Source organism: Liquorilactobacillus ghanensis DSM 18630, assembly GCF_001435235.1.
Taxonomy (GTDB): domain Bacteria; phylum Bacillota; class Bacilli; order Lactobacillales; family Lactobacillaceae; genus Liquorilactobacillus; species Liquorilactobacillus ghanensis.
In genome coordinates, this window is record NZ_AZGB01000015.1 from 178,131 (window position 1) to 235,801 (window position 57,671).

54 protein-coding genes, 1 tRNA gene, 1 pseudogene and 1 riboswitch (2 of these 57 cut by a window edge) are annotated in these 57,671 nt (G+C 37.7%); of the genes and pseudogenes, 4 read left to right on the top strand and 52 right to left on the bottom strand.

The window, feature by feature from the left end:
• From tpiA to rpoN, 5 genes are all read right to left on the bottom strand, one after another.
• Positions 1-327: the start of a triose-phosphate isomerase gene (tpiA, locus tag FC89_RS05005; RefSeq protein ID WP_057871450.1), read on the bottom strand. It extends 429 nt beyond the left edge of the window; the window shows 327 of its 756 coding nt (coding positions 1-327); its start codon is at positions 325-327; the stop codon falls past the left edge of the window.
• A gap of 44 nt (positions 328-371) precedes the next feature.
• Positions 372-1,562 carry a phosphoglycerate kinase gene (locus tag FC89_RS05010; protein WP_057871451.1) on the bottom strand — a complete coding sequence of 397 codons (1,191 nt, stop codon included), beginning with the start codon at positions 1,560-1,562 and terminating at the stop codon, positions 372-374.
• Between the two features lie 109 nt (positions 1,563-1,671).
• Positions 1,672-2,685: a type I glyceraldehyde-3-phosphate dehydrogenase gene (gene gap / locus FC89_RS05015; protein WP_057871452.1), complete on the bottom strand. Its 1,014-nt coding sequence runs from the start codon at positions 2,683-2,685 to the stop codon at positions 1,672-1,674.
• 59 nt (positions 2,686-2,744) lie between these two features.
• On the bottom strand, positions 2,745-3,773 hold the full coding sequence (locus tag FC89_RS05020; protein ID WP_057871453.1) for a sugar-binding transcriptional regulator: 1,029 nt from the start codon (positions 3,771-3,773) through the stop codon (positions 2,745-2,747).
• A 302-nt stretch (positions 3,774-4,075) separates the two neighbouring features.
• Entirely contained in the window at positions 4,076-5,377 is a 1,302-nt protein-coding gene (gene rpoN, locus FC89_RS05025; protein ID WP_057871454.1) for an RNA polymerase factor sigma-54, read from the bottom strand.
• 66 nt (positions 5,378-5,443) lie between these two features.
• Between rpoN and FC89_RS05030 the strand changes: the two genes are divergently transcribed.
• A tRNA-Arg gene (locus tag FC89_RS05030) sits at positions 5,444-5,515 on the top strand.
• A 344-nt stretch (positions 5,516-5,859) separates the two neighbouring features.
• On the opposite strand, the pseudogene FC89_RS12370 reads toward FC89_RS05030, so the two are convergent.
• The 35 genes and pseudogenes from FC89_RS12370 to FC89_RS05205 all read right to left on the bottom strand — a co-directional run.
• A pseudogene (locus FC89_RS12370) lies at positions 5,860-6,631 on the bottom strand (reverse transcriptase domain-containing protein); the annotation flags it as partial.
• A 71-nt stretch (positions 6,632-6,702) separates the two neighbouring features.
• A complete protein-coding gene (locus tag FC89_RS05040) occupies positions 6,703-7,101 on the bottom strand; it encodes a type II toxin-antitoxin system HicB family antitoxin (RefSeq protein ID WP_057871456.1) in 399 nt (132 codons plus the stop codon).
• A 44-nt stretch (positions 7,102-7,145) separates the two neighbouring features.
• The gene (locus FC89_RS05045; protein ID WP_057871457.1) at positions 7,146-7,325 is read right to left on the bottom strand and encodes a type II toxin-antitoxin system HicA family toxin; all 180 of its coding nucleotides are present in this window, start codon (positions 7,323-7,325) and stop codon (positions 7,146-7,148) included.
• Between the two features lie 351 nt (positions 7,326-7,676).
• Complete coding sequence (locus tag FC89_RS05050; RefSeq protein WP_057871458.1) at positions 7,677-8,006, bottom strand: hypothetical protein; 330 nt, start codon at positions 8,004-8,006, stop codon at positions 7,677-7,679.
• Positions 8,007-8,325: 319 nt separating this feature from the next.
• Positions 8,326-8,919 carry an ATP-dependent Clp endopeptidase proteolytic subunit ClpP gene (clpP, locus tag FC89_RS05055; protein ID WP_057871459.1) on the bottom strand — a complete coding sequence of 198 codons (594 nt, stop codon included), beginning with the start codon at positions 8,917-8,919 and terminating at the stop codon, positions 8,326-8,328.
• Between the two features lie 127 nt (positions 8,920-9,046).
• Positions 9,047-9,991 carry a DNA-binding protein WhiA gene (whiA, locus tag FC89_RS05060; RefSeq protein WP_057871460.1) on the bottom strand — a complete coding sequence of 315 codons (945 nt, stop codon included), beginning with the start codon at positions 9,989-9,991 and terminating at the stop codon, positions 9,047-9,049.
• Between the two features lie 18 nt (positions 9,992-10,009).
• Positions 10,010-11,029, bottom strand: a complete 1,020-nt coding sequence (locus tag FC89_RS05065; protein ID WP_057871461.1) for a gluconeogenesis factor YvcK family protein — start codon at positions 11,027-11,029, stop codon at positions 10,010-10,012.
• Positions 11,026-11,910, bottom strand: a complete 885-nt coding sequence (gene rapZ, locus FC89_RS05070; protein ID WP_057871462.1) for an RNase adapter RapZ — start codon at positions 11,908-11,910, stop codon at positions 11,026-11,028. The genes FC89_RS05065 and rapZ overlap by 4 nt, the downstream gene beginning before the upstream one ends.
• 126 nt (positions 11,911-12,036) lie before the next feature.
• The gene (locus tag FC89_RS05075; protein WP_057871463.1) at positions 12,037-12,510 is read right to left on the bottom strand and encodes an S-ribosylhomocysteine lyase; all 474 of its coding nucleotides are present in this window, start codon (positions 12,508-12,510) and stop codon (positions 12,037-12,039) included.
• A gap of 74 nt (positions 12,511-12,584) precedes the next feature.
• The gene (uvrA, locus tag FC89_RS05080) at positions 12,585-15,428 is read right to left on the bottom strand and encodes an excinuclease ABC subunit UvrA (protein WP_057871464.1); all 2,844 of its coding nucleotides are present in this window, start codon (positions 15,426-15,428) and stop codon (positions 12,585-12,587) included.
• A gap of 20 nt (positions 15,429-15,448) precedes the next feature.
• Complete coding sequence (gene uvrB, locus FC89_RS05085; protein WP_057871465.1) at positions 15,449-17,452, bottom strand: excinuclease ABC subunit UvrB; 2,004 nt, start codon at positions 17,450-17,452, stop codon at positions 15,449-15,451.
• 137 nt (positions 17,453-17,589) lie between these two features.
• A complete protein-coding gene (locus tag FC89_RS05090) occupies positions 17,590-19,023 on the bottom strand; it encodes a nicotinate phosphoribosyltransferase (protein WP_057871466.1) in 1,434 nt (477 codons plus the stop codon).
• Between the two features lie 87 nt (positions 19,024-19,110).
• Complete coding sequence (locus tag FC89_RS05095; protein WP_338040046.1) at positions 19,111-19,641, bottom strand: 3H domain-containing protein; 531 nt, start codon at positions 19,639-19,641, stop codon at positions 19,111-19,113.
• Positions 19,642-19,771: 130 nt separating this feature from the next.
• Positions 19,772-21,499 (bottom strand): phospho-sugar mutase, encoded by a 1,728-nt coding sequence (locus FC89_RS05100; RefSeq protein WP_057871467.1) that lies wholly within the window; start codon positions 21,497-21,499, stop codon positions 19,772-19,774.
• A gap of 172 nt (positions 21,500-21,671) precedes the next feature.
• A complete protein-coding gene (gene trxB / locus FC89_RS05105; protein WP_083485416.1) occupies positions 21,672-22,604 on the bottom strand; it encodes a thioredoxin-disulfide reductase in 933 nt (310 codons plus the stop codon).
• Positions 22,605-22,691: 87 nt separating this feature from the next.
• Positions 22,692-23,699 carry an NAD(P)H-dependent glycerol-3-phosphate dehydrogenase gene (locus FC89_RS05110; RefSeq protein WP_057871550.1) on the bottom strand — a complete coding sequence of 336 codons (1,008 nt, stop codon included), beginning with the start codon at positions 23,697-23,699 and terminating at the stop codon, positions 22,692-22,694.
• A gap of 11 nt (positions 23,700-23,710) precedes the next feature.
• Entirely contained in the window at positions 23,711-24,556 is an 846-nt protein-coding gene (gene lgt / locus FC89_RS05115) for a prolipoprotein diacylglyceryl transferase (RefSeq protein ID WP_057871468.1), read from the bottom strand.
• A gap of 16 nt (positions 24,557-24,572) precedes the next feature.
• Entirely contained in the window at positions 24,573-25,511 is a 939-nt protein-coding gene (gene hprK, locus FC89_RS05120; protein ID WP_057871469.1) for an HPr(Ser) kinase/phosphatase, read from the bottom strand.
• Positions 25,512-25,545: 34 nt separating this feature from the next.
• Complete coding sequence (locus tag FC89_RS05125) at positions 25,546-25,893, bottom strand: phage holin family protein (protein WP_057871470.1); 348 nt, start codon at positions 25,891-25,893, stop codon at positions 25,546-25,548.
• Positions 25,894-25,910: 17 nt separating this feature from the next.
• Complete coding sequence (locus FC89_RS05130; RefSeq protein ID WP_057871471.1) at positions 25,911-26,246, bottom strand: PspC domain-containing protein; 336 nt, start codon at positions 26,244-26,246, stop codon at positions 25,911-25,913.
• Positions 26,247-26,334: 88 nt separating this feature from the next.
• A complete protein-coding gene (gene phoU / locus FC89_RS05135) occupies positions 26,335-27,021 on the bottom strand; it encodes a phosphate signaling complex protein PhoU (RefSeq protein ID WP_057871472.1) in 687 nt (228 codons plus the stop codon).
• Positions 27,022-27,100: 79 nt separating this feature from the next.
• Positions 27,101-27,856, bottom strand: coding sequence for a phosphate ABC transporter ATP-binding protein (locus FC89_RS05140; RefSeq protein ID WP_057871473.1), 756 nt, complete (start codon positions 27,854-27,856; stop codon positions 27,101-27,103).
• A 20-nt stretch (positions 27,857-27,876) separates the two neighbouring features.
• On the bottom strand, positions 27,877-28,770 hold the full coding sequence (pstA, locus tag FC89_RS05145; protein ID WP_420865000.1) for a phosphate ABC transporter permease PstA: 894 nt from the start codon (positions 28,768-28,770) through the stop codon (positions 27,877-27,879).
• Positions 28,763-29,668 carry a phosphate ABC transporter permease subunit PstC gene (pstC, locus tag FC89_RS05150; protein ID WP_057871474.1) on the bottom strand — a complete coding sequence of 302 codons (906 nt, stop codon included), beginning with the start codon at positions 29,666-29,668 and terminating at the stop codon, positions 28,763-28,765. Before pstC ends, pstA begins: the two co-directional genes overlap by 8 nt.
• Positions 29,665-30,540 carry a phosphate ABC transporter substrate-binding protein gene (locus FC89_RS05155; protein WP_235804382.1) on the bottom strand — a complete coding sequence of 292 codons (876 nt, stop codon included), beginning with the start codon at positions 30,538-30,540 and terminating at the stop codon, positions 29,665-29,667. Before FC89_RS05155 ends, pstC begins: the two co-directional genes overlap by 4 nt.
• Positions 30,527-31,948, bottom strand: a complete 1,422-nt coding sequence (gene pnpS, locus FC89_RS05160; RefSeq protein ID WP_057871552.1) for a two-component system histidine kinase PnpS — start codon at positions 31,946-31,948, stop codon at positions 30,527-30,529. The genes FC89_RS05155 and pnpS overlap by 14 nt, the downstream gene beginning before the upstream one ends.
• The gene (locus FC89_RS05165) at positions 31,926-32,654 is read right to left on the bottom strand and encodes a response regulator transcription factor (protein ID WP_057871476.1); all 729 of its coding nucleotides are present in this window, start codon (positions 32,652-32,654) and stop codon (positions 31,926-31,928) included. The genes pnpS and FC89_RS05165 overlap by 23 nt, the downstream gene beginning before the upstream one ends.
• 16 nt (positions 32,655-32,670) lie before the next feature.
• A complete protein-coding gene (locus FC89_RS05170; RefSeq protein ID WP_057871477.1) occupies positions 32,671-33,837 on the bottom strand; it encodes a PDZ domain-containing protein in 1,167 nt (388 codons plus the stop codon).
• A gap of 194 nt (positions 33,838-34,031) precedes the next feature.
• A complete protein-coding gene (gene ftsX / locus FC89_RS05175) occupies positions 34,032-34,919 on the bottom strand; it encodes a permease-like cell division protein FtsX (RefSeq protein ID WP_057871478.1) in 888 nt (295 codons plus the stop codon).
• Positions 34,912-35,598 (bottom strand): cell division ATP-binding protein FtsE, encoded by a 687-nt coding sequence (gene ftsE / locus FC89_RS05180; RefSeq protein ID WP_057871479.1) that lies wholly within the window; start codon positions 35,596-35,598, stop codon positions 34,912-34,914. Before ftsE ends, ftsX begins: the two co-directional genes overlap by 8 nt.
• Before the next feature lie 95 nt (positions 35,599-35,693).
• A protein-coding gene (prfB, locus tag FC89_RS05185; protein WP_187329655.1) for a peptide chain release factor 2 occupies positions 35,694-36,813 on the bottom strand; the annotation gives its coding sequence in 2 pieces (ribosomal slippage) (positions 35,694-36,740 and positions 36,742-36,813; 1,119 coding nt in all).
• 96 nt (positions 36,814-36,909) lie between these two features.
• Positions 36,910-39,273: a preprotein translocase subunit SecA gene (secA, locus tag FC89_RS05190; protein ID WP_057871480.1), complete on the bottom strand. Its 2,364-nt coding sequence runs from the start codon at positions 39,271-39,273 to the stop codon at positions 36,910-36,912.
• Positions 39,274-39,447: 174 nt separating this feature from the next.
• On the bottom strand, positions 39,448-40,008 hold the full coding sequence (gene hpf / locus FC89_RS05195; RefSeq protein WP_057871481.1) for a ribosome hibernation-promoting factor, HPF/YfiA family: 561 nt from the start codon (positions 40,006-40,008) through the stop codon (positions 39,448-39,450).
• A 110-nt stretch (positions 40,009-40,118) separates the two neighbouring features.
• The gene (locus FC89_RS05200; protein ID WP_057871482.1) at positions 40,119-40,808 is read right to left on the bottom strand and encodes a ComF family protein; all 690 of its coding nucleotides are present in this window, start codon (positions 40,806-40,808) and stop codon (positions 40,119-40,121) included.
• Positions 40,771-42,132: an ATP-dependent helicase ComFA gene (locus tag FC89_RS05205; protein ID WP_057871483.1), complete on the bottom strand. Its 1,362-nt coding sequence runs from the start codon at positions 42,130-42,132 to the stop codon at positions 40,771-40,773. Before FC89_RS05205 ends, FC89_RS05200 begins: the two co-directional genes overlap by 38 nt.
• Positions 42,133-42,176: 44 nt before the next feature.
• Here FC89_RS05205 and FC89_RS05210 point away from each other — a divergent pair, with 44 nt between their 5' ends.
• Entirely contained in the window at positions 42,177-42,818 is a 642-nt protein-coding gene (locus FC89_RS05210; RefSeq protein WP_057871484.1) for a YigZ family protein, read from the top strand.
• 330 nt (positions 42,819-43,148) lie between these two features.
• Here the strand turns inward: FC89_RS05210 and FC89_RS05215 are convergent, their stop codons facing one another.
• The 6 genes from FC89_RS05215 to groES all read right to left on the bottom strand — a co-directional run bounded on the left by FC89_RS05215 (position 43,149) and on the right by groES (position 50,257).
• Positions 43,149-44,237, bottom strand: coding sequence for a glycosyltransferase family 4 protein (locus tag FC89_RS05215; protein WP_057871485.1), 1,089 nt, complete (start codon positions 44,235-44,237; stop codon positions 43,149-43,151).
• A gap of 144 nt (positions 44,238-44,381) precedes the next feature.
• Entirely contained in the window at positions 44,382-46,214 is a 1,833-nt protein-coding gene (locus FC89_RS05220; RefSeq protein WP_057871486.1) for an APC family permease, read from the bottom strand.
• A 686-nt stretch (positions 46,215-46,900) separates the two neighbouring features.
• Entirely contained in the window at positions 46,901-47,698 is a 798-nt protein-coding gene (locus FC89_RS05225) for a MetQ/NlpA family ABC transporter substrate-binding protein (RefSeq protein WP_057871487.1), read from the bottom strand.
• A 101-nt stretch (positions 47,699-47,799) separates the two neighbouring features.
• Complete coding sequence (locus tag FC89_RS12555) at positions 47,800-47,967, bottom strand: hypothetical protein (protein WP_157060662.1); 168 nt, start codon at positions 47,965-47,967, stop codon at positions 47,800-47,802.
• Positions 47,968-48,276: 309 nt separating this feature from the next.
• Positions 48,277-49,905 (bottom strand): chaperonin GroEL, encoded by a 1,629-nt coding sequence (groL, locus tag FC89_RS05230; RefSeq protein WP_057871488.1) that lies wholly within the window; start codon positions 49,903-49,905, stop codon positions 48,277-48,279.
• 67 nt (positions 49,906-49,972) lie between these two features.
• The gene (groES, locus tag FC89_RS05235; RefSeq protein WP_057871489.1) at positions 49,973-50,257 is read right to left on the bottom strand and encodes a co-chaperone GroES; all 285 of its coding nucleotides are present in this window, start codon (positions 50,255-50,257) and stop codon (positions 49,973-49,975) included.
• A 171-nt stretch (positions 50,258-50,428) separates the two neighbouring features.
• On the opposite strand from groES, the gene FC89_RS05240 reads away from it, so the two are divergent.
• Complete coding sequence (locus FC89_RS05240; RefSeq protein ID WP_057871490.1) at positions 50,429-51,064, top strand: CPBP family intramembrane glutamic endopeptidase; 636 nt, start codon at positions 50,429-50,431, stop codon at positions 51,062-51,064.
• 49 nt (positions 51,065-51,113) lie between these two features.
• Here FC89_RS05240 and FC89_RS05245 read toward each other — a convergent pair whose 3' ends face one another.
• Positions 51,114-51,764: a redox-sensing transcriptional repressor Rex gene (locus tag FC89_RS05245; RefSeq protein ID WP_057871491.1), complete on the bottom strand. Its 651-nt coding sequence runs from the start codon at positions 51,762-51,764 to the stop codon at positions 51,114-51,116.
• A gap of 227 nt (positions 51,765-51,991) precedes the next feature.
• Between FC89_RS05245 and FC89_RS05250 the strand changes: the two genes are divergently transcribed.
• Positions 51,992-53,947, top strand: coding sequence for an ABC-F family ATP-binding cassette domain-containing protein (locus FC89_RS05250; protein ID WP_057871492.1), 1,956 nt, complete (start codon positions 51,992-51,994; stop codon positions 53,945-53,947).
• A gap of 46 nt (positions 53,948-53,993) precedes the next feature.
• Here FC89_RS05250 and tsaD read toward each other — a convergent pair whose 3' ends face one another.
• The 5 genes from tsaD to FC89_RS05275 form a co-directional block, all read right to left on the bottom strand.
• The gene (gene tsaD / locus FC89_RS05255; RefSeq protein ID WP_057871493.1) at positions 53,994-55,025 is read right to left on the bottom strand and encodes a tRNA (adenosine(37)-N6)-threonylcarbamoyltransferase complex transferase subunit TsaD; all 1,032 of its coding nucleotides are present in this window, start codon (positions 55,023-55,025) and stop codon (positions 53,994-53,996) included.
• Positions 55,018-55,605, bottom strand: a complete 588-nt coding sequence (rimI, locus tag FC89_RS05260) for a ribosomal protein S18-alanine N-acetyltransferase (protein ID WP_057871494.1) — start codon at positions 55,603-55,605, stop codon at positions 55,018-55,020. The genes tsaD and rimI overlap by 8 nt, the downstream gene beginning before the upstream one ends.
• Positions 55,580-56,308 (bottom strand): tRNA (adenosine(37)-N6)-threonylcarbamoyltransferase complex dimerization subunit type 1 TsaB, encoded by a 729-nt coding sequence (gene tsaB / locus FC89_RS05265; protein ID WP_057871495.1) that lies wholly within the window; start codon positions 56,306-56,308, stop codon positions 55,580-55,582. The genes rimI and tsaB overlap by 26 nt, the downstream gene beginning before the upstream one ends.
• 127 nt (positions 56,309-56,435) lie before the next feature.
• Positions 56,436-56,963 (bottom strand): folate family ECF transporter S component, encoded by a 528-nt coding sequence (locus FC89_RS05270; RefSeq protein ID WP_057871496.1) that lies wholly within the window; start codon positions 56,961-56,963, stop codon positions 56,436-56,438.
• 38 nt (positions 56,964-57,001) lie between these two features.
• Positions 57,002-57,096, bottom strand: a riboswitch (THF riboswitch).
• Positions 57,097-57,171: 75 nt separating this feature from the next.
• Positions 57,172-57,671 carry the 3' portion of an acyl-[acyl-carrier-protein] thioesterase gene (locus FC89_RS05275; protein ID WP_057871497.1) on the bottom strand. It continues 262 nt past the right edge of the window, so only the last 500 of its 762 coding nucleotides appear in the window; its start codon lies beyond the right edge, outside the window; it ends in the stop codon at positions 57,172-57,174.

Below are 57,671 nucleotides of genomic sequence, written 5' to 3' on the forward strand. Positions count from 1 at the left end.
AATATCTTCATCAGTTTCATGGAAATAACCACGACGTTCTGAGTGGCCGATGATTACATAATCAACACCCATTTCCTTCAAAACTTTGGGTGAAGTTTCACCGGTAAAAGCACCATTGTCTTCAAAGTAACAATTTTCAGCTGCTACTTTCAATGCTGAACCCTTAGCATTTTCAAGCAATGCCGGTAAATCAACTGCAGGTGCTGCAATAACTGATTCAACTGAAGCTGAATCAGGTAAGTCATTCTTAACTGCTTTAACAAATTCCGCTGTTTCACTGGGATTCATATTCATTTTCCAGTTACCAGCAATAATTGGTGTACGCAAAGAAATCATCCTTTCAAATTTGCATTAAAAACTACTGAACCATTTTATTTATCCGAAACTGCTGCAATTCCTGGAAGTGTTTTTCCTTCAAGGTATTCCAATGAAGCACCACCACCAGTAGAAATATGGGTCAATTTATCAGCTACACCTAATTGTTGAACAGCTGCAGTTGAATCACCGCCACCAACAATTGTTGTTGCATCTTTTAAAGTACCTAAGAATTTGCCAACTTCAAGTGTACCTTTAGCATAGTTGCTCATCTCAAAGACACCCATTGGTCCATTCCAAACAACAGTTTTAGCATCTTTTAAGACGTTTTCAAACAATTCAACTGATTTTGGTCCAATGTCCAAAGCCATATAGCCATCAGGGATTTCACCATCAACTACTTTGCTAGGTACATCATTTGCAAATTTTTCAGCAACAACTGAATCAACTGGTAATACTAACTTATCGCCAGCTTTTTCAATAATTGATTTTGCCAGTTCAATTTTATCTTTTTCAACTAATGAATTACCAATTTTCATACCTTTAGCAGCGTAAAATGTATAAGTCATACCACCGCCGATGATAACTTTATCAGCTTTGCTTAATAAATGATCAATTACACCAATCTTATCAGAAACTTTTGCGCCACCAAGGATTGCAACAAAAGGATGAACTGGATTATCAACCGCATTACCCAAGAATTTAATTTCTTTTTCCAATAAGAAACCTGCAGCTGCTTGTTTCATATTGCTGGCAATTCCAACATTAGATGCATGAGAACGATGCGCTGTTCCAAAAGCATCATTAACATAAAGATCACCAAGTGAAGCCCAATATTTGCCTAACTCTGGATCATTACCTGATTCTTTTTTGCCATCCAAATCTTCAAAACGTGTATTTTCAACTAAAAGAATATCGCCATCGTTCATTTTACCAATTGCTTCTTCAAGTTGTGGACCACGAGTTACTGGTACAAAAGTAACTGGTTTCTTGATTAAATCAGCTAAATGCTCTGCTACTGGACGTAAAGAAAGTTCTTTTTTGTCTTCTTCCTTTTTTACACGGCCAAGATGTGAGAAAAGAATAGCTTTACCACCATTTTCAGTCACATACTTAATCGTTGGTAATGCTGCAACGATCCGGTTATCATTACCGATCACGCCTGCTTTAATCGGAACATTAAAGTCGACACGAATTAAAACTTTTTTACCCTTAACATCTAAATCTGAAACAGTTAACTTAGCCATAAAATTTCAGCCTCCATTTTTTATTAAAAAAACAAAAGGCGAAGAGAGTTTTGCCTCCCCCCGCCTCGATGACTTGCAATTAGTTAATCAACTTAGCGTTAGCTAAATCTTAAAGCATGCTAGCAAATTTCTCTAATGTACGGATCATCTGTGCTGTAAAACCAGATTCGTTATCATACCATGCAACAGTCTTGACAACTTGGCCTTCACCTTCGCCAACAACCTGTGTCTGAGTTGGGTCAAATACTGAACCAAATGTTGTTCCAATAATGTCAGATGATACAATGCTATCATCATTGTAACCAAATGATGGGTTGTTTTCAGTAACTTTCTTAACAGCTGCATTAACTTCATCAGCTGTAACAACTTTATCAAGTGTTGCAACTAATTCTGTCAATGAACCTGTAATAACAGGTACACGTTGTGCATGGCCATCAAGTTTACCATTCAATGAAGGAACAACTAAGCCAAGAGCTTTAGCAGCACCAGTTGAATGAGGAATTGTATTTTCTGCAGCAGCACGTGCATTACGTACGTTACCACCACGATCAGGACCATCCTGAAGTTTCTGAGTAGCTGTGTAAGCATGGATTGTTGTCATTGTACCAGCTTTGATGCCAAATGCATCGTTAACAGCTTTTGCTAAAGGAGCTAAGCAGTTTGTAGTACATGAAGCTGCTGAAACGATTTTGTCATCTGGTGTCAATGTATCATCGTTAACACCATAAACGATTGTCTTCATTTTGCCAGCAGGAGCAGAAATCAAAACTTTCTTAGCACCTGCATCAATATGAGCCTGAGCTTTTTCTGCTGAAGTGTAGAAACCAGTTGATTCAAGAACTAACTGAACACCGTCATTTTTTACCCAAGGAATGTTACGAGCATCTGCTTCGGCATATACAGGAATTTCTTTACCATTAACAACCAATGCGTTGTCAGTAGCAGAGATTTCAGCATCAAATTGACCATGAGCTGTATCATATTTCAGAAGATGTGCCAACATAGCTGGAGAAGTTAAATCGTTAATAGCAACAACTTCAAGCCCTTCTGAAGTTTCAGCAATACGACGAAATGCCAAACGACCGATACGGCCAAAACCATTAATACCTACTTTAGTAGTCATACTAAAATTTCCTCCTTTAGGAAATAAAAATTTATTTTAAAAAGTGTGCCAAGTTAGCACTACTTTTTTAAAATCATCTTTGCAGCGCCTTCATCAGTTATTAACCAAGTTTGTGAAGGTGCGTGTTTCATGTAAGCCACAATTGCCTTAGCTTTAGAACTGCCACCAGCAACTGCAATTACATACTTCATTTTAGTAAGATCCCTTAGTTGAACACCGATTCGCGGAATCTTATATACAATTTGACCAGCCTCGTCAAAAAAATATCCAAATGCTTCTCCAACAGCTTGCTTGTTTTGCAACATCGTAACAACTTCTGTGTCCATATCACGCCGACGAGCCATCTTAATTGCTTGTCCAATGCTATGAATCACCACATCACTATTACGAATCAATTGAATAACCTGTTGAATACTTGGCTCTTTGAGTAATGGTGCATAAGCCTGCCTACTTAACTGTTCAGGAACATACAATGCACGATGTTTTCCACCTGCTTGACGGGCCATCATGGAACTGACACTATTAGCTTGAATTGCAACGGTTTCGCCAATCCCACCACGAGCAGGAACAAAGACCAAATCTCGCTTTTCACTTAATTTAGCCGTTAAACAATGAGCAATTTCTGCCATCGTTGTACCACCCATAACAGCAATGACACTCCGTCCAACCGGTAAAAGCCGATCCAATGCATCATTAACTAATTTTCCCATTGCTTCAATGACTTTTGTTTGCTTATCTGTATTACCTGTAACAATCAAGCATCGAGCAATTCCTAATGTCTTTGCCAACTCTTCTTCTTGTTGATGAATATCCGCCAGCTCATCAATCAACGAACTTAAGCCTTGTAAAACAGCATGTCCTTGGCCAGTGATTATCATCCCAGAACGAGTTGCTTCAATCAAACCTTGCTGCTTGAGAAAATCAGTTTCAGTTCTCAATACTCTTTCGGTTAAGCCGACCTCCTGAGCTAGAGTTCGTCGTCCAACTGGCTGTGCCCAATAAATATGACGAATAATCATAAAACGCTGGACCATAGTTTCAATCATGTCAGGAGCAAGCTGCTCGATCCAATCCAACTCTTGGTTCATGTCATATTCCTTCCTATGGGACACTTTTAGTCCAGTGGTGTCATTCAGCGACCCAGTAAACTAAAAAAAATATAATTTTCCTTGGTCACACATCCGACTCACCTTAACCACATCTGAATTATACCAATAAAAGTGCTTGGATGCAAGCAATCTAACGTCTGCTTTTCAAGTAAAATCAACGATTTCATGATAAAAGCTTTTTCTTCTTCAATCACGAACTTTAGTTAAATGAGTACAAAAATATTGACCAAATTGTTAACAAAAAAATATTTTTCTCCCATTTTAGCCGAAAATAATTTATATTAGTGTTTCCGTTTTACTGAAGAAGCAATTCCCAATGCTTCACGATACTTTGCAACTGTCCGACGTGACAATAAAATACCATTCGTTCGCAGTAAAGTTGTTAGTCGACTATCCGACAGCGGTTTATGTGTATCCTCCGCATCGATCAATGCTTTAATCTGAGATTGGGCTTCATCAACTGATAAATCATCTTTAGCAGTCGTTACAACTGAACGTTTAAATAATTTTTTTAACTCAAACACCCCAAAATCACATTTTAAATATTTGCCATGCACTGCCCGACTGATAGTTGATTCGTGCAACCCCAATTTTTGAGCAACATCTCTTAACAGCAATGGTTTCAACGGGTGATGCTCATCTAAGAAAAATTTCTGCTGGCGTAAAGCGATTTCTTTTCCCACACGTAAAATTGTTTGACCACGTTGTGCCAGATTATGTTCCAATGAAACATAATCTGCGTGTTTCTCGCGCAGATAAGCTTTAACATCCTGATCGGCTACATTAGCAAACTTCTCATAATAACTTTTTTTAAAAACAATTTGTGGTTGGTTTTCGGAACTCAGTTTTACTTCGACCTGCCTACTTTCTGGTGAAACTTCGACAATTAAATCCGGATAAATGTATGTTAAATTATCAGCCCCAAATGCTGCTCCCGGAGCAGGAGATAAACTTCTGATGTATTCAAAAATATTTTGAACTTCAGTCATAGATAACTTGGTTTTATAAACAATCTTTTCCCATTGGTGATCGGCAAGTTCTGTAAAATGATGCTCAACTAATTCTGAAGCTGCTGCTGGTGACTGATCATCATTTTCAATTTGCAGCAATAGACATTCTTGTAGATTTCGAGCGCCAACTCCTGGTGGATCTAGTCGTTGAAGGAGCGTCAATGCATCAAGTAAAGTTGTTCGATCAGCTTTAGTTTGCTGACAAATTGTTTCAATATCTAATGTTAAATAGCCATTTTGATCTAGATGATCGATTAAAAAGACTACCCAGCCACGCAATAAAGTTTTTCGCATAGTCAAATGGACTTGACTTAATAAATATTCCGTTAAGGACTGTGTCTGCTGATCAGCTAGGCCTTCTTCTAATGAAAGAGAGCGATTATCATTTAAAGAATTCAAGGAACTGAAAGTTTTAATTTTAATGAAAGGATTGTCAAGCTGTTTTTGATGCATAAAATCATTCAAATCTTCAATACTATAACGTAAAATTCTAATTGATTGCTGCATCTGCTGCGTCATAGCCAATTTTTGAATTTGACGTTGTTCTTGACTAATAGCTTGTTTGAAAGACATTTTTCACACTCCTTTTATTTTGGGGTTGCTTTTTTTTTCAGCATCAACTAGAATAATAAGAGTATTGCGCCGCTAGTGTAATGGATCGCACGCAAGATTCCGGTTCTTGTAATGTGGGTTCGACTCCCACGTGGCGCATTTTATTATGCCTTAAAATCAATGCTTTCACGTTCTTTAGACAACATATCTGTTAACATTATAGCATTAAACCACAATTTAGCCCTGATAGGGCTATTTTTTATGCGCTCTATTCTGCACTCAGACAGTCAAATTATGCGATTAGAGTTTTAGTTTGCAGCAGAGGGCACGTATATGACACGAAAAAATAAGCCAGTTTTACCGACTTACTCAAAAAAAGCTACGCTATATATATATTGCAGCTAATATTTTATATCGTATTGTAAGCGGTGTCAATAAAAAATTAACTTATTTTATAAGCGCAACTTTCAAATATCTGAATATTTGATTTAATAAATCGAGTAGGAGGCGAGAACTCGTTGGCCCGCACGTTTACTTTTAACATAAATATTACAGTCGTCAGCGTAACGCACGAATTTGTGGCCTCGACTAGTGAGTAATTTGTCGAGTTCGTTAAGATAAATGTTAGCTAGCAATGGAGACAAGGGTCCTCCTTGCGGTGTCCTTTTGATTCCAGGTTCGAAGACATGGCCATTCATGACCCCACTAGTCAAAAACCGACGAATTAGCTTCAATAACCATGGGTCCTGAACGTACTAACTAACAAATTTCATCATTAAATCATGGTTGACGTATCGAAGTAGGCCATTAAGTCAAGGTCAATCACTTGCCGAATGGCATCATGTGCACTTCGATGCGGTCGAAAACCAAAGTTACTATCTGAAAAACTTGCTCAAAAATGGGGGTTAGAACTTGAGACACAGCCTGTTGGACCAAACGATCTACGACCGTGGAAATGCCAAGCTTTCGCTGACCACCATTAGGCTTTGGAATTTCGACTCGCTTTACTGGCATGGGACAATAAGTCCCATTTACTAATGAGTCAAGTAATTCCCGCCGATGTGTTTTCAGATATGGCAATAGGTCTTCGACGGACATACCATCGAGATCTGCGACTCCCTTGTTGTGTTTGACTCGCAAGTAAGCCTGATTGAGGTTATTACGGTCTAACACTTGGGCTTGAAACTTTGTGCCACTCATCATTGTTTGTTCACCAGAAATTGCGCTACGCGCTCCGATTTGCTTTGAGTTTTCCGGACTTTCACCGCCTAGTATTCGTCCATGCCGGGCGCACTACAAAAAAGCAATCACAACTATTGTGATCGCCCCTTTATTTATAATCATAATTATGCTTGTAATTTTTCTTTTAGAGCTTCTGTTAATGTTTGACTGAAGTTAATGTTTTGTTTAACTGCTTCATCAGCCAAATACTTTGGAATAGTTGTATTTTTCTTAACTGTTTCGTGTTTAACAGAACTCTCTATTTCAGACTTAGAAACCTCAAAAGGGAGTTGAAAAGCTTCATCATATTTCTGTGAATCAATTTCGACATTATCCTTTAGTTTCGCTGGCTCAGGAAAGTTAGTTTTACCATCTAAAGCCAAAATTAAAGCTTCTTTACCATACCTATAAGCATCAGCCGGTGTCTTGCCGAATGTTATCGCTTCAGGAAAATTGTCAAATGAAACTTCCCATACATTATCTTCCTTGTTATGAGCTAATGTTCCATAATAATTATAAGCCACCTTGTAAGCTCCTTTCTAAATTCAAAGATACCAAACAAGGCTCATTAAAGCCCTGCTTGTTTTCTCATGGAATGTTCAATGCCTTTTGGCAACTCTCTCGCATGCATTGGAACAATTACCGTTTTATCGTCTTTAACGAACTTAGCATGAGAACCCGTTTGTGAAATCTTTTTAAACCCATTTGCTTTAAGAAGCTTCACAAAGTCTCTTGTTTTCATCGGCATAGCAAAGTTTCTCCTCACAATCATTATAATACGCCTTATACGTATTAAAGTCAACAACTTTAAAAAAAACAGTTCAATGGCTGCTAATTTATTTTAATTATAAATAACAAATATTAGTTATACCTATTTATTTTGCCCTAGGTTCATCAAAGAAAATTTCACTTCTTCTTTTTCTGGTTACTACAATATTATTTTCTCCGAAAGTACAGATATGATATTTAAAAATTATAAGAAGCACATTAAAATGTAGAGCGTTATTCCCTACAAAATAAATTCCTTATATACATAATAGTAAAAAATTGGACTTAAGATGAAATCAAATTAGACAATAACTAAACCTCTCCAATTGTGTTATTTTCCTTCTACTCCAGCGACAAAACCCTCAGCAAAACTAGTAATAAAATCATTGAAAGACCCAGTTAAACCAATGCCAATAAAAACAAGAGTCGTTATAATCAAAATGCTTCCTGCTAATTTTCGGTGATATTTTATAGTAAGTACACCTGAAATAATCGATATAGTGCCAATCGCTGGTGAAATAAGAGAAAGTGCCGCAGAAATCCAACCAAAAATCAAAAAAATTGTAGTTTTCTTTTCTGCAGCTATTTGTCCTTGATAAAGATCAGAAGCAGAATTTTGATTTTCAATACTTTCTCCACCCTGATTAGAATAACGTTTCATAAAAATTCTCCCTTAATTAAAACTAAAAATTTATTTTCAAATTAGTTCCAGTAAATAAAATACCACTTGTAATAGTATCATAATTTTTCAAGTGCTACACTAGTAAGATAAAAAATAAAGCTAACAGCGATCAAAACAATTACTTGCAAAATCAAGAAGCTTCGAAAAATCATTATTTTTTATTACAACACAAAAAAAGACTGCTTATTCTATGCAAGAATAGACAGTCCACGTAAACTAAATCAATTTAATGATCTTGTTTGTCAAAATTGGTCGTCATTTAATCGACCTTGTTTGGCTTTCATTTAAAAAACAAGACTTATTTCAAATTCTTTTTATTGGTCATAATTCCATCAATCAAACCATAATCCACGGCCTGCTGTGCAGTCATGAAATTATCACGTTCAGTATCACGATTAATAACCTCAATATCCTGACCTGACCCATCAGCCAAAATTTTATTAATCAGCTTCCGTGTCTTCAGAATATGTTCAGCAGCAATGTTGATATCAGTTGCCTGACCCTGTGCTCCACCAAGAGGTTGGTGAATCATAATTTCAGAATTTGGCAATGCAAATCGCTTGCCCTTAGTACCAGCTGTTGACAATACACTTGCCATCGAAGCTGCCATACCCATAACAATTGTCTGTACGTCTGAATTAACAAAATTCATTGTATCATAAATTGCTAAACCGGCTGATACACTGCCGCCAGGTGAGTTAATGTAAATATAGATATCTTTTTCTGAATCTTGAGCATCCAAGAAAAGCAACTGGGCAATAATGGCATTTGCCATGTCATCATTAACTTCTCCTGAAAGCATAATAATCCGATCTTTGAGCAATCTGGAATAAATGTCATAAGCACGTTCACCACGTGAAGACTGCTCAATGACTGTAGGAACTAGGTTCATTATCGATAACCTCCTCAATAAATAACTGATACCACTATTTTAGTATCCAAGTATCATTAATACTAGGATACTCCATAGGTCAGTAAAGGTCAAAAAAATTGTTTACTTTAAAGAAATTTTTTACAAATTATTTAGCAATATCCATGCCAGCACGAATTCTTTCAACATATTCGTTAAGTTTTCGCAAACGGTGGTTGACCCCTGATTTTGAAATTGGTCCATTAGGAACCACTTCACCTAATTCTTTTAACGAAATCTCTGGATGTGCCAACCGAGCCAAAGCGATCTCCTGTAGTTTCAATGGTAAATGTTCCAAGCCAACTTGCTGATCAAGATACTTAATGTTCTCTAATTGGTGATTAGATGCATCGGCAATTTTATTCAAATTAGCATTTTCGCAATTAACAATGCGATTAACCGAATTTCGCATATCACGTACAATACGAATATCTTCAAATTTCAGCATAGCATTGGTTGCACCAATTAATGATAAAAAGTCGGCAATTTTTTCAGCTTCCTTTAGATAAGTAATATAACCGCTGCGCCGTTGCGTTTTACGAGCATTTAACTGATAACGATTCATCAACTGACAAATCATTTCGTTTTGATCCTCATACAAAGAATAAATTTCTAGGTGGTAACGGCTGGTTTCTGGATTATTAACCGATCCGGCTGCTAAAAATGCACCTCGTAAATACGATCGTATCTGACTATCAGATTTTAATAACTGAATCGCGTCAGTTCGCTGCAAACTGGTACCATCAAAAATTCCTAAATCTGTTAAAACATTTTCCGTGCCTTTTTTCAAACGAACAATATACAAATTATTCTTTTTTAATTTCATTTTGCGGCGAACCAGCAATTCGCCATCAATCGCATAAAACTTTTTCAATAATTGATAAATTCGACGTGCAATCGCCGGATTTTCAGATTGAATATTCAAAATAAAGCGATGATTTGCCAAGTTTAGTGAGCCATTTAAGCGAATCAAGGCCATCAGTTCAGCCTTGGCATTTGCCTGATGAACTTGAAGTGTTGTTAATTCTTTTTTTACATCACTCGCATAAGACAAAGTCATCACCTCCTAAGGTCAATTAAATTCATTTTCAATCCACGATAACGGCCGGCTCGTCAAGCGCATCAATTCATCAACAACTTGACTGCCATTATGAAAAGCTCCGTGATCTCGCAGTTCCAAAAAATTATCAGAGATTACCCGGCATCCCTGTGAACGTAAACCATTAAAATCATGTTTAACTTGATATAAATACTCATCATATTTTTGGTGATCCAAATAGTTGCGCGGTACTGGTTCGGTATTGACTAAAACTGTATCAATAAAATTTTTTTGCAAATGCTGATGCAATACTTGAACATGATCCGCATCCGTAAAATGTTCTGTTTCACCCTTTTGTGTCATGATATTACATATATAGACAACTTCGGCATTAGTTTGACAGAGAGCTTGCCCAACATTAGAGATCATTAAATTCGGCAAAATGCTGGTAAACAAACTCCCCGGTCCTAAAACAATTTGATCGGCATGCATAATGGCATCAATCACTTCAGGTACTGCCCTCGGTTGTTTATTTTCAGCTGAACTGACCCAAACATGATCGATCGTTTTATCTGCGGCGGTAATTTCAGCTTCTCCAGCTAATTCAGTTCCATCTTTAAAAACAGCATGCAAAATTAAGGGTTCATTTGCTACTGGATAAATGTGCCCGTCAATTTTCATCATCTTAGATAATTCTTGAACCGCATTAAAAATTCCATCACCATTCATTTCTGATAAAGCTGCAATAATCAGATTTCCGATTGCATGACCAGAAAAAAACTGATCCTTGGAATTAAAACGGTATTGAAAAATTTTTTGATAAATTTCTGGCAAATTTGACAAAGCAACCAGCACGTTGCGAATGTCGCCCGGTGGAACAACATTAATATAGTCACGAATAATGCCCGATGAGCCGCCGTCATCAGCTACCGTTACAACCGCCGTAATATCTGCATTCTGCCGACGAAAAGCTTTTAAAATTACCGGCAAACCAGTCCCACCACCAATAACTACAATTTGTGGTCGTGACCGTTTATTTGAATAAAGTGTCATGAACGATTAACGGTCTCCTTTCTACGTGCAATATCGCGATGAGCAACACTAACTGGATAACTTTGTTTTAACTCATCAGCGATCCGTTTAGCCAAAGCAACCGACCGATGCTGACCACCAGTACAGCCGATGGCAATGGTTACACTCGATTTCCCCTCTGCTTGATAACCAGGAAGAATTTCCAACAGCATTTTCATAAATAGCTGATAAAATTTTGCTGTTTTGGGGGACTGCATTACATAATCATAAACAGCCTGATCCAATCCAGTTTGCTGTTTGAGTGCCGGTACATAGTACGGGTTAGGCAAAAAGCGAACATCCATTACAATATCAGCATCAATTGGCAATCCATACTTGAATCCAAACGACAACACTTCAATATGGAACGGTGCCGATTCACTAGTTTCAAAATTATGAAAAATTTCTTCACGCAACTGACGCGGAGTCAACTTACTGGTATCAACTACTAATTGTGCTCGAGCTTTAATCTCACTTAACAAATCACGTTCCAACTTAATCCCATCCATTAAGCGACCTTCCATCGCTAAAGGATGTGAGCGGCGTGTTTCTTTATAACGGGCCACTAATTCTTCATTTGAAGCATCTAGAAACAAAATTTTTCCATTGATTGCATTTTCGTTACCTAAGTTGCGCAGCATCTCAATGATTTCATCGTAAAATGCTCGTGAACGCAAATCAATTACTAAGGCTACCTTATTAACCTTACCAGATTCACGAACCAACTCCCAGAATTTTGGCAATAAAGTTGGCGGCATATTATCAATACAAAAATAGCCTAAATCTTCAAAGCTTTGAACGGCAACGGTTTTCCCAGCACCACTCATTCCGGTGATTACAACTAGTTGAATCGTTTTATCCATTATCTATCCTTCTTTCAAACTTGAATGTATTATAGCATATGCTGATTTAGGTATGCTACTTACTAAGGATTGCAAAAAAAAGCCGGCAAAACTTTCCTGCCAGCTTTTATCGACCGTTGATTTTAACTATTTAACAACCTGTCGTTCAAATGGATCTGAGGATATTCCTTCACCCAAAATTTTCTTCGACCATTCTTGAGCTGAGAACAATGAGTGATCACGATAATTACCGCAACTCTTAATATCAGTTCCCTGAACATCATCCCATGAAGCTTTGGTAATTTGTTCAAGTGACCATTTCAGTGCCTTAGCCACAGTAACGGTATCATGTTCACCCCAAACAATTAAATGGAATCCGGTCCGGCAGCCAAATGGTGAGCAATCAATTACTTCGGGAATCTGATCTCGTAAATATCCAGCCAGCATATGTTCAATTGTATGCAGCCCAGCTGTTGGAATTGCATTTTCATTTGGTTGAACCAAACGTAGATCATAATTAGAAATTTTGTCGCCCTTAGGTCCCTCTTCAACCGTAATCAAGCGAACATATGGTGCTTTAACGGCTGTATGATCTAAAGTAAAGCTTTCAACTTTTGCCATTTAAATTCCTCCTCAATGATTTGTATTCTCTTTTACTCTAGCATGCTTGTTCTGAAATGCAAGCTACTTTGATCTTATTTTACTGCTAAATCATGCATTTTTTGTAACATTTTTGCCAAATATTTTCCCGTATAGCTGGCGGCATTTTGAGCAACTTCCTCGGGTGTCCCGGTTGCTACAACTGTTCCGCCGCCGTCACCGCCTTCAGGACCTAAATCAATCAAATAATCAGCCGTCTTGATAACATCTAAATTATGTTCAATTACCAAGACTGTATTTCCTTTATCTACCAAACGTTCCAAAACCTCCAGCAGCCGGCGAATATCTTCACTGTGTAATCCGGTCGTTGGTTCATCTAAAATATAAAAACTCTTGCCATTTGATTTGCGGTGCAGCTCTGCCGCTAATTTCATTCGCTGCGCTTCACCACCAGATAACGTTGTCGCTGGTTGACCTAATTTAACATATCCCAAACCAACATCAACAATTGTTTGTAACTTACGTTTTATCTTGGGGATCGGTGCAAAAAACTCTAACGCTTCAGTAACTGTCATATCCAGAACCTGGGCAATATTTTTGCCCTTATATTCAATCTCAAGTGTTTCTGAATTATATCGCGTTCCATGGCAAACTTCGCACGGAACATAAACATCAGGCAGAAAGTTCATTTCAATTTTAATAATTCCATCACCATGACAGGCTTCACACCGACCACCTTTAACATTAAAACTAAATCTGCCTTTGTTGTATCCACGTAATTTAGCGGTGTTAGTCTGCGCAAATAAGCCACGTATATCATCAAAAACGCTCGTATAGGTCGCAGGATTGCTGCGGGGAGTTCGTCCAATTGGAGTTTGATCAATATCAATTACCTTTTCGAGATTTTCAACCCCACTAATTTGCTGATATTTGCCGGGTTTAGCTGAATTACCATTCAATTTCTGAGCCAAAGCCCTTTTTAAGATCAAATTAACTAAAGTTGATTTACCGGATCCGGAAACACCGGTAACCGCAATCAATGTTCCCAATGGAAATTTAACATCAATTTTTTTCAAGTTGTTCGCAGCAGCTCCAGTCAACTCGATAAAATGACCGTTACCGGTTCGCCGTTGTTGTGGCAAAGGAATAAACCGTTTACCAGCTAAATATTGACCAGTTAACGATTTAGCCGAACGAGCGACTTGCTTGGGAGTACCGGCAGCCATCACTTGTCCACCGTTACTGCCGGCTCCGGGTCCAATATCAATCAAATAATCAGCTGCTCGCATGGTATCTTCATCATGTTCGACCACGATCAAAGTGTTACCCAGATCCCGCATTTGTTTAAGTGATGCAATCAGCCGATCATTATCCCGTTGATGCAAACCGATCGAAGGTTCATCCAAAATATAAAGTACGCCCGACAGGTTTGACCCAATCTGTGTAGCCAAACGAATTCGTTGTGCTTCACCACCAGATAAAGTGCGTGCTGACCGGCTTAAAGTCAAATAAGCCAACCCAACATTTACCAAAAAGGTTAAACGGTCAATAATTTCCTTTAGAATTGGCCGGGCAATTTTACTTTGCTGCTTCTCGAATTTCAAATCCTTAAAGAAAGTCAGGGCATGCTCAATGTTAAAATCAGAAACTTCGCCAATATGCTTTCCCGCAATTTTTACTGCTAAAGCTTGTCGATTTAGCCGATAGCCATGACATGTTTGGCACGTTAAACTTGTCATATATTTACGCATTACATCACGAGTGAATTCACTGTTAGTTTCATGATAACGCCGATCAATATTAGGAATTACACCCTCAAAAGCTGTTTCAACATCACGAACACCACCAAAATCACTCTCATAATGAAAATGAAAAGTCCGGGTGTTATCTCCAAATAAAATTAATTGCTGCTGTTGAGTTGATAATTCAGCAAATGGAATATCCATCGGGATTTCAAAAGCTTGACACATTTGTTCTAATAACGTTGGATAATATTTTGAGCTAATTGGATTCCACGGTTCGATCGCTCCCTGTGCTAATGTTTTTTGCGGATCCGGAATCACCAAATCACGATCAACTTCTAACTTGATGCCGATCCCATCACAATCCGGACAAGCTCCAAATGGGGCATTGAATGAAAATAACCGCGGCTCCATTTCACCAATCGTAAACCCACAATAAGGGCAAGCAAATTTTTCTGAAAATTGCAGCATTTCACTGCCAATAACATCAACACTGACATAACCATCTGCTAAATTCAAAGCAGCTTCTAATGAATCAAACAACCGTGATCTGATTTGCGGTTTAATAACCAACCGATCAACTACCACTGCTAGTGAATGCTTCTTGTTTTTTTCCAAAGCTGGTACTTGATCCAAATCATAAGTTGTGCCATCGACACGAACACGCACAAAACCAGTTTGTTTGATTTTAGCCAAGATTTTTTTATGCTGACCTTTTTTTTCGCGAACCAAAGGTGCTAAAATCTGAATTTTACTGCGTTCCGGCAATTTTAAAATTTGTTCTGCAATTTGTTGTGGTGATTGACTGGTGATCAAATGACCATCATTCGGGCAAATCGGTGTCCCAACTCGTGCCCACAATAACCGCAAGTAATCATTAATTTCCGTGACCGTTCCGACTGTTGAACGCGGATTCTTAGAAGTCGTTTTCTGATCAATTGAAATTGCCGGTGATAACCCATCAATTGAATCAACATCCGGTTTATCCATCTGTCCTAAAAACTGCCGAGCATAAGCAGATAAACTTTCTACATACCGCCGTTGCCCTTCAGCGTATAAAGTATCAAAAGCTAATGAACTTTTTCCCGAACCGGATAAACCGGTAATTACAACCAGCTTATTTTTCGGGATTGTGACATCAATATTCTTTAAATTATGTGCGCGTGCACCATGAATGACAATTTTTTCCTGTGCCACTTTTGTTCCTCCTTTATCAACTAGCGGCCAGACTGACTTTTCAATTCCATAATCGTATCACGCAAAGCTGCTGCTGCTTCAAAATCAAGTTTCTTAGCTGCTGCTCGCATTTGCTCAGTCAAATCAGTCAGCATTTGGTTTTGCTCAGCCTTCGTCATATCTGCAAATTCAGTTTCTGTAAAACTAGCTTTTTCATGATGCTTAACTGGTTTGCTGATTGAAATCAAATCGCGAATTTTTTTCTTGATCGTGTGGGGGGTAATTTGATGCTTTTTATTATAAGCTTCTTGAATTGTCCGCCGGCGCTTGGTTTCATCAATCGCTGCCTGCATTGAATCAGTAATCTTATCAGCATACATAATTACTTTGCCATTTTCATTTCGGGCTGCTCGACCAATCGTTTGAACTAAGGAACGTTCACTTCGCAAAAACCCTTCCTTATCAGCATCCAAAATTGCGACTAACGAAACTTCCGGTACATCGATCCCCTCACGCAATAGATTAATTCCGACTAAAACGTCAAATTTTCCTAGCCGCAGATCACGTACGATTTTAGTTCTTTCCAAGGTTTTAACATCTGAATGCAAATACGCGACCTTAATTTGTAATTCTTTCAGATAATCCGTCAGATCCTCTGCCATTTTTTTAGTTAAAGTAGTAATAAAGACTCGTTCGTTACGCTCGATCCGCAAATTAATTTCACCAACCAAATCATCCATCTGTCCCATAATTGGTCGAACTTCGATCACTGGATCTAATAAACCAGTTGGTCGAATAATTTGCTGTACCACTTGATCGGTCTGTGCCAATTCGTAAGGGCCGGGGGTGGCCGACATATAAACTACCTGATTGATATGCTTTTCAAACTCTTCTAACGTCAATGGTCGATTATCCAAAGCACTGGGCAAGCGAAAACCGTAGTCGATCAGCATTTGTTTACGCGCTCGATCACCATTATACATTCCCCGAACTTGCGGCATAGTAACATGGGATTCATCAACTACCAACAAAAAATCTTTAGGGAAGAAATCTAACAACGTATACGGCGGTTCACCGGGTTTGCGCCCATCCATATGTCGAGAATAGTTTTCAATTCCAGAACAATAACCCATTTCGCGGAGCATTTCGATATCATATGTCGTCCGTTGTTCCAATCTTTGCTCTTCTAACAGTTTACCTTTTTCATGCAATTTTTTTAGTCTGGTTTTTAATTCACTTTGAATTCCGTTAATTGCCTGATCCATAATTTGATCATTAGTCATAAAATGTGTTGCCGGGAAAATCGAAACATGATCACGTTCCGCCAAAATTTCGCCTGTTAATGCATCAAATTCGCAAATTCGATCAATTTCATCACCGAAAAATTCAATTCGTAAAGCTCGTTCATCCCGAGAAGCCGGAAAAATATCGACCACATCACCGCGAACACGAAAACGACCACGCTGAAAATCAATATCATTGCGTTCAAACTGAATATCAACCAGCTGCCGTAACAACCGATCACGTTCCAAGGTTTCGTTGACCCGTAATGAAAGTGTATGTGCTTTATATTCATGCGGATCCCCTAAACCAAATATTGACGAAACAGACGCTACAACAATTACATCATTGCGTTCCAACAACGAACTAGTAGCTGAATGCCGCAATTTATCAATTTCATCATTGATACTTGAGTCTTTCTCAATGTACGTATCACTCGATGGCACATAAGCTTCCGGCTGATAATAATCATAATAGCTAACAAAGTACTCAACCGCATTATGCGGAAAAAACTCTTTAAATTCTCCATAAAGTTGTCCAGCCAACGTTTTATTATGAGCTAAAACCAGTGTTGGCCGATTAGTTTGCGCAATTACATTAGAAATTGTGAAAGTTTTTCCCGTCCCAGTCGCACCTAATAGAACTTGAGCTCTTTCACCTGAACGGATTCCGGCAGTCAGCTGTTGAATTGCTTCCGGCTGATCACCAGTCGGCTGATACTGGGAAACCAATTCAAACTTTCGATCTGTTTGTCTTTCGATCATTTAATCGCTCCCTGCTTATTTCGATCTAAAATAAATAGACCTTGACAACTGCCTTGCCAAGGTCCATCATCATGCTTATTAATTTTAACACAGCGAACATACTTTCGCACGTTGATTACATTTTAGACATGTGATTTTTAATTTGTAAATTCATCAATCATTTTTGTCCGCAACTGCCGTACCTGTTTTGACCAGAAAACATCATAAATATCAGGATTTTTCAACCGCAAACAAGCTTCGGGCAACTCACTGATTTTTTCTTGTGAATAATCTTTAACCGCTAACGTAGCCGGTTGTTGGTAAACCAACTTGCCAGCAGCATAAATTTGCTGATGGAGCGGTTTTAACTGCCACTTTTTCAAGCGTCGAGTTTGGATTGTTTTATTAGGATCAGAATTATAAATTTTGCTATTTTGGCGAATCTTTTCAGAAGCAAGTAATAATAGATCACCACGCGCCTTCCCATCTTCATCATACATGCGATAAGGATGCTTAAAGCCGGGAATAGTCGTCTTTTCTACTGTATTACTCAATTTAATCTTCGGAATTAGTTGACCATCTTCTTGGACTGCTACTAACTTGTATACACCGCTTAAGACTGGGTCAGAAGCAGCTGTAATTAGTTTTTCACCAACCCCAAAACTATCTATTTGAGCTCCTTCTTCTAAAACATTTTGAATAACATCTTCATCTAAAGCATTGGAAATTGTAATTTTGGCATTAGTAAAACCAGCTTGATCAAGCATTTTGCGAGCTTGTTTAGTTAAATAAGTAATATCGCCAGAATCAATACGAATTCCAAATGGACCATTGATTCCCTGCGCTTGCAATTGCTTAAAAATCTCAATTGCATGCGGCACACCTGATTTTAAAACATCATAAGTGTCAACCAACAATAAGCAATTGTGTGGATAAACCCGCATCCAAGCTGCAAAAGCGTCCTGTTCGCTCTCAAAAGACTGAACCCAACTATGAGCCATCGTTCCTAACGGTTTCAAGCCAAATTGCTTAGCACTTAAAACATTAGCCGTCCCCAAACAGCCACCGATTACGGCTGCTCGCGCACCATAAGTCGCTGCATCGGCTCCTTGTGCCCGTCGTGAACCAAACTCCATTACCGGCCGGCCATGAGCGATCATGCAGACTCGACGTGCTTTGGTTGCGATCAAAGATTCATGGTTAACAATGTTTAACAGCATTGTCTCTAACAACTGAACTTGTAAAATTGGCCCTCTGACGGTTATCAGTGGTTCATTGGGAAAAGCTGGCGTCCCTTCCTTCATTGACCAGACATCACATTTGAATTCAAAATTTTTCAAATAATCTAAAAATTTATCATCAAAAGTATCTAAGCTACGTAAATACTCAATATCCGAATCCGTAAAATTCAGGTTATCTAAGTACTTGATTACTTGAGCAAGACCGGTATAAACGACCACGCCCCCTTGGTCAGGGACCTTCCGAAAGTACAAATCAAAGTAGCCGATCTTCCCTGGGCTTTCTTGCAAAAACCCATTTGCCATTGTTAATTCATAAAAATCTAACAATAGCGTTAAATTTCGCGTTTCCATTTTTTTCCTCCAACCCAACTTAAAAAAGTGTGGTTATTTGCTGTCAAGACATCTTAAAAATTAAGGTACCCCATCAACGCTTGACTGTCAAGTTTCATCATCAGAATATAATATACCGGCTTGTTTCAACTGTTTTTTAATTTGCATAAATGTTTGTTCATTCGGACAAGCTAGATGGTGAAGATGGATTCCATTGGTTAAACTTGATAAAAGTCTAGCTCGATCACCGGCTAATTGCTCCATAAAACGGTCAATATCAGCCGAAGTAGTCAAACCAAGTGTCCCAATCAGCTGACCATAGAGCGGATGATCAACTACCACATCTAAAACCTGACTTCGAGCAGCAATAATTGTTTCCAGTTCCGTTCTTGTCTGCTGTAGATTATGCTGACAAACAATTATCCCTTGATAAAGATCATTACTTTTTTGATAATGATACCCATTAACAGTTGCAATAATCGGTTCGCCTTGCGCACGCAGCAATGCAATATCTCCAACAATCGTTTGTCGACTAACATGATATTTTCGAGCTAAACTGCTGGCACTAAGCAAACGTTGATTATAAAGATCCGTTTTTATTCTATCACGACGACTATAACTATTCTTTTTCAGATTCAACACCATCCTTTACTTAATTTTGTCCAAAAATTTTTATCACAATTCTAATTTTTAAAGAAAAAAGGTCAGGAAAAATCTTCCTGCCCTTCTTTACATAGCAAACTTAATAAACTAACTTAATTTCAAAAAACTATTCAGCTGCAAACTGCTGCAAAGCCTTTTCAAATGCTGTTCTTTTAGCTGAAGCATCTGCTTGTTTAGCAGCTTGTGTTCCGATATAGAACTTAATTTTAGGTTCTGTCCCAGATGGTCGAACAGCGATCCAAGAACCATCAGCCAAATAATATTTTAAAACATTGGACTTGGGTAAATCAATCGTCGAAACTTCTCCCGCTGCTGTTTTCTTTTTAGATGCTTGAAAATCAGCAGTTGCAGTCACTTTAACACCTGCAAATTCAGTTGGAGCAGCTTCACGGAATTTGGTCATTAAGTGTGAAATCTTTTCTGGCCCATCTATTCCATCAAAAGTCAGTGGAATTGTTTTTTCAGCATAATAACCATATTTTTCAAATAGTTCTTGCAAACCATCATACAAGTTCATGTTACGCCGCTTATAATCGGCTGCAACTTCGGCCAACATAACCAGCGACTGAATAGCATCTTTATCCCGAACAAATGGTCGAATCAAATAGCCATAACTTTCTTCAAAACCAAACATGAAAGTCTGTGAACCTGATTCTTCGAAATGTTTAATCTGTTCAGCAATAAATTTAAAGCCTGTTAAAACATTGATCATTTTAACATTATAATGCTGAGCAATTGTTGTAGCAAATTCACTGGAAACAATCGATTTGACAGCAGCTGCATTAGCTGGCAGTGAACCAGCCTCTTTGCGAGCTTTTAAGATATAATTCAGCATCAGTGCTGCGATCTGATTGCCCGTTAACAACTGATATTCTCCTGAAGGTTGACGAACAGCCACACCTAAACGATCAGCATCTGGATCAACTGCAATCAGCAAATCTGCATCTTCTTGTTTGCCATGTTTGATCGCCAAATCAAATGCTTCGGGAAACTCTGGGTTAGGTTTAACGACTGTTGAAAATTCTGGATCAGCAGTTGCCTGTTCTTTAACCATTGTAAAGTTAGTAAATCCGGCTTGTTTTAAAGCTTTTTCACCCAACATTGCACCAGTTCCGTGTAAAGGAGTAAAAATCAATTTTAAGGTTTTGCCTTCCTCTTTAACTAAAGGACGATTAATCGTAATCTGATCAACCTCTGCCAAATAAGCCCGATCAACATCATCACCAATGATTTTTAACATATTTTTAGCTTTTAACTGCTGCTCATCAGCAACTTTAATTGCAAATAAATCAGTAGCTTGGCGGACATATTTCGTGATCAAATCAGATTCTTTCGGTGGCATCTGACCACCATCTTCACCGTAAATCTTGTAACCGTTATATTGTTTGGGATTATGACTGGCGGTAATCATAATTCCAGCATAAGTTTTTAAATGCCGAACAGTAAACGATAATTCTGGCGTTGGTCTGAGACTTTCAAAAACAAAACTTGGAATGCCGTGTGCGCCTAGAACCCTAGCAGCTTGATGAGCAAAATCTTCAGAATGATGACGTGAATCAAAACTGATGGCAACTCCCCGTTGTTTGATAGTCGAATCCAAAGTATCCATGAAACGAGCTAGGCCTTCAGTAGCCTGCCGAACTGTATAGATATTCATCCGGTTTATTCCGGCACCAATTACTCCCCGCATCCCGGCTGTACCAAATTCCATTGGCGCATAAAAAGCTTCTTCCTTTTTTTCCGGATTATTTTTAATTGCTTCCAATTCCTTTTTAAGTTCTGCATCCAATTCTGGATAATTTACCCAAGAATTATATGTTTCTTCCCAACTCACAATTATCACACTCCTTAACTACTCTTAGTATACTATAAAATGTTTTTAAATTTATCAGAAAAGTGTCTTTTTCTGATTGTCTTTTAATAGCAAAAAAGAGTTTGCCCATTCTAAGCCGATATTTCCATCTTCAGAAACATAAAGCTCTAGAATATAAACAAACTCTTTTCATTTAGTCCTTGAGTGATTCTAAATAATTATAAGCATTTTGGCCGGCAATACCGCCATCGCCAACAGCTGTCGTAATTTGGCGTAATTCTTTTTTACGAACATCGCCGAGTGCAAAGACACCCGGAACACTCGTTGCCATTTTTTCATCAGTGATAATCCAACCAGCTTCATCAGTAATACCTAACTGTTGAAACGGTCCGCTAACCGGCAGTAACCCAACGTAGATAAAAACTCCATGAGTAGCAATTTCACTATCTTCACCAGTTTTTTTGTTATGCGTTTTAACCTTAGTTACTTTTTTACCATCACCAACGATTTCCGTAACGATCGTATCCCAAGTAAATTTCATTTTTTCATTGGCAAAAGCTCGGTCCTGTAAGATCTTTTGTGCCCGCAACTGATCACGGCGATGAATAACATCAACTTCACTAGCCAATTGGGTTAGATACGCACCCTCTTCAATCGCTGAATCGCCGCCGCCAACTACTACTACATCCTGATTTCGGAAAAAAGCACCATCACAAACAGCACAATAAGAAACACCGCGCCCACTATATTCTTTTTCACCTGGAACTTGCAATTTTTTGTATTGCGAGCCCGTAGCAATAATCAACGCCTGCGTTGCAAAATCGCCGTTATCTGTTTTAACAATTTTCATTCCATCTTCGGCTACTGTCACCGTTTCAACGTTACCATATGCAAACTCAGCTGAAAATTGGGTCGCGCTAGCATACATTTCCTTAGCTAGATCCGGACCCAAAATTGATTTGAATCCAGGATAATTTTCTACTTCAGCGGTATTATTCATCTGCCCGCCATAAATTCCACGATCGAGCATTAACACTGACAAATTTGCCCGCGAAGCATATAAAGCGGCTGTCATGCCACCTGGACCCGCTCCGATCACAATTACATCATATTTTTTTACTGCCAATCATCTTACCTTCTTCCACTTACTGATTATTAGTTTAAAATCAAGTATACACTGCCGATTTCAGCAAATAAAATTTTCTGCCTAAGCTTATTCCGATCGACCTTCGCGTTGCATTAAGTTAGCAATTGCCTGCTTAATATCACAACCTTGATACAATACCTGATAAATGGCTTGAGTGATCGGCATTTCAATCTGCCGCTGCTGGGCTAATTCGTACGCTGCTTTATTGGTCGTGATTCCTTCAATAACCATCCCCATGTTTTTAATAACATCAGCTAACGGTACACCTTGTCCCAACTGATTACCCGCTCGCCAATTACGTGAATGTACACTTGTACAGGTAACAATTAAATCACCAACACCTGATAAGCCAATAAAAGTCTGTGGTTTAGCTCCCATTGCTACACCTAAACGCGAAATTTCAGCTAATCCACGCGTCATTAAGGCTGCTTTGGCATCATCACCATAACCCAAGCCATTTAGTGCTCCAGCTCCTAAAGCAATGATGTTTTTAAATGCGGCTCCAAGTTCAACTCCAATAATATCTTGATTAGTATAAATTCTAAAAAAGTCATTCATAAACATTTTCTGAACGGTTTTGGCAGCTGCTACGTCAGCAGAAGCGGCTGTAATCAATGTAATATCTTGCCGAGCTACTTCTTCAGCATGACTGGGGCCAGACAAGGCAACGATTCCTGCTCGATTAGCTTCCGGGATTTCTTCTGCAATAATCTCAGAGATCCGTTTATGCGTCCCTAATTCCAACCCCTTGCTAGCATGCACTATTAGCGGTCGTTCATTGCTGGTTTGCAAAATTTTGCCGATCTTTTGTGAAACAGAACGAATTGCAACAGTCGGCACAACCAATAAGATAACTTGGCGGCCGTTAACAGCTGCTGCCAAATCATCCGTTGCAACCAACCGTTCATCATATTTCAAACCCGGTAAATAATGATGGTTTGTATGCTGCTCGTTTAACTCAGTTACTTGTTTACTTTCACGAGTCCAAATTTTAATATCCAAACCATTTTTTACCAAAACATTAGCTAATACACTACCCCATGAACCAGCGCCGATAACGGCCGCTTTACTAATCTTCAAAAAAGTCACTCCTCGTTTTTTTTATCATACTTAGTTACTCCTTCAAGGTACCACGGTGCTAAAGGCTGCCAATAACGCCGATGTAACAACCATGCAATCGCTCCAACAAACAAGATCACTGACAGCCATTGCGAAACTCGCAAAGATCCCAGCATCAAACTGTCAGTCCGCATCCCTTCGACAAAAAAGCGGCCGAATGAGTACCAGATCACATAACCAAAAAATACTTCGCCCCGTTTAAATAGTTTCGGTCGATGACGTAAGGCCATTAAAACAACAAAACCTGCCAAATCCCAGACTGATTCATACAAGAATGTCGGTTGGTAATAAACTCCTTTAATCCGCATCTGCTGAATAATAAATTCCGGTAAATGCAAACTATGCAAGAAAGCAAGTGTTGTTGGCCGACCATGGGCTTCTTGGTTCATGAAATTACCCCAGCGTCCGATTCCTTGAGCCATAATCACGGTTGGTGCCACTACATCCAGCAATAACCATTCCGGAATTTTTCGATAGTGGCAAAAAACGGTAATTACAATAACTGCCCCAATCAGACAACCATAAATTGCAATTCCACCATCCCAAATCCGATAAATCTGATCAGGGTGCTGTGAATAATACGACCACTCAAACACCACATAATAAATTCTAGCAGAAATAATTGAAAACGGTAACGCCCATAAAATCAGATCATAAAAATCATCTTCTTTAAGGCCGCGCCGTTTCCCTTCACGGATCGATAAATAAACTGCTAATACCACTCCAACAGCAATAATAATTCCATACCAATGAACTTCAATTCCGCCTAGACGAAAAGCGATTGGATTCAGTACCGCAAAAAATGAGTTCAAAACAAAATCTCCCTTACTAGTTAGTTGAATTCTCTTGAATCAAATTATTCAAGTTGTTTTCAAAAGCTTTGGTAGCATCGTACCCCATTGTTTTGGCACGATAGTTCATTGCGGCTGCTTCAATAATAATCGCTAAATTGCGCCCAATTTTAACTGGCACAGTAATTTTAGGAATATCCACATCAAAAATTTTCACTTTTTGTTCGCCACTGCCTAAGCGATCAAATTGCTTATCTTTACTCCAATTTTCTAAATGCACAATTAAAGAAATTTGCGTATTTGAGCGGACTGCTCCTGCCCCAAATAAATTCATTACATCAATAATTCCGATTCCACGAATTTCCAGCAAATGCCGCAAAATTTTGGGAGCCTCACCAATGATCGTCTGTTCATCTTTTTGATAAACTTCAACACGATCATCAGCGATCAAACGATGTCCACGCTTGATCAAATCAAGTGCTGTTTCTGATTTGCCGACACCAGAATCGCCAGTAATTAAAACGCCTAAACCATAAATATCTACTAAGACACCATGAAGCGCCTTTCTTTCAGCCAAACGTGACTCTAAAAAGTCAGTCATTTTTGAAGACAGTCGAGTAGTTGGTAATTTAGAACGCAAAACCGGAATTTTAGCTGCTTTGGCAGCAGCATCAAGTTCTTCTGGAACTGGCAGCATTCGAGAAATAACAAAACACGGTGTAACATCAGCTTGACACAACTGCTGCATAACCTGCTGTCTTTTGTCTGTTCTCATTTTTCGTGCATAGGAAATCTCTGTCATCCCCAGCAGCTGAATCCGTTCTGCCGGATAGTAAGCAAAATATCCGGTTAACTCTAAACCCGGTCGTGAAATATCACTAGTTGAAATCATGCGTTCTTGCAAATACTTACCACCAGAAAAAACCATTGTACCCGTTGCGGCAACTAAATCGGCCACACTAACCGAACTGCTCACAAAAAATCCCTCCTTTTTTCAACAAAACAAGCAATCATTTAAATTTATAATGATTCGTAATTACTAAGTTAACTCCGCTTAAAATCAAAGCTACTAAAATTGCTGCACCAAAATTGGAAAACTGGAAATTAGCTCCAATCAATTTTGAAGTTAATTCCAGCATCAACCCATTGATTACAAAGTAAAAAATTCCCAAACTCATAATGGTGATCGGCAATGATAAAATAATCAGAATGGGCTTTACCACCATATTTAGCACTCCTAAAACGATTGCTGCAATTAATGATACCCAAACACTTGATACATGAAAATATTGCGGAAAAAATCCCGCAGTTGCAAGAAATACTAACGCATTAATAATAATTCGCTGCAAAAAATACATAAAAACCTCCATTGTAATTAATTCTTTAAATCTCTTTCATGCGCATCGTGAATAATTTTCCGATTACGATTAGCATGGGTATCCTTGGGGGTTGCTTTTTTTCCAAAAAGACTGCGGACAAGCTCAAAAATAAAACTATTAAAGATTTTATTGCCTAATTTTGGAGGCATTGAAACTGCTAAAATTAAATAACAACTTACCGTTAACCAGGTAACATGCGGAATTATCAATAAAAGTAGAAAAATAATCCGCATAATCCAGGGTTTAAAGTTAAGAAACTCAGCCAGACCACCACAAACACCAGCAATAATACGCTCATCTGAGCGGCGTAATTTTTTCCTTTTTTTATTCATTTTTCACTTCTCCTAGCAAGTTAAAGCTACCTACTTAAAATAGTACATTTTACACTTACATTTGGCAAATTATGAATTTGTTAATTCACTAAGCATTGCCGTTTTCATCATCGCTGTTCCCAGGATTCAACTCGACAATTTCACCTTTTTTTAAAAAAACGATCCATTCACACACATTAGTTGCATAATCACCAATCCGTTCTAAATAAGTTGCCGCTAAAGTATAATGTGAGCCACTAACTACTGCTTTTTGATTGGCCTGCATCTCGGCAATACAGAGTTGCTTAATTTTTGCCAACTCTTGGTCAAGAAAAAGATCTTGTTGAGCAATTTGATAAGCTCGCTCAAGATCACGTTTCACATAAGCATCTAAGGCATCTGCTACCATTTTAGCAGCATATTCACCCATTTTGGCAATTTCAACTTCAATTTCAGGAATTCGATGAGTTCCTTTCATTTTAATTGTTGTTCGAGCTAAACTGACTGCATGATCAGCAATTCTCTCTATATCAGAACTGGCCTTTAAAACAGTAATTACATCCCGAAGATCAGAAGTAACTGGTTGATACAAAGCAATTAACTCTAACGTCATCTTCTCTAATTGACTTTCACACTGATTAATTGCTTGGTCATGTTCAATAACCATGCTGGCCAAGTTTTTATCATGATCGACAAAAGCTTTGACTGAACGAAAAATAGCTTCATTAACTAACATACCCATTTCAGCAAAGCGCACATGCAACTGCACCAATTCTTTGTCAAAGGTTTCTCGCAATCAGCTCACCTCTTATCTCTGACAGCAGTTTGATTTAGTCTTGATTTTATACTTTAATTAAATCAGACGCAATTAAATTTTATTTAAGAATCAATTTTTTAGTCAAATACTGATCGGTTGCCGCTTGTTGCGGTCGGGTGAACAACTCTCGCGTTTGAGCAAATTCAATCAATTTACCGTGCTGCAAAAAGGCAGTATCATCAGCAATTCGTGCCGCCTGCTGTAAATTATGCGTCACAATAATAATTGTTAAATGGCTTCTAAGTTTTAATAGAATTTTTTCAAATTGCAAAGTAGCCGCCGGATCCAACAATGCTGTAGGTTCATCCAACAACAGAATTTGTGGATGCAGCAGTAATGCGCGTGCTAAACAAAATAGTTGCTGATCTTTAGTACTCAACTTGAACTGCTTGTTTGTCAGTTGATGCTGTAATTTATCCCATAAACACACTTGTCGCAAGCTTTGTTCAATATCCATTGCTAAATTTTGTCGACTTACTTTCATGTTAACGCGTGGTGCCAACATCAAATTAGCTTTCAAAGATATTGGAAAAATTATCGGTTGGGACGGCAGCATTCCGATCTTCATGCGCAAGCGAAAACAATCAACCCGTGGATCATAAATATTGATTCCTTGAAATAGCACCCGACCACTGGTTGATAAGTGATCTTCATTTAAACGGTTGAATGCTCGTAACAAAGTCGTTTTGCCTGAACCGGAAGGACCGATCACAGCTGTGATTGCCGCCGAACGAAAAGCGATCGTTACATTTTTTAAAATCGGTCGGTCAGCAGCAACATTTAAATGTTCAGTTTTTAAAATAGCTTGACTCATTAAATTACCCTCGACTTTTTTCAATTAATTGTTCTTTGCTGCAACCATAACCAGCCATAAATGGCTAAATCAAATAAAATAATCAACAATATCAACAAAACTGCGGCTCCGGTAGAAATTTGCAAGGTCTGCGGAATAGTTCCTTCAGCATTGATCTTCCAAATATGAACCGCGAGCGTTTCGGCTGGTCGAAATGGACTTAATGGACTGGCAGTATCTAACGGATTCCAATTCTTCCAATCAAGCATTGCCGCACTTTGACCAGCGGTATAAATCACAGCTGCCGTCTCCCCAATAATTCGCCCTGCACTTAAAACAACGCCCGTCAGTAAAGCGGGACGAACTTGAGGAATAATAATTTTACAAATACAATCCCAATTTGACATTCCCAAGGCCAGCCCCGCTCGGCGCAAACGTGGATCGGCTGAACGTAACGCATTTTCACTAGTACTGGTCAACAAAGGTAAATTTAAGATCATTAATGTTAAACTGCCAGACAATAATGAAAATCCAAAATGAAATTTAACAACGAATACTAAAAAGCCAACTAATCCGATTACGATCGTCGGTAATGAGCTTAAAATTTCCAACATTATGCGGATCAGTTTTGTAAACCAGTTTTGTCGTGCGTATTGAAATAACCAAATTGCTGTGCCTAATGCCAATGGCAATGAAATCACTAAGGTCAACACTAGTATGTATAATGTATTAAATAATTGGATTCCTACTCCACCGCCAGTCAGATAATTACTGCTGCCAGTTAAAAAATGCCAATTCAATTGTGGCAGACCCCAACCAAAGACCAACAGTAACAGCCCTACAATAAGAGCTAACACACTGGCCGCCATTAGGTAGACCCAAGCTTTAATGATTTTTTCTAAATTAACAGTGATGTTTAATCGTGGTTTAATCAATATCTTTTTTCCCTCGCATCAAATAATGTGTCAGCAGATTAAACAACAGTGACATAAGCAACAAAACTAATGCCAACGACCAAAGTGCATTATTTTCATTGCTCCCCATTGCTGTATCACCTAAATTAATCGTAATAACACTGGTCAAAGTAGCCGCCGGAGAATTTAATTTTGTTGGCAGCAAAGCCGCGTTGCCAATGACCATCTGAACCGCCACTGCTTCACCAAAGGCCTGAGCAAAACCGAAGATCAGCGCGGTTTTTAAACGAACAACTGCCAATGGTAAAATCAGCGTTAACCAAACTTGAAACTTAGTAGCTCCTAAAGCAGTTGCCGTTATTTGATAATCTCGTGGAACAGCAGCAAAAGCATCAGCTGCCAAAGTAATTAATGTGGGCAAAATCATTATCGCTAAGATAATTGCGGCCGCCAGCCAACCATAGCCAGTTCCACCTAAATACGTACGCAATAATGGGATTATCGCCACAATTCCAACCAAGCCATAAACAACCGCCGGAATCCCTGACAAAATCGATAGTCCGCCGCGAAATAATCGCTGCCAACGCTGCTCTGCGACCTCCGTCATAAAAATAGCAGTTCCTAACGCAAAAGGGACTGCCAGCAAAAGACTTGCTGCAGCTACAATCAGTGAACCACTAAGTAACGGCAAAATTCCAAACTTGGCTTGATTTGGCAACCAATGTACTCCTGTCAAAAAAGCTGATAAACTAGCCTGCTGCTGTCTGAATAATGCTGTTCCTTTAAAAGCCGTAAATCCCAAAACCATAATCACCAAACAAATAATCAGCCATGCACACAATGACACGCTTAAGTGACCAATTTTTTCACGTTTGCCTGCTATTGATGGTTGAAATAAATCTGAATGGTTTGCTTTCATCTAGTTGCCTCCTTGTTTATTGGTTTAACGATTCCGTGATGATCCCGAACAACTTTCATTGATGAAATTGGAATAAAACCTAATTTAACGATTACTTTTTTCACCTGATTTGATTTTAAATATTTCATAAAATAACGAACTTTTTTACTGGAATCTTTTCGAATATAGAGATGCTCATAAGACCAAATTTTCCAATGATTATTTTCAACATTTTTGGCCGTTGGAGCAATCCCATCAATTTTAGGTGCTGTTACGCCAGACTGAATATACGGAAAAGCCACATAGGAAACCGCCCCTGCAGTTTCTCTGACGATTTGATAAGCTGTTCCAGATGATGCCTGTTCCTGAGTTGTCATGCTTGGGTGACCAGCTAATGCCAATGCTTCAAAATTCAAACGTGTACCGCTTCCCTCAGCTCGATTAATAACCGTAATCGGCAGGTGCTTACCGCCAACCTGCTGCCAATTAGTAATTTTCCCAGTAAAAATTTTTCTTATCTGTGCCATTGTCAAGTTTGAAACTCCGGTTTGCGGATTAACAATAACCGCGATCCCACTGACAGCCAATTTTTGATCTTGCAATTTTTCAGTCGTCAAATCTGAATTCTGTGTCGCAAAAACATCCGAAGTCCCAATATCAATTGCTCTTTCAGCTACTTGACTCAACCCCGTTCCTGAGCCGCCGCCTTGCACATTAACATAAAAATTCGGTCGCTGCTGCCGATAATCAAGAGCTGCTGTTTCGATAATTGGCTGCACTGCCGTTGATCCCGCCACTGTTAATGATTCTTTGTTTGGCTGTTGGCAACCAGCCAAACAAATCAGCAAGCCGCTACAAAAGCTTAAAAGCAATAACTGCTTAAACCTTTTCACGCACATCGTCTCGCTTTCCATCAGTAATTAAAGGCAAAGACACTGTAAACTCCGAGCCAACACCAACCTGACTGGCAACCTTAATCTTACCTTTCATTGCTGCAATATACTCCTTAACAACAGCTAAGCCCAAACCGGTTCCACCTGTTTGCCGCGAACGCGAATTTTCAATTCGATAAAACCGTTCAAAAATTCTTTCTTGCTGATCTTGTGGGATGCCCCAACCGTTATCTCGAACAATCAATTGCCAAATTTGCTGTTTTTTATTGCTTGACACCCAAACGCTACCACCTGCATCATTATATTTGATTGCATTTTGCAGTAAATTATTAACCACATGCCGCAACTTGTGGTCGTCTCCTATAATCACAAAATCCTCAGCTATTTCGTTATAGACTTTGATTTGTTTTTTTTCTAATTCCGGCTGAAAACTTTGTAAAACTTCCGTCAAATAAGCACGCAGTTTAATGCGGTTTAAGCTTAAAGCTGTATTGGTGGAAATTCTTGCCAGGGATAAAATGTCTTCAACTAAAGCCGTTAATTTCAGGCTTTCCTGTTGAATAATTTTCAAAAATTGTGGTAACGCATCCTGATCATACATTGCACCATTTAATAGCGTTTCACTGAAGCCAGTAATTGCCGTTATTGGCGTTTTTAATTCATGACTGACATTGCTGACAAAATCTAACTGCATTTGTTCAATTTCTTTTAATTCAGTTAAATCATACAATAAGACCATAACCAAGAAATGATGGTGACTGACTGGAACAAAAACACTGTGTGCATCAACTACTTTATTATTAAACTCTAATTTTAACTCTGTATGCTGATCTTTTTTTGTTTGATAAGTCAATTCAATTAAATGGCTTAAGTCATAATTACGTAATTCATTAGCATATAACTGGCCCTTTAAATTCATTTCTCGACCCATTAAATCGCTCATTGCGCGATTGCTAAGGTAAATTTTTTGGTCTTGGTCAAGAACCATTACTCCGATCGTCAAATATTCAATTAAAGAAAAATATCCGCGCTGCTGCGTCAAATAATGTTTAAAAATATCTCGCTGCAAACTTTGAACTTGATTAATGGACTGCGCCAACTGATAATAAGCATCTGTCGGTGCCAGCAATAGGTGTTGCGGTTTTTCACCTGCAATAATTGCTTGCAATTTTTTACTTAATAAATTTATTTTTTGCTGTTGCTGCTGATGATTCCAATAACGCCGCGCAATATCCAACATACTTAAGAAAAAACTAGTAATCACTAAAAAAAGCCATCTTTTAGAATCAAATAAATCACTATTTTTTAAGTTGCCTAAATTAATAAACAGCCAGAAAATGATTGACTGAATTACAAAAATCAAACCAAAATCGGCTGCAAAATTTTTAATGATCTTGATTGGCTTCACCTTCAAATCGATAACCAAATCCCCTTACTGTTTCGATATATTGCGGTTGATGTGGATCATGCTCAATTTTTTCCCGTAAATGACTGACATGCATATCAACCATTCGCGTTTGACCAACATAATCAAACCCCCAAACCCCGTTTAATAACTTATCACGACTTAAAACCCGTTGTGGTCGTTTAACAAAATAAGCCAGTAATTCAAATTCTTTGGGAGTCAATTTAATTTTTTCTCCATTACGAGTTACCGAATAGTTAACTAAATCAATTGTAAAATCAGGAAATTGGTAAATTTCTTGTGACTTTTTTGATGAAGTTGCTGGTGTTTCCTCATCAGTTGCCTCGGTTGTCCGACGCGCGATAGCCTTAATTCTAGCCAAGACTTCTCGCGGAGAAAATGGTTTAGTCAGGTAATCATCAGCCCCTAATTCCAACCCGATCACCTTATCGTATTCTTCACCCTTAGCAGTCAAAATCATAATTGGGGTTTTAATTTTTTCCTGTCGCAATCTCTTGGTAACTTCTAATCCATCTAATTTTGGTAACATCAAATCAAGCAAGATAAAATCATATTGATCTGTAACTGCTTCATCAAAAGCCTTTTGTCCATCCATCGCAACCGTTACCTGATAACCAGCCGTTTCCAAATTATACTTCAACAGTGTTACAATCGCCATTTCATCATCGACTACCAGAATTCTTTTCAAAATATTCCCTCCGTAATTAATGAAAGATAACCAAACCGATTTCATGCGGTGAATCAGCATAAATTGCTCCCTGTGCCAATTTTAATTCTCCAGCATAATTTCGAAGTTTAAATCGGCAAAAAGTTGCATCTGTTTTTAAAGCAGCATAAAGCTCTGATTCACTATGAACAGTCAATCCGTTGCAAGTTAATATCTCATCACCAGGTTGAATCTTCATCTTAGCGGCCGGAGTATTTGGCTGAACCGCAATTACACGAACACCGTCATGGGTTTCAACATACCAATTATTTTCTTTACGTTCAAATCTTCGCTTTAAAATCATTGCTACTACCGACAGCAACAATAAAACAATAATTATAATTTCAAAAATCGCTGGAAAAATATAGCAAAGACCAGCTCCCACCAAAAAAGCCAGCAATAATTCTAACAGTTCACGTTTTTCAAAGCGATAAGTTGCTTGCGCTGATTGACGCCAAAATTTAAAACCACTGCTGATAATTGCCGGAAGAATAAATAATTGAAATTGATGATGAGCAATCGTTATAAAAAACCAGCCTGGTAAAAAATTAGTCAGCGTTCCACTGGGGACCAGACACACTAACGGAACCAGTGCTAAATCTTGCCAAGAGTAAAAAACTAACCGCCGGCCTCGTTTGCCATTCTTGATAACCGGACTGATTTCCATTGACTGGTAGCGTTTCAGCATCAGCCATTTAGCAACTAAAAACAGAGCAGCTATAAAAAGTAGTGCTGCGCTGCTGGTTGCTAATGCGGAATGACTGAGCAATACTTGCTGCTTAATCGAACTTGGCAGCAGGTTGGCTAACTCAGCTGAAAATAAACTTAATCCGCCTAATAAAAGTAAACTGATCCACCAGAAAAAAGCACTATCAATCTTAAAAAATGGATAGATCAGCACAGCAATCACCATTAGAACTTGATAAATAATGATCCACTGCCATGGTAACATGACTCCTATTAAGATAGTAATCAAACTGCCGATTATCCCCAGCAAAAAGAAGTTTTTAATAAAGTGCCTTCCTTCAAAGAAGTCACGATTGATCGCAATGCGGAATTGTTTTCGTTCAAATGAAATTCGCCTTGCATATGTAACTCCTATACTCAAAATTGCCAACCAAACAACCGGTTGCAACAGAAAATTTTTAATCGCCTCAAGCACCATCAATTTGAACACCTTTCTTAAAAAAACAATTCAGTACCTTTAGTATAGCAATTCTATTTTAAGAGTACAAAAAATCCTGCTAATTTAACTTTAGCAAGATTTAATTTTTGCATAACGTAAATAAAAACCCCTTCTTAAGTTAAGAAGAGGCCTTATTTACTGCTTACATAGAGCAAGTTTTCGATTAAAAAAGGTTAAATTTTTAAGAAGCGACGCATTGAAACCGCCGATCCCAGTGCACCGATAATAATTCCAATCAAAATTAACAATAAATCAATTTGAAGCAAGAATGTTGCCGGTGTCAATAGCTGATAACCGGTGCTGGCCAAGGATGCCATTAAAACGCGATACAGCCAAACGTAGCCAAAGTCAATAATGACAATTGGCAAAATTGCGCCAAACAATCCGGTCCAAGCTCCTTCTAAGATAAATGGCCAACGGATAAACCCATTAGTTGCACCAACTAATCGCATAATAGCTATCTCATTTTTACGTGATAAAATTGTAATTCGAATCGTATTTGAGATCAGAAAGACTGCTACAAACAATAATAACAAGCCAATCGCTGTTCCCCAAGTTCGAACGCTATCAACTACATGAAATAATTTTTTGGCTGATGCACCACCATATTTAGCAGTGTAAACATACTTCATATGTTCAGCTTTCTCAGCAACTTTTACTGTCTGTTTTGGTTGCTTGGTTTTGACTACATAAACATCATTTAACGGATTATCATCCCCGCTGAATAATTTGAACTCTTTACCATAACTACCAATAACATTTTTTAGTTCCTGCTTTTTACTTGAATAACGAATACTTTTTACATCACTCAAGCTTGATAATTCTTGCCGCAACTGCTGCTGCTGTTTTTTAGTTGTTCCTCGATTAATCAGAACTCTAACTTGAACATCATTTTCAATATCTGAAGCTACTTTATTAATATTTAACAAAATCGCTAACAAAACTCCGACTAATAATAGGGTTACCGCAACTGCACTGATAGCTGCTGCGGTCATCCAACCATTGCGTTTAAGGCTTTTGAAGCTTTCTTTTAAATGCCGTTTGAATGTCAGACTATTCATTTTTAGAAAAGCCCCCTTTACGCTGGTCACGAATAATATGCCCATCTTCGATTTCAATTACACGATGCTTGCGTTGGTTAACAATTCCACTATTATGAGTAGCCATAACAACCGTTGTGCCCTGTTGATTAATTTCCTCTAGGATATCCATAATTCCTCCGGCTGTATCGGGATCAAGATTTCCGGTTGGTTCATCAGCGATCACGATCCCTGGTTGATTAGCAATCGCTCGCGCAATTGCGATTCGCTGCTGCTCACCACCGGATAATTGATTTGGAAAAGCATCCGCTTTATCTGCCAATCCTACTAAATCAAGTACCCGTTTAACTCGCTGTTGAATTTCAGTAGGCTGTTTTTCAATTACTTGCAACGCGTAGGCGACATTTTCAAAAACCGTCATTTTGGGCAATAATTTGAAATCTTGAAAAACAATTCCCAATTCTCGTCGTAAATAAGGAATCTCATGCCCCTTAATTTTATCAAGCTCAAATTCATTGATCTTAATTTGACCTGAGGTTGGCTTTTCTTCGCGATACATCATCTTGATAAAAGTTGATTTGCCAGCACCACTCGGCCCCACTACATAAACAAACTCCCCTTGATCGATTTTAATGCTGAAATCACTGGCTGCTTCAATATCATTGGTATATTTTTTAAAAACATGCTTAAATTCAATCACCAGAACTCCTCCTTAAATCAGCTACACACCAGCTAATTATAACATTCCTTATTATTTAAAGATTTCAACTAAATTACAAATAAATTTCATTTAGTTTAGTCAGGATTTTGTGCACTTAATTGTGATTGCAAATAAGCATTGATAAAGCCATCCAAATCGCCATCCATCACCGCTTGAATATTTCCAGTCTCATAATTGGTTCGATGATCTTTAACTAATGAATACGGATGAAAAACATAAGAACGAATCTGCGACCCCCAGCCGATTTCCAGCTGTTGCCCTTGGATCGCTGCCTTCTTTTTTTCTTGTTCTTCTAATTTTAATTGATACAAGCGGGCTCGCAGCATACTTTCAGCTGTCGCACGATTTTGAAATTGTGAACGCTGTGCCTGACTGGAAACCACAATTCCCGTTGGAATATGAATTAATCGAACCGCTGAAGATGTTTTGTTAATATGCTGACCACCGGCACCGCTTGATCGAAAGACTTCCATTTTTATGTCTTCTGGCCGTAGTTCAACCTCCACACTATCATCCAGTTCTGGCATAACATTAACCGAAGCAAATGAAGTATGCCGGCGACCAGCAGCATCAAACGGTGAAATTCTCACCAAACGATGAACACCTTTTTCACTGCGTAAGTAGCCATAAGCATTTTTCCCGCTGAAGCGCAAAGTCACACTTTTAATTCCTGCCTCTTCACCAGCCAGATAATCTAAAACTTCTACTTTAAAATGATGCTGCTGCCCCCAACGATCATACATCCGCAACAACATTGAGCCCCAATCTTGAGATTCTGTTCCACCAGCTCCTGGATGGATTTCTAGTAAAGCATTATGTGCATCGTACTTTCCATTCAGCAACAATTCTAATTGATATGCCTGCAACTTTTGTTGTACCTTCGTTAATTTTTCAGTTAATTCAGTTTTCATTTCTTGATCTTGTGGATCTTCTTTTAGCAATTCAGCTAAAATTTCAAGTTCATCAACTGCATCACTTAAAACTTTAAAATTATCAAATTTGGTTTTTAAACCATTTGTCTCATCAATAATTTTTTGGGCAGCTGCTTGGTCATCCCAAAAACTTGGATCAGCCATTTTACCCTCATTTTCAGAAATTTTTTCGTTCAAGGCCTCTAAGTCAAAGAGACCCCCTAAAGTCTTGGACTTTTTGCTTCATATTTTCAATTATTTTTTTTGCTTCACTAAGTTCCATTATTAAACTCCTTTTGCATTTATCTTTTTTAACTGCCAACAAAAAGAAATACCGATCGATTTAACAATTAAATCAAGCGGCATTCTCAATAAATAATTAACGATGAATATCTTGCCGAATCTCTGCTTTCAAGAACAGCCGGGTGACATCATATTCGATATCACCAATCATTTGTTCAAACATGCGAAAACCATCTGTTTGATACTCAACTAGCGGATTCAACTGACCATATCCACGTAATCCGATCGATTGTCGTAATTGATCCATCTCATCAATGTGGTCCATCCACCTTGAGTCGACCACTCGCAAAACAACAACTTTTTCGAATTCAAGCATTTGCGAAGCATCGTATAACTGTTTTTCTTTTAAACGATAGTTTGCTTCAGCACGGTCCATTAAATAGTTGATGATTTCTTCCGGTTTTTTGTCTGTCAGATCATTTAGCGCAATACTATCTTCATTGACCATAGCTGCAATTGCGAAATCAATAATTGCTTGCAGGTTCCAGTCTTTTTGATCGCCCTGTGTATGCATCTGCACGATATGTTCCACTGTTCGCTTAATCATTGGCATAATAACCGGTTTTAATGATTCATTTTCCATAATGACTTGCTGACGTTGAGAATAAATTACTTCTCGTTGCTCACGCATAACATCATCATATTGTAAAACCTGCTTACGAGTATCGTAGTTATTTCCTTCAACCCGCTTTTGAGCTGATTCAACCTGTCGACTAATCATTTTACTTTGGATAACGGCATCTTCATCGGCAACTTTAAATCGTTGCAGTAAGGCTTTTACCCGTTCTGAACCAAACCGCAGCATCAAATCGTCTTCTAATGAAAGATAAAATTGTGTAACACCAGGATCTCCTTGCCGACCAGATCGGCCACGCAACTGATTATCAATTCGACGTGATTCATGGCGTTCAGTTCCAATAACTGCTAAACCGCCAGCTTCACGAACACCCGGTCCTAATTTGATATCAGTTCCACGACCAGCCATATTGGTAGCAATGGTAACTGCTCCACGCTGCCCAGCATTCATAATTATTTCAGCTTCCTTGGCATGATTTTTAGCATTCAAAACTGAATGTGCAATTCCAGCCTGGTCAAGTAACTGCGATAACAGTTCTGACGTTTCGACTGCAACTGTTCCGACTAAAATCGGCTGACCTTTTTTGTGTCGTTGCTTTATATCTTCAATTACTGCCTTAAATTTACTTTTAAGTGTCGGATACAGCAAATCTGGTCGATCATCTCGAATTACCGGTTTGTTGGTTGGAATTGTTATAACTTCCATGTTGTAAATTTCCCGAAATTCTTCATCTTCTGTTTTAGCTGTTCCGGTCATTCCGGCAATTTTCTTATACATCCGAAAATAGTTCTGATAAGTAATATTTGCCATTGTCTTAGTTTCTTGCTGAATTTCTACCCGTTCTTTGGCTTCAATAGCCTGATGAAGACCATCAGAATAACGGCGGCCTTCCATAATTCGACCAGTAAATTGATCAACAATCATAACTTCGCCGTTGGAAACAACATAGTCTTTATCCCGTAGCATAATAAAGTTAGCCCGTAGAGCATTATCTAGATGATGAGTCAAGGCTGTATTGTCTGGATCATACAAATTTGTTAATCCAAAGTATTTTTCAGCCTTACGAATACCTTGCTCTGTCAAGGCAACTGATTTTGATTCCAAATCAATTTTATAATCTTTTTTCTCTGTTAATGTTTTAGCGAAGCGATCAGTTCGAATATATAAAGCAGTTGTGGGTTCAGCTTGACCGGAAATAATCAAAGGCGTCCGCGCCTCATCAATTAAAATCGAGTCAACTTCATCGACTACAACAAAATTTAATGGTCGTTGCACCATATCTTCTCGATAAACCACCATGTTATCCCGCAAATAATCAAATCCCAATTCACTATTAGTTGAATAGGTAATATCACAATTATAAGCTGCTCGTTTTTCATCGGCTGATTTATTGGAAACATTTAAACCAACTGTTAATCCCAGCCAAGTGTACAATTCACCCATTTCAGTTGCATCACGTTGAGCTAAATACTCATTAACAGTCACAACATGTACACCCTTGCTGGCCAAAGCATTCAAATAGACCGGCATAGTAGCCGTTAACGTTTTACCTTCACCAGTTTTCATTTCAGCAATATTGCCTTCATGCAAAACGATCCCGCCATAGATTTGAACTCTGAATGGGTATAAACCCAAAACTCGTTTAGCTCCTTCACGTACCACAGCAAAAGCTTCTGGCAGTAAATCATCCAAAGTTTCTCCAGCTTGATAACGTTTTTTTAGTGCCGGCGTTTGGGCCTGTAATTCTTCATCACTCAAAGCTGCCATTTCCTCAGCATGAGCTTCAACTTTATCGGCTATTTTTCCTAGCCGTTTAATTTCTCTTTTATCACTTTCAACCCATTTTTTAAGGACATTTACCATGTCTGTTTTCCTTTCTTAAACCACAATTCATTCAAATTAAATTTAAAACTATTATACAATATATAATACACCATTGTTATTTTATCATTGATTATTACTTTTTCAAATTGAGCACTAAAAAAACAAGCGATCTTAACCGCTTGTTAAAAAATAAATTGAAATTATTAAGAATCTTTATTCATCACTAGCTTCAATTAAACCATAGCGGCCATCTTTACGACGGTAAACAATATTAATGCCATTTGTTTCAGCATCTTCATAAATAAAGAAATTATGACCCAACATATCCATTTGCAAAACAGCTTCTTCACTATCCATTGGTTTTAATAAGAAACGTTTCGTTCTTACAATATCAAATTTCTTATCAGATTTTGCAGCTTCACTCTTCTCCACTGCTGCTTCGGCTACATCCAGTCCCTTGAAACCCTTCTCACGCGATTTACGATTAATCTTCGTCTTATATTTACGAATTTGACGCTCAAGCTTATCAGTGACTAAATCAACACTCGCATACATGTCAGGTGAGGTTTCTTCAGCACGCAGTACCAAATATGGAAGTGGGATAGTAACTTCAACTTTGGCTGTTTTATCTGAGTACACTTTTAAATTAACGTGTGCCGTTGAATTCGAGGTATCTTCAAAATATTTTTCTAATTTATTTAATTTTTTCTGAACATAATCCCGAATTGCAGACGTAACTTCGATATTTTCACCACGAATACTGTATTTTAACATAACAAACCTCTCCTTTCACAACTAAACATTGATAAATTGGCTTAACCTCTTTATCCTGTTATCTTTATTATATAAGAAAAACTGATATTTAACAATCAATATCCCCAAATTCAACGAGCCAAAGTAAGCGATTTAACATTGGCAGCACCAGCGGCTAACATCAGCGATCGGGCATGATAAAGTGTTCGTCCAGTTGTATAAACGTCATCAATCAGCAGAATTTTCTTGTCATTTACCTGAATTTTATCGTTCAATTCAAATGGTTGTGGCATTTTCAAACGTTGCTGCCGATTCCTTTTAGATTGAACGCCTTTATTGCTGTTCGCCTTTATTTTTAACAAACGTTTAAACGAAACCTTCTCAAGTAGTCCTTCTACTTGATTGAATCCTCGCTGCTGCCAAGTTTGATCAGAAATTGGAATTGGTACAGCTAACCAACCTTGATGAGTAAACTTTCCTACTTCTTTTGCTATTGCTGATTGAAAGAAAAGACGCCATTGATAATTACCATGAAATTTATAGTTAAGAAAGTAATCCTTCATCGCTTGATTGTAACAATATAATGCCCGATTTTTTAATAAATCTCCTGTAATTTTTCGTTGCCATTCATGACAGTCACTGCAAAGCTCAGGAGTTGTTTGAAAGCGACCGCAGCCTGAACAAATAGATTCAGATTTCAAACTGAGAAAATCAGCTCGACAAACAGCACAAAGATTTTCTTGTTCAATTGGCGTCCAACTAAAAAACCATTTTAATAATGATTTATTTTGTATCAGACGTTGGCACTTTAGACAATGCATTGTTATTTAATTTTGCCCCCTCGTGATTCAAGAACTTAATTTGTCGAATCGCTCTGCTTAAATTTCGATTCAGCATAGAACAAGCAAAAATAACTTCTCCTACGGGGCGTTGACTGCTGCGACCAGCGCGCCCGGCTATTTGAACTAATGCTTCCTCCGTAAATACCGGCTCATCCGCACCAATTACCAAAACATTAAGTTTGGGAAACGTAACGCCTCTTTCCAAAATGGTAGTTGTTATTAGCAATTGACAGCTTTCTTCGCGCATTTGTTGAACTTTTTCAATCCGATGTGGATCAGCTGCAAAAACTGTTGTCAAATGTTGGTTAGTTGTGAATTGCTTCAAACTAGTTTTTAATAATTCCAGTAAAGAAATTTGCGGCGCAAACACTAAAACTGGCCAACCGGCTTGCAGCCATTTTTGCAAAGGTCGAATTATATTCTGTGCTAATTTTTGTCGTTGTAGTTGTTTTTTCCAACTAGGTAGTAATATTATCTGCGGAACCGGTAATAAATGTCCATGAAACCGTAGTGGTAAATAGCCTAATTTAAGTTGATGCTGTTTTACCTTTCGTAACATTTCACTTGTCGGAGTAGCCGTCAACAAAAGTAAACTGCTAATTTTTTTTCGTGCATTGGTCACTGCCGTTTGCAATAAACGATTGCCTTTAAATGGAAAAGCATCTGCCTCATCAATAATCAGTAGATCAAAAGCATTTTTAAATTTCAGCAGTTGATGAGTCGTGCAAATTACTATTTGACTATAACGATAATCCATTGAACTCGAGCCATGAAGCAGGACCATTGAAGTTTGCTTGAAGGCTGCACTAAGCCGTGGGTACAGTTCATTGCAGACATCTATTCGCGGCGTTGCAATACAAATTCGTTCACGGCGCTTAAGTGCTGCCGCTATGGTCGGAAACAAGATCTCAGTTTTGCCTGCACCAGTAACTGCCCAAAGCAAAAAATCTTTTTTTCGACTAGTTTGTAGTTGTAAATCCACTGCACATCCTTGCTGCAAAGCTGATAGCTTTCCTGACCAAGTCAACGGTGCCGTTTGTAGTGGAAACCGGTTTGGTTCAGCTATGGTGTATAATAAGTCCTGAGATGTTAATCTGCCAAATTGAATACATTGAGGGCAATAATAATTGCCGTTAGGTAGGAATGCCAGCTGCTTATTGGTTTTTTGATTGCAGCGATGACAAATAATGTACTTACCAGTTATTTCAATTGCTGAAATTTTTTTAGCAGTTGCTGGTAAATAGGCAACATTTTCTTGGCCAGCGACTTTTACTAATCGACCGTAAAAATCTTCCAGTTGCACGTTTTCACCCCCCTTAAAAATAAATACGCAAAGGTGATATTCTTTTGAAAAAAGATTTCTTAACAATTGCTAAAACAGCACAAGCTGAATTAATAATCAAAAAATCAAATTTTATCGGCATCGTAGCCAAAACCAGTAATGAACCAGCGGCACAAGAATTTATTGAACATATTAAAGACAGCCATCCTAAGGCAAGACACCACTGTTTTGCTGCAATTATTGGTGACAAAGATCAAATTCAACGAGCCAGTGATAATGGCGAACCAACTGGAACTGCTGGTGCGCCAATTTTGAATGTCCTAAAAAAACAGCAGCTGCATAATGTAACAGCTGTTGTCGTTCGTTACTATGGAGGTATCAAACTGGGAACTGGTGGTTTAATTCGAGCTTACAGTAATGCAACCAGTGCTGCCATTGAACAAGCTGGTATCGTTCAGCAGATAAAAGCCGCTATTATAACTGTCAGCCTAGCATACCATCAATTCGATCTTTTAAATAATTATTTTGATCGACGTAAAATTAAACCATTTGATATCAAATATTCAGATAAAATTACACTTAAGTTTATGCTTCCGTTTACCGATAGTCAGTCAGCAATAAAAGAAATAACCGACTTACTGAACGGTCAGCTTAAAATTAAAATTTCCGCTTCAAAAAATATTGAAGTTCCCCTTGCTGCAAAGTAATTAGTCATATTTAATTGAACAAATTCAATTTGATTTATACTAAATTACATTCTACGCAGCCGCTGAAAATATTTTAGCCGGATGTTTTTTGGATTGATAGCTTGAATATGATAGTCAATCAACCTTTTTATACCAAAATTCTAGTAGTATGGTCTTTCATGTCAAATTGACTCGTGTGTGCGCAAAGCAAAATAAAAAACAGAACCAGAAGTAAATTAACTCCTAATTCTGCCTAAGTTTATTCGCTTATCACTCTAATTCGATAAACAACCATTTTTCAAAATTATGCTTACCTAATTACCAATTTCACTAACAAGCTAGTATTGTAAATCATTTATCCTTTTTATTTTTGATCTTAAACAATCGACCAATCCAATTAATTAATGGTCTCCGTTGTGTTCCAACTAACCCAATTGATTCGACAAATAACTCCAGACCAAATAATGTCGCAATCGTCAACAAAATAGAACCTAACAAATTTGAAAAAGGGTACAGTAGCGCAATGCATGAAAAAATCAACGAAATTCCATAAATCACTAACACTGTTTGTGTATGACTTAAACCAATTTCCATCAGGCGGTGATGTAAATGATGTTTATCAGCTTGTGAAATGGGCTTCTTATTTAAAACTCGGCGTAAAATCGCATAAACCGTATCCGTAATTGGTACTCCAAGAATTATTACTGGAATTACAATAGTAATAAAAGTCGCATTTTTTAGACCATAAAGTGAAAACACTGAAATCATAAAACCAATAAATAAAGCTCCTGTATCACCAAGATAAATTTTGGCTGGATGAAAATTATACGGTAAAAAGCCGAGTAAAGATCCTACCAAAGTAAACATCATGATTGCTACATAGGTTCCTGTTACATTTAAAAATAGATAACTAGTAATTCCACTCGTGATTAAAGCAATTATCGCCACTCCTACAGCTAAACCATCAAGCCCATCAATCAGATTAACTGCATTAGTAATTGCCAAAATCCAAATTAATGTTACTGGTAAACTAAACCACCCTAAATTAATTGTACCTAAAAAAGGCAGTGTCAAAGTGGTCATTCGAATTCCACTGAAAAAATAAACAATTAATGCTGCCAAAGTAATCCCGCATAGTTTTTGCTTGGGAGTTAATTCATAAATATCATCAATTATTCCAGTAATTATGATTGTTAATTCAGCTGCAAATAATGTCCACAATTGTTGTGGGGGATATTGCTGTCGCATAATGAAAAAGTTCACCAAATTAAAAGCGACAAAAATTGCTAATCCACCCATCGTCGGCATAGGTACTTTATTGACCCGCCGTGCGTTAGGTTTGTCCACTGCACCTAGCTTGAAAGCCAAATTGCGCACGAGCGGAGTTAAAATAAACGCTAATACCCCAGCTGCAAGTAAAGACGCAATAATTATAGACATACGCCGTCCTCTTTCTTTAATAATCATTCAAAGAAGAACTCCACCGGCTTTTTATTAAAACCCGCTCCTAAGCTCATTAAGATTCATTATACCATAGATTATTTATGATTCAGTATTTTAACCAGATAAAAGCAACTGATCATATTATTTTTTCAAATGATAGCTATAGGTTGAAATAATAATATTTTCCCGTGAATTCAAAACCGCTCGCAAACGCAAACTAGTCTGATTATGCAAAATGTTCTGCCACGGTTTACGTGGAACAAATTGCGGTACTAAAACGGTAGTTGAATAATTTTTCTTAGCTGAATCTTTAGCAATTACATCACAAAAGCGTACTACCGGGCCGGCAACAGATCGATACGAAGAATGCAGATCAACAAACCGGACATCCGGGAATGATTCATTAAACTCTTTAGCAGTTTCATGTTCTTTTTTGGGATTAGTGTCAAATGAAACATGCATTGCAATAACATAGTCACCAATTGAGCGAGCATAATTAATGGCACCCGTTGTCACATGAGTTACAGAACTGACCAGCACGATCACTGTAGCTCCCGCATAATCATGTAATTGTGCTTGTTCATTATTCAAACGCAGCTGTGAAGCCACCATTGTGTAATGTGCATGAATTTTGTAAAACACCAGCAACAATACCAACATAATAATCAAATATGGCCAAACATTGGAAAAGTGCAGCCAAAACAGAAAAATTACTAAAGCTAATGAAATAGCTGCTCCCAACAAATTAACCAAGGAATTAATTACCCAGTTGTGACCCCGTTCACGAAACCAATGAATAATCATCCCCGATTGAGATAAAGTAAATGGCACGAAAACACCAACTGCATACAAAGGAATCAACAAACTTGTTTGTCCATGAAAAATTAAAATCAAAACAATTGCCCCAATTGCCAGTGAAATGACCCCATTGGAATATGCCAATCGATCACCCTTATCCATATACATATGAGGCATAAATTTATCCTTAGCAAGATTATAAGCTAAAATTGGAAAAGCCGAAAAACCAGTATTAGCAGCAACAGCCAAAATCAAAGCCGTTGAAAACTGCAATAAATAGTAAAAAATTCCTTTACCAAAAACGGCTGCTCCGATTTGTGATAAAACTGTTTCATCAGAGCTAGGCATGATACCCAAATAATAGCTTAAAAAAGTTACACCAATTAAAAATAATCCTAAAAGTGCGGCCATAATAGCTAAAGTGTTAGCCGCATTTTTACGTTTTGGTTTTTTAAAGTTTGGTACTGCATTACTAATTGCTTCGACACCCGTTAATGACGAAGAACCGGCTGAAAAAGCCCGCAAAAACAGAATTAAGGTCATCCCGGGAACCGCACTGCCAACCGGTGCAGCTGCATGATATGTCAGACGACCAGTGGCAATATTAAACAATCCCCAAACCAACATCCCCAGTAAAACAATAACAAACGTATAAACTGGTAAAGTCAAAAATGAAGCTGAATCTTTCATACCTCGTAAGTTCAATGTCATAATAAACAAAACAATAAAAATTGCGATCGCAATACTATATGGTCGGAGCAGTGGAATAGCTGATGTAATTGCTTCAGTACCTGATGTTACTGAAACAGCGACCGTTAACATATAGTCCACTAATAACGAGCCACCAGCAACTAAGCCGATTGAAGTTCCCCAATTCTTAGTTGCAACTACATAGGCTCCACCTCCAGAAGGATATGCATTGATAATTTGCCGATAAGACATGGTTATTGCAAATAACAAAATCAACACAATTCCAACAGCAGGCAGTGCATACCAAGTTGCTGCTGCAGATAAAACGAATAAAACTGTTGTAATCTGCTCAGTACCATATGCCACTGATGATAATGCATCTGATGACAATAAAGCCAAAGCTTTAAATTTTGTCAGTGATTGCCCGCCCTCATCAGTTGTTTTAAGAGGCCGTCCAATTAGTAACCGCTTTAAATAACGCCACATTTCTATTTCTCCTTTGACGAAATTGATAAGATTACAGCTTCTACACTCGAAAACGATTGTTATTACAACTAAACGTTTTCTTAATCTTTATCAAACAATTTATCACAATTTTAAAAAGCCTGCATCTTTGACAGCTTTTGTTTTGTTACACACAACATTATAACGCTTTTTAAATTCAATAATGATTTCAATATTGTGACATAAAAATAATTCCATGGTAACGAATACTAGTAGCAAGTTTTCTGGCTAATACTATTTTTTATTCGATAACCCAAAAAGTAATTTTGTCTTTTAAAAAAATCATTATTCAGCTAATTTTATAAAAAACGTTTAATTAGCAAGTAATTATACTCGTTTTTTATTCGTAATTAAAGACTAAAAATCAAAGTCAGATCGTAAATTTAAAAATAATTTTATTATCAACAACTTATGTTACCATCAAAGAATTCATTTTGTTCAAATTTATTTTTCCAACAGGTTTACTCGTCGAAAAGTATTAAACAGTAATGTTTAATTGATGACCAAGAACAACACCTATGGACAAATTCAATATACAAATTGCCCAAAAAATATGAAGATGATAATTCAAACTTTGAAATTCATCTTCATATTCCCTTTAAAAATTATTTTTTTATTATCCTGGTAATTCTATTAATATAATTGACACGGACACTATGCTTTTTTACTTACCAAGCTGGTAAAGTATTACCCTTATAGTATTTTTCAATATTTTTCTTGGTTGCTGCTGTTTGATAAGCCTTAACAATTTTTTTATAAGTTGCATTATTCTTATTTTTCTTCAAAGTCGAAACTACGTTAATATACTGACCACCATTTTTTAAATGTTCCCGATAAAGTGCACTCTTTAATGGAATTTTAGCTGACGCGGCATAATTACCATTAATTACCGCAGCATCTACACTCGTTAATGAACGTGGTGTTTGAGCTGCATCTAACGTTGAAAATTGTAAATGCAAGCTATTTTTAACAATATTCTTAGGTGTAGGTAATTCTTTAGTATTGAGCTTGATTAGTCCCGCTTGTTGCAAAAGATTCAAAGCCCGTGCTTCGTTAGCAGCATCGTTTGGAATTGCAATTTTAGCATTTTCTTTCAAATCAGATAATTTTTTAATCTTTTTTGAATATAATCCCAGCGGCTGAAAATATGTATTGCCAATTGCTACAATTGAAGTGTGATTTTTTTGATTCCAAGCTGTTTGAAAATTGTAACTTTGGAAAGCATTTAAATCAATGTCACCATCTGCCAATGCCCGATTAGGTTGGTTGTAATCGGTAAAAGTCGTAATTTTAAGATTGATATTGTCCTTCTTTTTAACAGTTTTGGCAACACTTTCCCAGATTTGCTGATCTTGAGTTCCAACGACGCCAACTTTAACAACTTTAGATTTTTGACCACAACTCGTTAAAAATAATAACAGACCTAATAATGCAATAACTAAACTACTGAAACGTACCTTTTTCAAATTAACACTTCCCCTATCCCAAAGCTATTTTTTCGCTTAAAACTTAATTCGATACACTCAAACCCCATTTATAAAATTGTTTAATTCCATAATTTTATAATCTAAATATGACTTCTTAATAAGTTTTGGCAATCATTCATCTCACTCCCAGTTACAATTATTCGTTCACCTCTCAACTGATTAGCTTGTTTAAATAGCATCCCTAAAAATTCCATAGCTAAACTAACAGGCAACCATCCTTTGGTAATCGGGCTTCTTAAAAGTAACATAATAAGTTACTCATCTTTATTTAATTAACTTCTCAAAGCTTAATTCAAAAAATAATTATTGTCAATTTGAATTTACTTTCGAAAATAAAAATAATAATCTCTATTAGTTATCCACTCTTCCATGATTTTGTTCTCCTTGTGATCATTTATTGACTTCTCAAGGAAATCAATTATTAATTTAATTTTATTGCCTAGAACAAATCTAAAAAAAAGGACTGCAATAAAACTCAAAAGTTTCATTACAGTCCTTCTATCAAGATTTTCCTGTTGCTTAATTTAACAATAGTAAATCAACTGAAATTAATCAGTTTACATCATACCGCCCATATTAGGAGCTGGAGCTGCTGGAGCAGCCGGAGCAGCTTTTGGTTCAGGTTTTTCAGCAACAACTGCTTCAGTCGTCAATAACAAAGCTGAAACACTAGCAGCATTCTGTAAAGCTGACCGAGTTACTTTAGTTGGATCAACAATTCCTGCTGCAACCATATCTTCCCATTTATCTGCAGCAGCATTGTAACCAATGCCTGGTTTTTCAGCCTTTAATTTTTCAACAATAACTGAACCTTCCAAGCCGGCATTTTCAGCAATCTGACGTACAGGTTCTTCCAATGCTCGTTTAACAATATTAATTCCAGTCTGAACATCGCCACTTTCTTTCAAACTAGCAACATCCTTGATGACATTAATCAAAGCAGTACCACCACCAGCAACAAATCCTTCTTGGACAGCTGCACGTGTAGCGTTCAAAGCATCTTCAATACGATATTTGCGTTCTTTCAATTCAGTTTCAGTTGCTGCACCTACTTTAACAACTGCAACACCACCAGCTAATTTAGCCAAACGTTCTTGTAATTTTTCCCGATCAAAATCAGAAGTCGTTTCAGCAAGCTGTTTCTTAATTGTTTGTACTCGTTCTGCAATTTGTGCCTTATCGCCAGCACCTTCAACAATTGTTGTCTTCTCTTTAGTAATGGTAATTTTGCCTGCAGAACCAAGTTGTTCAATCTTAGTATCCTTCAATTGAAGTCCAAGATCATCAGTAATCAAAGTTGCACCTGTCAAAGTAGCGATATCCTGCAACATTTCTTTACGACGATCACCAAATCCAGGAGCCTTAACCGCTACAACATTGAAGGTTCCACGAATTTTATTCAAAACAAGTGTTGGCAAAGCTTCACCATCTACATCGTCGGCAATGATCAACAATGGACGTCCTTGTTCAACAATAGACTGCAACAAGTTCAAAATTTCTTGAATGTTTGAAATCTTCTTATCTGTAATCAAGACATATGGATTATCAAGATCAGCTTCCATCTTATCATTATCTGTTACCATGTATTGTGATAAGTAGCCACGATCAAACTGCATTCCTTCAACTACATCTAATGAAGTATCAATTCCCTTTGATTCTTCAATGGTAATAACACCGTCATTGCCAACCTTTTCCATTGCATCAGCAATTAATTTACCAACTTCTTCGTTAGCTGAAGAAATTGAAGCAATTTGGGCAATATCACTTTTAGATTCAACTTTATGTGACATTTCATGCAGTGCATCAACAGCTTTTTTAGTAGCTAATTCAATTCCACGCCGAATTCCGACCGGATTTGCACCAGCTGTTACATTCTTCATTCCTTCAGTTACAATCGCCTGTGCCAAAACTGTAGCTGTAGTAGTTCCATCACCAGCAACATCATTGGTCTTTGAAGCAACTTCTGAAACCAATTTTGCACCCATGTTTTCAAAATGATCAGCTAGTTCAACCGACTTGGCAATAGTAACCCCATCATTAGTAATGGTTGGAGAACCATAAGATTGTTCCAAAACGACATTTCTGCCTTTCGGTCCCAAAGTAGATTTAACCGTATTTGCTAATTTATCAACCCCAGCAAGTAATTTTGCTCTTGCATCTTCAGAAAATTTAACTTCTTTTGCCATTAAAAATTCACCTCATCATCAAATTTTAAGTAATAAATCTTTTTTACAAATGTTAAGCCAATGCTAATTATTCAACAACAGCAACAATATCTTTTTCATGAACAACTAAATATTCTTTGCCTGCATACTTAACTTCAGTGCCTGCATATTTGTCAAAAATTACCAAATCATTTGGCTTAACCGACAAAGCCACCTTTTCTCCGTTATCAAGTACACGACCGTCACCTACTGCAACGATTTTGCCAGTTTGCGGTTTCTCTTGGGCATTGCTTGCCAGCACAATTCCACCAACTGTCTTTTCTTCATCTTTTTGAACTTCTAAAATAACGCGATCTCCTAAAGGTTTAAGCACTCTGTATCCCTCCAATATTAATTATGTTTTAGCACTCATCTACTCTAAGTGCTAACCACAGTTATTACTATAATCAATTTATTTGTTAATTGCAAGTGATTTATCACTCGAACATTGCAACTGCTAAATTATGGTATAATAACCAAAGTAATTCAGCTAAGGAGGTCACTAATGGCACTACGAAAAAATTCTCTGTGGCTATTAGTCAGTTATCTGATTGTTTCGGTCTGTTTAACCGCTATTAGTCATTTATTTAAAACCAGCTCACTTCTCTACTATTTACTGGCTGCCGTTGGTTTAATCGGTGCAATTATTATGTATCTTGCCAATCAACGGTTTGCTGCTTATCAAAATTGGCTGGAGAAAAAAACGGTGTCCCGCTGGAAAATATTACTTTTAGCCTTCGGTGGAGCAATCATCTTACTGCTGGCTCAGCAACTTTGCTTTTGGTTAGAAAAAATATTGTTGCAGCAGACTATGATTTCCCAAAACACCACGGCTATGCTGACCATCATTAAAAACTATCCGATTTATTTGATTTATGTATTGGTTGCCGCACCAATCATGGAAGAATTGGTTTTCCGCAAAGCAATTTTTGGCAATTTGATCACCTTAACCAATCCACTAATTGCTGGAATTATTTCCTGTTTGCTTTTCAGTGTAGTTCATGCTGATGGTCATTTTTTGACCTACGCAATAATTGGCGGTATATTATGCTGGATCTATGCTAAAAGTGGACGTTTGCAATCTTCCATGATTGCTCATATGCTAATGAATTTGGTAATTGTTATTATCAGTTTCAAATAAAAAAGCAGTCTTGCTAAAAAATAGCGACTGCCTTTATTTGTAATTAAGCCTAAGCATCATTTTCGTTATGTGAACCAAATTTGTCCAAAAAATAAATTAATGTCTGCAATTCATTAGTTAGATCAACATTTTGAACTCTAACTGTATTAGGAACTGTGATTCGCAGTGGCGTAAAATTCAAAATTCCCTTTACGCCCACTTCCACCAGTTCGTTCGTTACTTCTTGAGCTACTGGTGCTGGGACAGTTAAAATCACAATTTCGATTTGTTGAACTGTCAATTGCTCTTTCATATCATTCATGTGATAAACTGGAACGCCACTTTGAATGGTTCCAGTAATATCTTCATTGATATCAAAAGCAGCACTGATGCGAACATTGTTACTTTGGTGAAAATTATAATTTAACAAAGCATGTCCTAAGTTGCCAACACCAATCAATGCAACATTGGTCAACTTGTCTTGTTTCAAGGTCTTTCGGAAAAAAGCTAATAAATTTTCGACATCATAACCGTATCCTCGCTTACCCAAAGCACCGAAATACGAAAAATCACGTCGAATGGTTGCAGAATCAACCTTGACAGCATCGGCCAGTTCAGTTGAAGATACCCGCTGCTTGCCGGCATCTGATAAAAAGTGCAGATAACGATAATAAATTGGTAACCGCTTGGCTGTTGCATGCGGAATTTTAGTATTTGCCATAATTTTCTCCTCTCGCGAGAATAGTATTTTCAATAAATTCAATAATTGTCTTATTAAAAGCTTTTACAAACATTTTTCACAATTCACAAAACAAAGTATTGTTTATTTTTTCCTTAACTATGCTACACTAAATTCGTTTCGTATGCAATGAGAAAGCTAGCTCTTTTTTGATAATTCACAAACTTTCAAAAAACAGCTTCACAAATTGTCTCAAGGAAGTGATCTAATTGATTTTATTGCAAGTTCAACACGTCGCACGTTTATTCGGCGCTGACGTTCTTTTTAAAAATATTGATTTGAATATTCAAGAAAATTCACGAATTGCGCTGGTCGGTCGAAATGGCGTCGGCAAATCAACGTTATTAAAAATAATCATGGAACAACAACCGGCTGATCAAGGCGAGATAACTAAAACTAAAAACCTAACGATTGGGTATCTTGCACAAGATACGGGTCTAGCTTCAACTAACACTATTTATAAAGAAATGCTCCAAGTTTTTGAGCCCTTAAGAAAAATGGAACAAAAAATTCATCAATTGGAGCAACAGATTGCCTCAGCATCCCAGTCTCAAACCGCTCCAACTAAAGAATATCAACGCTTATTGGCGCAATACGACCAGTTGCAGCATGATTTTAAAGAAAAAAATGGTTATGGTTACCAAGCTGAAATTCGTTCCGTGCTTCATGGATTTAAATTTAACGAAGAAGATTATGACAAAAAAATCACCAGTCTTTCTGGCGGTCAAAAAACCCGACTTGCTTTAGCAAAACTATTATTGGAAAAACGTGATCTTCTAATCCTTGATGAACCAACCAACCATCTAGACATTGAAACCCTTAATTGGCTGGAAAATTATTTGCAGGGATATACCGGGGCTTTACTGCTTGTTTCCCATGATCGTTATTTTCTTGATAAAATTGCGCATGATGTTTATGAACTAACACCCACGGCTGCTGTTCATTATTCTGGTAATTATTCAGCTTATATCAACAAAAAAAAGCTGCGCCTGCAGCAACAAGAAAAAGCTTACGAAAAACAGCAAGAAAAAATTGATAAACTAGAAGATTTTGTCAAAAAAAATATTGTCCGTGCTTCAACAACCAAACGAGCACAGAGCCGACGAAAACAATTAGAAAAAATTGATCGGTTAGAAAAACCTAAAAATCAGCAAAAAGGACCACGTTTTTCATTTACAGCTGAACATTCAAGCGGCAACCTAGTTTTAAGTGTCAAGCAAGCTTATATTGGCTACCAAAAAAAGCCACTTGCTGGGCCAATTAATTTTGAGCTCCGGCAAAAACAAATTATGGCAATCGTTGGACCAAATGGTGTCGGAAAATCGACTCTTTTAAAAAGCATTCTCGGCAAAATTCCTTTTATTTCAGGAAGCAGTCGTTTCGGAGCGCAAGTTGATCCTGGTTATTACGACCAAGAGCTGCATAATTTAACTGCTGATAAAAGTGTTTTAAATGAAGTTTGGGATGATCACCCCACAATGCCAGAAAAAGATATTCGTTCCATTTTGGGAAGCTTTTTATTCCGGGGTTCAGATGTTGCTAAAATTGTCAGCCAATTATCTGGTGGTGAAAAAGCTCGACTTTTACTGACAAAATTAGCCTTAAACCATCATAATCTGCTGTTGTTCGATGAACCGACTAATCACTTGGATATTGAAAGCAAAGAAGTGCTTGAACAAGCCCTGCTTGATTTTGATGGTACAGTATTATTCGTTTCACATGACCGTTACTTTATTAATAAAGTTGCTTCACAAGTACTCGAACTTAGCGCTCAAGGCGGGCAATTGTTCCTAGGGGACTATGACTATTACATAGCCAAAAAAGCCGAACAACAATTATTAGCTGCACAAGCAGCTGAGAAAACAGCAACTACTCCAACAAATCAGGAAAAGCAGCCAACTATCCCTGCTGATTACCAAGAGAGAAAGCAACAACAACGTGAAAAGCGAAAATTAGAACGAACTGTTGCTGCGTTAGAAAAAGAGCTTGAAGAATTAGAAACTGCTGCTGATGCGATTCAGCAAGCCATGGCAGAATCAGTAAATTACACCGATCCGGTAAAAATTAAAAAACTGCAAACTCAATTAACTGACAATCAACAAACTCAGCAGCAAATTGAATCAAAATGGGAAACAGCTGCTGCTGAACTTGAAAAATTAGAATAAAATTACTCACAAAAAAAGCTTGTTGCGAAAGTTTCGCAGCAAGTTTTTATTTGATCCAGTCAAATTCTAAACTAGGATCAGCGTTTAAAGTCAGATCAGCTCGTTCTCCTGCTTGAAAAGCAACATGTGCAGCTGCACCGATCATTGCAGCATTATCACCGCATAAACTTAACGGTGCTTTCAATAAAGTAACTGTCGGATGATATTTTTCCATGGCATCACCTAATGCTGTCCGCAATCCTGTATTAGCTGCAACACCACCGGCTAATATTAATTGCTTCACTGGATACTGTCGCAAAGCATGCATTGTTTTAGCAACCAAAACATCAATTACACTTTGCTGGAAACTGGCTGCTAAATCAGCCTGATTTAACTGCTGCTGAACTTGGTCAGCATGATGCATTGTATTAATGAAAGCACTTTTTAATCCACTGAAACTAAAATCAAAATTATCATCTTTTAGCATTGCTCGCGGAAATTTGAATGTGTCATGACCTTGATGAGCCAGTTCGTCGATCTTCCTGCCAGCCGGATAATCGATTCCCAAAACACGACCAACTTTGTCGTAAGCTTCCCCGGCTGCATCATCTCGCGTTTCACCAATAATTTGATAACTATTAGGTTCCTTTAAATAAACCAATTCTGTATGACCGCCAGAAACTAATAATGCTAACGCAGGAAACTTAATTTCTCCAGCAAATCGGGCTGCATAAATATGTCCGGCCATGTGATTTACTGGAACCAATGGCAGATCGTGAGCAAAAGCTACAGTCTTGGCTGCTGTCACTCCCACCAATAACGCGCCAACCAGCCCCGGTCCATATGTTACCGCAACAGCATTCAAATCCTGATAATCAACCTTAGCTCGCTCCAGCGCATCAGCCAAGCAGATCGTAACTTGTTCAATATGATGACGGCTGGCCACTTCTGGAACCACTCCGCCGAAACGCCGCTGACTATTAATTTGCGTTGCAATTACATTAGACAAAATTTTATTTCCATTTTCAATAACGGCCACACTGGTTTCATCACAACTTGATTCAAAAGCCAGTATTAATTCGCGATTTGTTTTATTCATTTATTTTCGATTCCTTTTTTAACATATACTGCATATTAATTGCGTCTTCAAGATTTGATTGATAATATTCCTTAGTTAACCCCAAACAAACAAAACCAAAATTTGTATATAGCTGCTGTGCCGATTTATTACTCAAGCGAACTTCTAGTGAAATTGTCTGGAAATTTCGCTGTTGAGCAATTTTTCTGACTACTTTTAATAAAAAAGTTGCTAACCCCTGGTGCTGAAAATTATTGGCTACCGCTAAACTGGTAATATGAATGTCTGATTGTTTAGTATCAAAATCTGTTCCAATAAAAGCTACTAATTGATCATTGAAACGCAATAATAAATACAATTTTTCTTGAGTGTTTTTCAGTTCATCAGCAAATACTTTCCGGTTCCAAGCAGTTTCTTGCGGGAAGACCTGTTGACGTAGTTTTACCAACTCGGGAATGTCGGTAATCAGAGCCCGACATAATAAATAAGAATGTCCTTCTAATTCAACCAAGTGGTTATTAAAAACTGGAACTGAATTTCGTGACTGTGGGTTACGTAACCAATTGAATAATAATTTAAAATTTTTCCACAAGCGGTTCATTTAACTTCTCCTGATGATGGGCTAGCCAATATTTTTCTGCTTGAGTTACCCGTAAATAACGTGGCACAAAACTATGAATTTCAACCGGTGCAGCCGTTCGACCTAATAAACCCAACTGATAGGCTTGGGGATAATCAAAAACTCCGGTTGCCAAAGTTATTTTGTTAGTTAATTCAGCTTGCAACTGTTGATTAAATTGTTGGGCGTCATGACCGACCAAAATAACTTTAGGAAACTTTTGTAATTTCGCTGTTAATTCAGCCAACGTTAAATGCTGATCCGGCAGCAAATTGATTAATTGCTGTTTTTTCTGCTGATAAATACCAGCAAAAACACACTGTCGGCGAGCATCAAATAAAGGAACGATCACCGTGTTTTGATTTTCTGGTTGTAGTGGCGCTGCTAAAACAGCTAAACTTGAAATTCCGACTAATTCTTTTTTTAAAACAAATGCCAATGTCTTGGCTGCTGTAACCCCAATTCGAAGCCCTGTATAAGAGCCCGGCCCCTGAGCAACTACTATCCGATCAAGCTGATCCGGTTGCAAATCGACTCGCTGAAGTAAGTCAGCAATTAAAGGCAACAGCATTGTACTATGATCTTTTTGATGATAATTAAAAGTTGTCGTTGCTAATAACTGGTTATCTTGGAGCACCGCTACACTTAACGGCTGATTAGATGTATCAATTGCTAAAATAATCATTGTATTTATCTCTTAACCTCACTCTTCTGTGAATTATCTTATCACACTTTTTAAAGCCGCAAGCTTAAATTTTAATGTTTTAATCATAAAAAAACTGGGATGAAATCACCCCAGTTTTTTAATATTATTAAATTCGCCGTTTTAAACTTATTAATGTTCGATTACTGCTGATAATTTTTAAAACCAGAAACTGAATTGGCAGCATTAATAGTTCCTTAAAAGCTCGCATCCAAAAGATTGCGTTAAACGAAGTATGATACAGTAAGCAAACCCACCAAGTATTCAAAACTGCATCAACCAAAAATAAATTGAGCAAAATTGCCGCTAAAAGCCGCCAATTCGTTATTTCTTTTTGGTAAAAAAACAATCCATAGATAAATGCGCCCAAAAAAGCTGAGATGGTAAAACCAAAAAAATAACTTCCCTGCCCACCGTTTAACAGTAAGGCACTTACGATATCGGCTAATCCAGCAGCGACTCCAGCCAAAATTGGCCCAAACCAAGCTGCCATCAAAAAGGTTACCGCAAAAGTAAAACTAATTCGAACCGACCAAATACCGAAAGACAGAAATTTGGCAACTACCAAATTCAGTGCAATTAGCAAACCTAACAATGCGATTTTTCGCGTTGTTAAATGTGATACAAAAATATTCATTTAAGACATCTCCCAGATTGGAGCTGCCACAATTAAATTGCGGCGAATGCGAAAATAAAACCGCAGGAAATCCTTTCGTCTGAAAGACACATTCCGTCCTTTCAGCACTTAACGCTTCATTTTCTACCCCGAAATTTGTATTTTTAATACTTCGCCATTATAGCACACTTTCGCTTAAAGTACTTAAAAGTTGTAGATTTGCTGTAAATTACACTATTTTATCCCAGAGACATTGAGCACGGCAGCTCTCCTGCTGTCCAACAGAAACTTGATGATGAGTTATTAACATCCCCGAATCAGCTGCTGTAATTGGCTCGTCTACCTTACTAGTCACAAGTTCACCGTAATGCACTTCACGCTTGTAACGAATATTCATCTGCTTTAATTGATGAGTAATCAAAAAATCCTCTGGTAAGGAATCAACAATCCAGTCAAAATAATGAACATTATTAACATGTTGATTGGCATCAATATCCATAAAACGAACTCGATAATCTTTACTTTGAGCAGTCTTAGCTGCATCAAATTTTTCCGGTTCTGCAATCCGTTCAACTTTGGCTGTGTAATCAGAACCATAGGGAGCTACCAGTTCATCCGGAACTTTGGTAATTTTTCGTTTTTGCTGATCCATTAGTATAAAAATACTATGCATTTTAGCTAATGTATGTCCAGCCAGATCCTCCAACCAAAAATCCCGATAACAAAAGT

Bases quoted from the DNA above. Each gene is read 5' to 3' on its own strand.
- FC89_RS05075 (WP_057871463.1), bottom strand. From the start codon at position 12,510: ATGGCAAAAGTTGAAAGCTTTACTTTAGATCATACAGCCGTTAAAGCA.
- rpoN (WP_057871454.1), bottom strand. From the start codon at position 5,377: ATGTCTTTCAAACAAGCTATTAGTCAAGAACAACGTCAAATTCAAAAA.
- secA (WP_057871480.1), bottom strand. From the start codon at position 39,273: ATGGTAAATGTCCTTAAAAAATGGGTTGAAAGTGATAAAAGAGAAATT.
- FC89_RS05045 (WP_057871457.1), bottom strand. From the start codon at position 7,325: ATGCCGATGAAAACAAGAGACTTTGTGAAGCTTCTTAAAGCAAATGGG.
- uvrB (WP_057871465.1), bottom strand. From the start codon at position 17,452: ATGATCGAAAGACAAACAGATCGAAAGTTTGAATTGGTTTCCCAGTAT.
- hpf (WP_057871481.1), bottom strand. From the start codon at position 40,008: ATGTTAAAATACAGTATTCGTGGTGAAAATATCGAAGTTACGTCTGCA.
- FC89_RS05200 (WP_057871482.1), bottom strand. From the start codon at position 40,808: ATGCATTGTCTAAAGTGCCAACGTCTGATACAAAATAAATCATTATTA.
- FC89_RS05125 (WP_057871470.1), bottom strand. From the start codon at position 25,893: ATGTATTTTTTGCAGCGAATTATTATTAATGCGTTAGTATTTCTTGCA.
- FC89_RS05050 (WP_057871458.1), bottom strand. From the start codon at position 8,006: ATGAAACGTTATTCTAATCAGGGTGGAGAAAGTATTGAAAATCAAAAT.
- FC89_RS05240 (WP_057871490.1), top strand. From the start codon at position 50,429: ATGGCACTACGAAAAAATTCTCTGTGGCTATTAGTCAGTTATCTGATT.
- FC89_RS12555 (WP_157060662.1), bottom strand. From the start codon at position 47,967: ATGTTACTTTTAAGAAGCCCGATTACCAAAGGATGGTTGCCTGTTAGT.
- FC89_RS05010 (WP_057871451.1), bottom strand. From the start codon at position 1,562: ATGGCTAAGTTAACTGTTTCAGATTTAGATGTTAAGGGTAAAAAAGTT.
- rimI (WP_057871494.1), bottom strand. From the start codon at position 55,605: ATGAACCGCTTGTGGAAAAATTTTAAATTATTATTCAATTGGTTACGT.
- tsaB (WP_057871495.1), bottom strand. From the start codon at position 56,308: ATGATTATTTTAGCAATTGATACATCTAATCAGCCGTTAAGTGTAGCG.
- FC89_RS05020 (WP_057871453.1), bottom strand. From the start codon at position 3,773: ATGAACCAAGAGTTGGATTGGATCGAGCAGCTTGCTCCTGACATGATT.
- pstC (WP_057871474.1), bottom strand. From the start codon at position 29,668: ATGAAAGCAAACCATTCAGATTTATTTCAACCATCAATAGCAGGCAAA.
- FC89_RS05245 (WP_057871491.1), bottom strand. From the start codon at position 51,764: ATGGCAAATACTAAAATTCCGCATGCAACAGCCAAGCGGTTACCAATT.
- FC89_RS05220 (WP_057871486.1), bottom strand. From the start codon at position 46,214: ATGTGGCGTTATTTAAAGCGGTTACTAATTGGACGGCCTCTTAAAACA.
- gap (WP_057871452.1), bottom strand. From the start codon at position 2,685: ATGACTACTAAAGTAGGTATTAATGGTTTTGGCCGTATCGGTCGTTTG.
- ftsX (WP_057871478.1), bottom strand. From the start codon at position 34,919: ATGAATAGTCTGACATTCAAACGGCATTTAAAAGAAAGCTTCAAAAGC.
- FC89_RS05065 (WP_057871461.1), bottom strand. From the start codon at position 11,029: ATGACACTTTATTCAAATAAACGGTCACGACCACAAATTGTAGTTATT.
- FC89_RS05140 (WP_057871473.1), bottom strand. From the start codon at position 27,856: ATGAGTCAAGCTATTTTAAAAACTGAACATTTAAATGTTGCTGCTGAC.
- FC89_RS05215 (WP_057871485.1), bottom strand. From the start codon at position 44,237: ATGTCTATAATTATTGCGTCTTTACTTGCAGCTGGGGTATTAGCGTTT.
- FC89_RS05270 (WP_057871496.1), bottom strand. From the start codon at position 56,963: ATGAATATTTTTGTATCACATTTAACAACGCGAAAAATCGCATTGTTA.
- FC89_RS05170 (WP_057871477.1), bottom strand. From the start codon at position 33,837: ATGGTGCTTGAGGCGATTAAAAATTTTCTGTTGCAACCGGTTGTTTGG.
- clpP (WP_057871459.1), bottom strand. From the start codon at position 8,919: ATGAACCTAGTTCCTACAGTCATTGAGCAGTCTTCACGTGGTGAACGT.
- FC89_RS05090 (WP_057871466.1), bottom strand. From the start codon at position 19,023: ATGGAAACGCGAAATTTAACGCTATTGTTAGATTTTTATGAATTAACA.
- tsaD (WP_057871493.1), bottom strand. From the start codon at position 55,025: ATGAATAAAACAAATCGCGAATTAATACTGGCTTTTGAATCAAGTTGT.
- groL (WP_057871488.1), bottom strand. From the start codon at position 49,905: ATGGCAAAAGAAGTTAAATTTTCTGAAGATGCAAGAGCAAAATTACTT.
- rapZ (WP_057871462.1), bottom strand. From the start codon at position 11,910: ATGGATAAAACGATTCAACTAGTTGTAATCACCGGAATGAGTGGTGCT.
- FC89_RS05130 (WP_057871471.1), bottom strand. From the start codon at position 26,246: ATGAATAAAAAAAGGAAAAAATTACGCCGCTCAGATGAGCGTATTATT.